General features: G+C 36.4%; 30 protein-coding genes and 2 pseudogenes (1 of these 32 running past the window's edge). 14 read left to right on the forward strand and 18 right to left on the reverse strand.

What is annotated here, in order from left to right; all coding sequences use genetic code 11:
• The 9 genes from AC1DVP_RS16000 to AC1DVP_RS16040 form a co-directional block, all read right to left on the reverse strand.
• On the reverse strand, positions 1 to 1649 hold the 5' portion of the coding sequence (locus AC1DVP_RS16000; protein ID WP_477184490.1) for a glycoside hydrolase family 3 C-terminal domain-containing protein. Its footprint begins 511 nt before the window's first position; 1649 of the gene's 2160 nt are visible here — the first part of the coding sequence; the start codon lies at positions 1647 to 1649; its stop codon lies beyond the left edge, outside the window.
• A gap of 64 nt (positions 1650 to 1713) precedes the next feature.
• Positions 1714 to 3723: a glycoside hydrolase family 97 protein gene (locus AC1DVP_RS16005; RefSeq protein ID WP_477184491.1), complete on the reverse strand. Its 2010-nt coding sequence runs from the start codon at positions 3721 to 3723 to the stop codon at positions 1714 to 1716.
• Between the two features lie 236 nt (positions 3724 to 3959).
• Positions 3960 to 6359 carry a glycoside hydrolase family 31 protein gene (locus AC1DVP_RS16010; RefSeq protein WP_477184492.1) on the reverse strand — a complete coding sequence of 800 codons (2400 nt, stop codon included), beginning with the start codon at positions 6357 to 6359 and terminating at the stop codon, positions 3960 to 3962.
• Between the two features lie 29 nt (positions 6360 to 6388).
• Positions 6389 to 8875 (reverse strand): glycoside hydrolase family 2 TIM barrel-domain containing protein, encoded by a 2487-nt coding sequence (locus AC1DVP_RS16015; protein ID WP_477184493.1) that lies wholly within the window; start codon positions 8873 to 8875, stop codon positions 6389 to 6391.
• A 130-nt stretch (positions 8876 to 9005) separates the two neighbouring features.
• Positions 9006 to 9887, reverse strand: coding sequence for a hypothetical protein (locus AC1DVP_RS16020; RefSeq protein ID WP_477184494.1), 882 nt, complete (start codon positions 9885 to 9887; stop codon positions 9006 to 9008).
• 22 nt (positions 9888 to 9909) lie between these two features.
• Positions 9910 to 11484, reverse strand: coding sequence for a RagB/SusD family nutrient uptake outer membrane protein (locus tag AC1DVP_RS16025; RefSeq protein ID WP_477184495.1), 1575 nt, complete (start codon positions 11482 to 11484; stop codon positions 9910 to 9912).
• Between the two features lie 11 nt (positions 11485 to 11495).
• Entirely contained in the window at positions 11496 to 14627 is a 3132-nt protein-coding gene (locus AC1DVP_RS16030; protein WP_477184496.1) for a SusC/RagA family TonB-linked outer membrane protein, read from the reverse strand.
• A 49-nt stretch (positions 14628 to 14676) separates the two neighbouring features.
• Positions 14677 to 16002, reverse strand: coding sequence for a xylose isomerase (gene xylA / locus AC1DVP_RS16035; protein WP_477184497.1), 1326 nt, complete (start codon positions 16000 to 16002; stop codon positions 14677 to 14679).
• A 2-nt stretch (positions 16003 to 16004) separates the two neighbouring features.
• Entirely contained in the window at positions 16005 to 17498 is a 1494-nt protein-coding gene (locus tag AC1DVP_RS16040) for a xylulokinase (RefSeq protein WP_477184498.1), read from the reverse strand.
• Between the two features lie 392 nt (positions 17499 to 17890).
• Between AC1DVP_RS16040 and AC1DVP_RS16045 the strand changes: the two are divergent.
• From AC1DVP_RS16045 to AC1DVP_RS16075, 7 genes and pseudogenes are all read left to right on the forward strand, one after another.
• Positions 17891 to 18798 (forward strand): annotated as a pseudogene (locus tag AC1DVP_RS16045) (IS982 family transposase).
• A gap of 84 nt (positions 18799 to 18882) precedes the next feature.
• Positions 18883 to 19602 (forward strand): NUDIX hydrolase, encoded by a 720-nt coding sequence (locus AC1DVP_RS16050; protein ID WP_477184499.1) that lies wholly within the window; start codon positions 18883 to 18885, stop codon positions 19600 to 19602.
• A gap of 22 nt (positions 19603 to 19624) precedes the next feature.
• Positions 19625 to 20362, forward strand: coding sequence for an NrtR DNA-binding winged helix domain-containing protein (locus AC1DVP_RS16055; RefSeq protein ID WP_477184500.1), 738 nt, complete (start codon positions 19625 to 19627; stop codon positions 20360 to 20362).
• A 130-nt stretch (positions 20363 to 20492) separates the two neighbouring features.
• Positions 20493 to 21767 (forward strand): Y-family DNA polymerase, encoded by a 1275-nt coding sequence (locus AC1DVP_RS16060; protein ID WP_477184501.1) that lies wholly within the window; start codon positions 20493 to 20495, stop codon positions 21765 to 21767.
• A complete protein-coding gene (locus AC1DVP_RS16065) occupies positions 21758 to 22198 on the forward strand; it encodes a LexA family protein (protein WP_477184502.1) in 441 nt (146 codons plus the stop codon). Before AC1DVP_RS16060 ends, AC1DVP_RS16065 begins: the two co-directional genes overlap by 10 nt.
• Positions 22199 to 22487: 289 nt before the next feature.
• A complete protein-coding gene (locus AC1DVP_RS16070; protein WP_477184503.1) occupies positions 22488 to 23288 on the forward strand; it encodes a polysaccharide deacetylase family protein in 801 nt (266 codons plus the stop codon).
• Positions 23289 to 23419: 131 nt separating this feature from the next.
• On the forward strand, positions 23420 to 23794 hold the full coding sequence (locus AC1DVP_RS16075) for a hypothetical protein (RefSeq protein ID WP_477184504.1): 375 nt from the start codon (positions 23420 to 23422) through the stop codon (positions 23792 to 23794).
• Between the two features lie 197 nt (positions 23795 to 23991).
• Here the strand turns inward: AC1DVP_RS16075 and AC1DVP_RS16080 are convergent, their stop codons facing one another.
• The 9 genes from AC1DVP_RS16080 to AC1DVP_RS16120 form a co-directional block, all read right to left on the reverse strand.
• Complete coding sequence (locus tag AC1DVP_RS16080; RefSeq protein WP_477184505.1) at positions 23992 to 25677, reverse strand: sodium/sugar symporter; 1686 nt, start codon at positions 25675 to 25677, stop codon at positions 23992 to 23994.
• Between the two features lie 289 nt (positions 25678 to 25966).
• The gene (galE, locus tag AC1DVP_RS16085; protein WP_477184506.1) at positions 25967 to 27010 is read right to left on the reverse strand and encodes a UDP-glucose 4-epimerase GalE; all 1044 of its coding nucleotides are present in this window, start codon (positions 27008 to 27010) and stop codon (positions 25967 to 25969) included.
• A 60-nt stretch (positions 27011 to 27070) separates the two neighbouring features.
• Entirely contained in the window at positions 27071 to 30190 is a 3120-nt protein-coding gene (gene lacZ / locus AC1DVP_RS16090; protein WP_477184507.1) for a beta-galactosidase, LacZ type, read from the reverse strand.
• On the reverse strand, positions 30191 to 31240 hold the full coding sequence (locus AC1DVP_RS16095) for a UDP-glucose--hexose-1-phosphate uridylyltransferase (RefSeq protein ID WP_477184508.1): 1050 nt from the start codon (positions 31238 to 31240) through the stop codon (positions 30191 to 30193).
• A 184-nt stretch (positions 31241 to 31424) separates the two neighbouring features.
• On the reverse strand, positions 31425 to 32597 hold the full coding sequence (gene galK, locus AC1DVP_RS16100; RefSeq protein ID WP_477184509.1) for a galactokinase: 1173 nt from the start codon (positions 32595 to 32597) through the stop codon (positions 31425 to 31427).
• 93 nt (positions 32598 to 32690) lie between these two features.
• The gene (locus AC1DVP_RS16105) at positions 32691 to 35117 is read right to left on the reverse strand and encodes a DUF4982 domain-containing protein (protein ID WP_477184510.1); all 2427 of its coding nucleotides are present in this window, start codon (positions 35115 to 35117) and stop codon (positions 32691 to 32693) included.
• Between the two features lie 97 nt (positions 35118 to 35214).
• The gene (locus tag AC1DVP_RS16110) at positions 35215 to 36249 is read right to left on the reverse strand and encodes a glycoside hydrolase family 53 protein (protein ID WP_477184511.1); all 1035 of its coding nucleotides are present in this window, start codon (positions 36247 to 36249) and stop codon (positions 35215 to 35217) included.
• Between the two features lie 13 nt (positions 36250 to 36262).
• Positions 36263 to 37360: a glycoside hydrolase family 53 protein gene (locus AC1DVP_RS16115; protein ID WP_477184512.1), complete on the reverse strand. Its 1098-nt coding sequence runs from the start codon at positions 37358 to 37360 to the stop codon at positions 36263 to 36265.
• A gap of 13 nt (positions 37361 to 37373) precedes the next feature.
• Positions 37374 to 38426 (reverse strand): aldose epimerase family protein, encoded by a 1053-nt coding sequence (locus AC1DVP_RS16120; RefSeq protein WP_477184513.1) that lies wholly within the window; start codon positions 38424 to 38426, stop codon positions 37374 to 37376.
• Positions 38427 to 39036: 610 nt separating this feature from the next.
• Between AC1DVP_RS16120 and AC1DVP_RS16125 the strand changes: the two genes are divergently transcribed.
• The 7 genes and pseudogenes from AC1DVP_RS16125 to AC1DVP_RS16155 form a co-directional block, all read left to right on the forward strand.
• On the forward strand, positions 39037 to 40035 hold the full coding sequence (locus AC1DVP_RS16125) for a GntR family transcriptional regulator (RefSeq protein ID WP_477184514.1): 999 nt from the start codon (positions 39037 to 39039) through the stop codon (positions 40033 to 40035).
• 761 nt (positions 40036 to 40796) lie between these two features.
• Entirely contained in the window at positions 40797 to 43418 is a 2622-nt protein-coding gene (locus AC1DVP_RS16130; RefSeq protein ID WP_477184515.1) for an alpha-L-arabinofuranosidase C-terminal domain-containing protein, read from the forward strand.
• Positions 43419 to 43430: 12 nt separating this feature from the next.
• Positions 43431 to 45803: a beta-L-arabinofuranosidase domain-containing protein gene (locus AC1DVP_RS16135; RefSeq protein ID WP_477184516.1), complete on the forward strand. Its 2373-nt coding sequence runs from the start codon at positions 43431 to 43433 to the stop codon at positions 45801 to 45803.
• Between the two features lie 100 nt (positions 45804 to 45903).
• Entirely contained in the window at positions 45904 to 46953 is a 1050-nt protein-coding gene (locus AC1DVP_RS16140; protein ID WP_477184517.1) for an alpha/beta hydrolase, read from the forward strand.
• A 94-nt stretch (positions 46954 to 47047) separates the two neighbouring features.
• The gene (locus AC1DVP_RS16145; RefSeq protein WP_477184518.1) at positions 47048 to 48772 is read left to right on the forward strand and encodes a GH39 family glycosyl hydrolase; all 1725 of its coding nucleotides are present in this window, start codon (positions 47048 to 47050) and stop codon (positions 48770 to 48772) included.
• Between the two features lie 95 nt (positions 48773 to 48867).
• Positions 48868 to 49821, forward strand: coding sequence for a family 43 glycosylhydrolase (locus tag AC1DVP_RS16150; protein WP_477184519.1), 954 nt, complete (start codon positions 48868 to 48870; stop codon positions 49819 to 49821).
• A 415-nt stretch (positions 49822 to 50236) separates the two neighbouring features.
• A pseudogene (locus AC1DVP_RS16155) lies at positions 50237 to 50440 on the forward strand (transketolase); the annotation flags it as partial.

Genomic DNA, 50440 nt, shown 5'->3' on the forward strand with positions numbered 1-50440 from the left:
CCAAACAAAACATCGGCAAGAGCTGTTCCAAGTTCCTGACTGTTTTGTGCCATGTGTACAATAGCCGGAATGTGTTCTTGTGTCCAATTGATGGCATACGGAAAACTGCTGATTAAGGCAACCACCGTTTTAGGATTCGCCTGACAAGCAATTTTGATTAAATCTTCCTGTTCCAATGTCAAAGACTGGCGGTCAACGGCTTCTTTTCCTTCGCTCGGAACTGGACAATCGTTCCAACCAGCATTGCAGACCGGATGATTTCCAACTATCACAATAACCACATCTGCTTTTTTTGCAATTGTAGCTGCTTTACCATCAGCATTATTTTTTGCATATAAAATCTCGACGTTTGAGCCCAATTTATTTTTAATTCCCTGCAAAGGCGTTATTACATAAGGAGGTGTTCCGCTGTACCAATCCAAAAGCACCTGATCAGCACGAGTTCCAATAATGGCGAGAGTTTTTATTTTTTCTTTTTGCAAAGGCAATAATTTGGAATCATTTTTAAGCAGTACAATTGATTTTTGAGTCGCCTCTAAAGCTATTTTCTTGTGTGCCTCCGTTTTCCAAGGATCTATTGTGTCTTTGCCTTTACCGATTTTTGCATACGGATTTTCATCAGAAGCATCGAGCATTCCTAATTTAATCATCACTCGGAAATTGCCTCGGATTTCTGCATCTATATCTTTCTCTGTTAAATATCCTTTGGCAATTGCTCCATCCACTCCTTCTTTATAATCATCTAAAAACTGATTGATTCCAGCTTTTACAGTGGCGGCAGCACCCAAATATTGATCGGCATAATATTTATGATCCGACAGTAACAGTTTGAAAGCACCGCCATCGGTACAGATAATTCCGTTTTGTCCCCATTCTTTCTGCGTAATCTCTTTCAGCATCGGGTGTACCATTGCAGGAATTCCGTTTACTTTGTTATAAGATGCCATGTAGGCACGTGAACCTCCATCAACAACTCCCATCCTGAAAGGAACCGAATAATATTCTCTCCAAAGACGTTCATCAAAATCAGACGAAGTGTAGGTTCTTCCGTCTTCGTTGCTGTTTGCCAAAAAATGTTTCATTAATGAAGCCGACTGCCAGTATTTTGGGTTATTTCCCTGAAGTCCTTTTACAAAAGCGACTGTCATCGTTCCGTTAAAAAAAGCATCTTCCCCGTAACTTTCTTCGGTGCGTCCCCAGCGCGGGTCTCTGCCGATATCTGCATTTGGAGCCCGGATTACCAAGCCTCCGCGATTATATTTCTGAAAAGCGTAACGTGCTTCATAACCTTCAACCTGAGCTACTTTCTGAATTAAATCAGTATCCCAGGTTTCACCTAAACCATAAGCTTGCGGGAAAGTAGTTGTCGTTATTGGTTCTTTGTTTTTTCCGCCCCATTTTGCCGGTCCGCCAAGTGCTAATCCGTGCAATCCTTCAACATGACCTGTACCGACAACTCCCAATCTGGGAACAGATGGATTGGTGCTTAATACCTCAATTTTTTCTTCCAATGTCATTAATGACAACAGATTGTCAATACGCTTTTCAACATCCAAATTAGGATTCTGAAAAGGATATTGCTGTTTTTTTTGTGCCAAAACTGGTACAATGAACAATAGAAGAATAATATATAGGGTGTTTTTTTTCATTTTTTAAAATGGAAATTGTTGTTATAGAGACGGACTGCAGTCCATCTCTACAACAACATCCAGGTTATAATTTTTTGAATCTAATTGCTGTTCCTCCAGCTCCTCCTAAATGCAGTTTCAATTTATCTGAAGCTTTAACGGTTTTCTTAGAAATTGCTACAGCAGATGGATTATGTGTTTCATCAGTACCTTCGGCATCAGCATAAATCTGAGCTTCGTAACTAGTATTTTTATCTAAGAATGACAATGAAACTTCTACATCACGCGCTTTTTCGTTTGTGATTGTTCCTAAAAACCAATCGGCACTGTTTCTGTCTTTACGAACTGTAGTGATGTATTCTCCAATTTTCCCTTCCAATACTTTTGTGTCTTCCCAATCTGTAGGAACGTCTTTCAAGAATTGCAAAGCTGGTTTCCCTTCGTAGTTTTCTGGAAGGTCGGCCATCATTTGGATTGGAGCATAAATCGTTACGTACAATGCCAATTGCTGAGCCGTTGTACCGTGAACTCTTTTTCCAGGATACCCCTGTTTTACCTCAACATCAAAAATCCCCGGCGTAAAATCCATTGGTCCTGAAAGCAGTCTCGTAAATGGAATAATAGTTAAATGGTTTGGCGGATTTCCTTCGCTCCACGCATTGTACTCCTGTCCGCGAGCCGCTTCTCTTGAAACCATATTTGGAAAAGTACGGCGCTCTCCTGTGTCTTTTATCGACTCATGGTATAAAACTGCCAAATCATATTGTGCCGCTTTTTCTAAAATATATCTGAAATAATTCACTCCAAACTGTCCGAAGTGATTTTCTTTCATGTTTAATTTAGACCCCACATGTCCAATTTTAACCGAATGCATTCCTAATTTTTTGTACAAAGCAAAAGCATCATCTACTTCTTTTAAATAATTAATCAGGTTTGAACCTGTTTCATGATATCCAATTAACGCCACGCCTTTTTTATTTCCGTATTCCACTACTTTTTCTAAGTCAAAATTGTCGGCACTTTTTGTGAAACTGAACATGTGCATTTTATTTTCATACCAAGCTGGTGTCCAGCCTTTGTTCCAGCCTTCGATTAATAAATGATGAAACCCTTCTTTGGCTGTAAAATCCATATATTCTTCGGCATGTTTGGTTGTTGCTCCCTGAATTGGGCTTTCCCAAAATGAATATTTACCAATGTGCATTCCCCACCAGATTCCGAAATATTTGTATGGTTTAAAGTAATTTACATTCCCTAATTTATTTGGATCATTTAGATTTAAAATTAAATAAGAAGTAATCAGATCTCCTGATTTTTCACCAATTTGAAGCGTTCTCCAAGAAGAAGTAAAGCTGTCTTTTGCTCTTACTTTTACACCATCAGCCCAAGGCACCAAATCCGATTTTAACTGTGTTCCTGTATTGTTTACCAAAGTCATACTGGCAAAATCTTTTAGGTTTGCTTCATGAAAACTTAATTTCAATCCGCTTTTGCTTTCAATCGTAAGCGGGGTAAGAACAGTATCAAGAGTGCTAACCGGCGCATCTTTAAAAAGATATTCGTCACGGTTTTCTCTGTTTGCCGGAATCCACCAAGCTTTTCCATCATCTTTCAAGTTGAAAGTAGTTTTTTCGTCCATGATGAAAATACTGTCTTTTGTCTCTTGTTTTGGATACACATATCTAAAAGCGATTCCGTCATCATAAGCACGGAACTGGATTTCAAGTTTGCGTTTGTTACCACTTTTTTGCTGTAATTCTACAGAAAGCTGATTGTAGTGGTTTCTGATTTTTTTCTTTTCTCCCCAAACCTGATCCCAAGTTTCATCGAAAGTCGAATTCTTTGCATTTTTAATTTCAAAATCAGAACTTAAACTTTCATTTCCCTTTAGTAAAAACCCCATGTCAGATGCTGTAATTACTTCGGTCTTTCCATGTAAAACAGAATATTTTGGAGCGTTTTTTACTAATTCGAATTTTATTTTATTTATTCCGCCCGGAGAAGCCAGTTCGTATGATTTACCTTTTTGAGCCTGTGCAGTACCAACAACAGTCAATGCTGTTAAAAATGCTGGAAGTATAATTTTCTTTAACATGGTATTATTTTTTAAATGTATTATTTTTTTAAAATCGGGGGAAGTACTAACCTAACCGACTTTCAATCTAAACAAAACTCAACTTCATTATTTTATCCTTCTTTGAGTTTATTTTTTTGCCACAGATTAAAAGGATTCAAATGATTTCTTTTAATTCATTGTGTTTGTCTTTTCACGTAGATTTGGCAAATTTTATTTTCTAATCTTTTTAATCCTTTTAATCTGTGGCTATTTTTTTATTTTACCCACTCAGTTTTGAAAGTAGTTTTTCCAGTTAATGGATTTGATGCTGTTTCAAAGCTGTTTCCTTTTTTGGAAACTGTAATTGTTTGTACCTCATCGCTTTCTGGTAAGAAAACTTTGGCAGTAGCCGTTGTTGTAGCATCAGATGCATATACCTTTAAGGTTAATTTGCTCCAATCCATATCTTTGGTAGACTGAGCCAATCCAATATGAGGAAGTGCAGTTCCGTCTTTTACTAAAACTACAATTGGCACTTCGCCTGCCTGGATTTTATGCCATCCGCCTTTATACACTTTTTTGGTTTGATAGTCAATCCAAGTTCCTTCCGGAAGATAAACGTCTCTTTCAGTAACTTCTTCAAAAAGCGGTGCCACCAAAATACTTGAACCAAATAAATACTCATTATCAACTAACCATGCGCCTGGATCATTTGGATATTCCAAAAACAAAGCACGCATCATTGGCAGTCCTTTTTGAGAACTTTCTTTAGCCTGAGCATAGATATAAGGCATTAACTCGTAGCGCATATTATCTGCTTTTCTAAATCCTTCCAAGAAGTCTTTGCTGTACAGCCAAGGTTCTCTTGGAGGTTCACCATGGCTTCTTACGTGTGAAGTAAACATTCCAAACGGAGCCCATCTTCTGTATAAATTCTCTGGAGATTTAGTTGCAAATCCTCCCACATCATGACTCCAGAAACTGAAACCGCTTAATCCTAATGAAAGTCCGCCTCTTAATTCGGCTGACATTGCTCCATTGCTTGTTTCGGCATCACCACCCCAGTGCAATGGGTAACGCTGACTTCCAGCCCAAGTGCTTCTTGCCCAGATTAAAGTATAGCCTTTTTCTTTTTGAGTAATTTCGGCAACTGCTTTGTTGTAACGCAATGGGTATAAATTATGTTCGTAGAAACCTGTGCGTCCTGAATGATAAATTCCCTCTGGTGGTGCAGCTTCACCAAAATCTACTTTGAAAACAGAAACTCCCTGATCAAATAATCTTTTCAATTTTGCCTGATACCAAGTAACTGTTTCAGGATTAGAGAAATCCAAAACAGCATCCTCATATGGAAGATTTCCTTTGCGGTCTCTTACTGCCAGATTTTTGTCCATGATTTCATTGAACAATGTGTTCTTTGGAGTGAAATAAGGCAATTGCCATAAACACACATGGTATCCGTCATCTTTCAAATCTGACATCATTTTTTGAGCATCAGGAAAACGGGATTTTGCAAACTCATAGTTATTTCTCCAATCTACATCAAACCAGCCTGTATCAAAGTGAATTACATCCGTTGGAATTTTGTAGGCACGTAAATCTTTGGCTACTTGACGTCCTTCTTTTTCAGAGAAATACGTAATACGGCTCATCCAGAAACCAAATGACCAAAGCGGAGGCATCGCTGCTTTTCCAGTCAAATTAGTGTACTCGTCCAATATTTCTTTTGGTTCTCCAATGAAAAAAAACAAATCGGCTTCGTCATCACCAATATACATTTCATTGGCACTGCCAAAATATTTTCCAAAATCAACAGTAATTGGCGTAGAATGGTGCATGAATACACCATACCCACGGCTGCTCATATAGAACGGAACTGGTTTGTACATGGTTTCGTTTTGAATACCATTGGCATCATCTGTCCATAAAACTACCTTTTGACCTCTTTTGTTAAATTGAGTGAAAGATTCACCACAACCAAAGATTTTTTCATCTGGTTCTAAACTGAAAGCTGCACCCATACTTTTTGAATAATCGCTGTTTCTACGAACAAACGAAAACGGAAGTGATGGTGTATATCCGTTTGCAAAATCAGAATTATGAAGCGTACTCGTTAGCAGTTTTCCTTTTTCGTCATAAATTTTCACGTGCCATGGTTTTGACAAAATCTCAACAGAACCATGTTTGCTTGTGTATTTATAACCGCCTTCGATTTTAGAAGATTTCCATAATTCCGGATGATTTGGAGCAACTCCGTTAATTAACATCAGTGACTCTTTTTCTGGATGAAATTGTGGTCCAGAAGTGGTTTTGATGCGAATGGAACGATCCGATACAAACTGAATCTGGAAAGGCAGTTCAGGAGAAACTTCATATTCAGTAGTTGGAAATTCATTGGCCGGAACTACACCCGGCTTCATCATCATATTGTTGAAAGCCTGACGTGTCTGATAATTATAACGCAAATATTTTATAGTTCCTTTGCCTGTTGCTGGATCAAAACTGGTTAACTCATCAGCAAAATAGAACGTATTCAAATAATTCTGAAAATCCTTGCTAATATCTATTGGAGCATTAAGCACATCTGCATTTTGAATTTGTGCCGAAGCTTTTGGCGAAAGCAACAAACCAAAACCCATGAATAGAGACAAGGAAGCTATCTGTATTTTTTTCATTGTGTGTTTTTTAGTGTTATTTATTTTTTTTATTCTGCTGTAATTACAATTGTTGATTGTTTTAATCCATTCGCTGTAGTGGCTAATTCCAATCTTCCGGCTTTTTTGCCTGACTGAATAACAACTAAACATTTTCCGTTTAAAGCGGTGTGTTTTGATCCTTTGTATGATTCATGACTTACCGGATCCCCACTGCAAACGCCAACAATTTTTCCGTTTCCTTTTAATGAAAAATTAATTTCGTTATTGGCATTTGGAACTAAGACTCCTTTTGCATCCAAAATATCAACTGTTACAAAAGACAAGTCATTTCCATCTGCTTTAATTGTACTTCTGTCTGCTGTAAGTTTCAAATCTGAAGGATTTCCGGCTGTTTTTATTTCAGTTTCTAAAACTGTTTTTCCGTTTTTACGCGAAATGGCTTTTAGTGTTCCAGGCTGAAAAGGAATTCTCCACATTACATGTAAATCTTCTCCTTTTTTGCTTCTAATGCCGACTGATTTTCCATTTAAGAATAATTCCACTTCATCAGCATTATTATAGTACGCCCAAACATCAACATTTTTACCTGCTTTCCAGTTCCAGTGCGGAAAAATATGCAGAACGGTTTTATCTGTCCATTCGCTTTGGTACATATAATAAACGTCTTTTGGAAAACCGGCTAAATCTACAATTCCGAAATATGAACTGATAGATGGCCATTCATAAGGAGTTGGTTCTCCGATATAATCGAAGCCGGTCCAGATGTACATTCCGGAAAGATAATCATGTTTTTTGATAATTTTCCAGGTAGCTTCGTGCGTAGAACCCCAAGGTGCCTGAACCTGATCGTAAGCAGATACTGTATTGCCCGGATTGCCTTCCGTAAATTTCAGATCCCATCTTACCGGCCATTTTTTAATCGAATCCGAAACGGCATCGTAATAACCACGAGTCTCTAAAGCCGAAGTAGTTTCTGTTGCAATGAATGGTACGTTAGGGAAATTCTTTTTATGATATTCATAGGTTTGATGAGCATAGTTATAACCAATAATATCTAAAGCGCCGGAAGCTGCAATTGAATTATATTGAACAGCCGCTTTTTGAAACTGTAATGTTACATTGTCCATATTCATATTAACTGGAGGATTCATTGCTGCGGTAATAGGTCTTGCTTTATCATATTGACGAGTAATGGCTGCCAATTCTTTGGCAATTACTGCACCGCTTTCATCCCATTGCTGTGGAATTTCATTACCTATACTCCACATGAAAATACTTGGGTGATTACGATCACGAAGCAATTGATCGGTTAAATCTTTTTTGTGCCACTTGTCCCAGTCGTTACCATAATCGTATTTGGTTTTGTTTTGTTTCCACATATCAAAAGCTTCATCCATAACAATGAAACCCATTTTATCACAAAGATCTAAAAGTTCCGGAGCGGGAGGATTATGAGAAGTTCTGATCCCGTTTACCCCCATTCCTTTCAGAATTTCTAATTGACGTTCGATAGCGCGCGTGTTGATTGCAGATCCTAATGGGCCTAAATCGTGGTGCATGCAAACTCCTTTTATTTTAACTTGTTTTCCGTTTAAAATAAATCCTTTGTCGACATCAAATTTAAAATCCCTGATTCCAAAATTGGTTTTGTATTGATCAACAATTTTATCTTCTACCGAAATTTCAGTAACGGCTGTGTATAATTCCGGTTTTTCAACAGACCATAAAACCGGTGTTTCAACTTGTGCCTGTTGTTTAATTGTTTGATTGGCATCTGCTCCAATCGTTATATCTTGGGTAACCGATGTTACTTTAGTGTCTTCTTTAAAAATAGTAGTTGTTACTGTTGCTTTTTTTGAAGCCGAATTTTGATTCTGAATCGTAGTTTCGAATTGCACCGATGCTTTTTCAGCAGTAACTTTTGGCGTTGTCACATAAGTTCCCCATTGCCCAACGTGCAATTTATCTGTTGTTTCGATCCAGACATTTCTAAAAATTCCTGAACCTGAATACCAACGTGAATTTGGTTGTTTTGAATTGTCAACCTTTACAATAATTTCATTGTTTTTATCTCCATAATTTAAATATGGCGACATTTCATATTGAAAACTAATATATCCGTTTGGACGTTTTCCTAAATAATGTCCATTTACCCAGACTTCGCTGTTTTTGTAAACACCATCAAAAATAATTGAAGTTACTTTACTACTGTCAGCTGCAGCTGCTTTGAATATTTTTTTGTACCAGCCTAAACCTCCGGTAAGTGCTCCTCCTCCATATCCTGCAGGGCTTTTTTCATCAAATTTCCCTTCAACGCCCCAATCATGAGGTATGTCTAAAATACGCCATTTTGTTGAAGATGAAATCGTATCCTTGTCTTTTATACTATCATTTAAATGGAAACTCCAATCAGAATTAAAAGAAACTTTTCTATTGCTAAAAGCTACTTCTTTTTTGTTGCAAGAACCAAATAATATGATTCCCGCTAACATCAATAACGATAACCCGCAGCTAAAACATTTTCTTTTATTCATCTGTATTATTTTTGCTTGAAAATTAAGTTAGAGATAAAATTACAATTTCTTCCCTACTTAAAACAATTAATAAGTCTCAGTTTAAAAAACAATAAATGTTTTAAAAGCTGAGACTTAATAAATTAAACTATTATTGTTTTACTACTAAATGGTAAATAGATATACCACCACTAGTAACAGCCGTATAGCTCAAAGTTGTGGCTGTAAGTTCTATAAGATGCACACTAGCAAAGTTAAGGCTACTGGATTCGTTCATGTGAAGCATTTCTGCTCCGCCTGTAAATGAAAGCCTATCTCCTGTAAAATGAGGTGTCATAGTATAGTTGAAAGCACCCGATGTGGTAGTTTGTGCTGTACTACCAGTAACAAAGGAAGTTTGTTTTACAATTACATTAAAACCACCATTGAGGTTGAAGGTAATTTCGCCCCAGTCTTTATCTTCATATCCTGACCAGCTTTGCAAACTACCCGGATCCCAATTCCAGTCACCAGGCGAATCAACACCATATGGGTCATTCATTGCTGGACTATGTAAATAATTTGCTCCAGCATATTCTATTGGGTCTGCTCTTCTTAATACCCACGTTTTACCTTTAACTCCGTTAGTTAGTAAATTCCATCTTGGATCACTAAATAAACTAGTGTCATTTTGCGCAACGGTTACTGTTTTTGTCGAAGTTACTGAACCGCCTTGTCCAAAGGCACTAAGGCTAATGTTATAAGTGCCTGAGAATGGCAGTGAAATACTAGTTTCGTTCGAATTACTATGTCCTAGCTCATTGCCTTTGCTATCCGTATAACTCCAATAAGGAATAATGCCCGAAGTTAAGTTTTTTAGTTTTATTACATTTCCACCTGGATTTGCTACAAGATCCGGAGTAACCTCAAAATTTATATCCGATTTATCCATCGTACTATCCAAAGAATAGGATTCGGGCGAACAAGATGGTACTAGTAATAGTACCACTAACATCAAAAATGATGTAATTAATAATAATTTAGTCTTTTTCATTTTTTTTAATTTTTAGTTAAAATTACCAACCTGCATTTTGCTTTAAAACACCACCAGACAATGTGATTTGTGTATTAGGGATTTGCTGCAGTCCTTTAGTTGCCTGAATTTTAGCAACAGTAATTGTTTTTGTTACTGGAACTCCTCCACTTAATAAAGTAGTCGTTTCTGCAATAGTTGAAGAAGCTGTACCAATACCCTGACGTAATAAATCCCAATATCTAATACCTTCAAGAGCAAATTCTAAATTTCTTTCTTTAATGATATTTTCCTTATTTACCGCTAGTGGCACAAAACTAGTTTTATAAGCTCTTTGTCTAACTTGATCAAAATAAGCCTGAGCATTTGCACTTCCTAATTCAGCAGCCATTAATAATACATCTGCGTATCTTATTACAACATAATCTTGAAACTGGCTTATATCCCAGAACGCACTACCCATTTTAATAGGAAGTTCTAGTCCATTTTGATCAATCATTGGAGAATATTTTTTATTATAATATCCAGTATATTCTCTTTGATTGTTCAATTTGTTAAATGGAATATTTTCTTCAGCGATTCCAATTATGCTTGCAACTCGTCTTGTATCATTTGCATCGTATGCATTCCATAGTTTTGGGTTTACTGTAACTCCCCATCCATGAGCATAAGGGTAAGAAGAAAACTCCCTCATTCCGAACATTATCATCCAGCCGTTACCATCAGTATTTCCAGCATAATCACTTGTATATGTATATTTTATTGAATATACGAATTCTTTATTACTTTCACCCGCATATTTATCAACTGATGCTGCCGGCCATAAAGTAGAAAAATCATTAACTAAACCATGACCACTTCCTGCGATAACATCTTCCAAATGTCCTAAAGCCTGAGCTTTTGTTACAACTCCTGCTAAATCAGTTTTTCCATAATATCCTGTGTAATATAAATAAACACGTCCTAATAAAGATTTTGCAGCCCATTTGGTAACACGTCCGTTAGTTGTAGCACTGTACGCTGTTGCTGGCAAATTATTTGAAGCAAATACTAAATCTTCTGCTATAACTTTATAGACATCGTCAGGATTTGCCTGTGGAATGTTTTCAAAAGACGGTGCTGTTAATAATGGGATATTACCCCATAAACGTACCATTTCGAAATAAAGATAAGCTCTGATAAATTTAGTTTCAGATTCATAAGTATTTTTTAGAGTTGTGTCACCTTTCCAGTCAATCTGGTCTATTTTAGACAAGAAAACATTACAACGATAAAGAGCTTTGTAATAAGCAACCCAGTTACTGTTAAGTAAATCTACATCTGCAGGAGAACGGGTAATATCGAACTCGTCTACAGCAGCAAAACCGTAACCATCTGAAGCACCAGTTCCTCCAAAACAGTCATCAGACAACACTTCGCTCAATACTGGAATCCCCATACCGCCAGCACCTGTTGCAACTTGTAATCCATCATAACAACCTACTAATGCTGAATAGGCATCATCCGTAGTTTTATAAAAATTTGTGTCTGTCTGCTGCGTTAAAGGTTCTGTTTCTAAACTGCAAGAACCAAGAGACAATAAACTCAAACAGAAAATATATAAATAGGTATTTTTCATCGTTTTAATTATTAAAGTTTAATATTTAACCCCATCATAAATGTTCTTGGTCTTGGGTAGTATCCTACGTCAACACCAGATGAAAATCTCTGATCATTATTTGAAGAACCAAATCCAATTTCGGGATCCATACCATTGTACTTCGTAAAAGTGTACAGATTTAATACTGAAAAATAAAGTCTTAACTGGCTTACAAAAAATGGTTTAAGCTGTTTCATTTTTGCAAAATCGTATCCTAATGTAACTGTGCTGATTCTTAAGAAATCTCCGTCCTGAAGATATAAATCCGAAAATTGTGTAAAGTTTCTGTTATCTTCTGTTACTTTGGGAGTAGTGTTTGAAGTACCCTCTCCGTGCCAACGATCTAAGATAGAAGAATTATAATTACCATAAGCACCAGATTGATCTCTATAAGATTGTACGATTTGATTTCCTGCTACGCCATTTGCCTGCAATGAAAAATCAAACTCTTTATAATTTGCAGATAAAGAGAATCCGTAAGTAAAGTCAGGATTTGGATTACCGATTTTTGTTTTATCAGCAACATCTATTTTATCATCTCCATTAGTATTTACATAGATAACATCTCCTGGAGTTGCATTAGGTTGTAATACTACACCGCCTGCTGATTTATAATTGTTGATTTGAGCCTGATTTTGAAATACACCACCTGTTTTATAACCCCAGAAATAACCTAATGGCTGTCCGTTTTCTGCTCTATAAAATTCACCCGCATTAGCATAAAGTTCATTGCTTATTCCGTGAATAATTCCATCTGCGGTAGGAATTTGACCCACTGTGTTTTCATTATAAGCCCCGTTTGCACTAACGCTATAATTAAAGTCACCAATTTTATTTTGATACTGTAATGATAACTCTAATCCTTTGTTAACTACATCACCTCCATTAATATATGGTGCATCAGCACCCGCGGTTGCTAATACCGGCGCTAAAATCAACCAGTCTTTGTTTGTTTTTTTGTAAGCGTCAAAAGTAACACTCAGTGCATTGTCTAAAAATCTAGCATCGAAACCAAGGTCAATTTGCTCTGATGTTTCCCATTTCAAGTCTAGGTTTGACAATCTGTCCGGATAAGCTCCAGGTGTAAGCACTCCTTCGGTATTACCAAAAGTATAATTGGTAGTATTTGATTTTATCGTTGCTAAATACTGGAAAGCTCTAGCATTCTGATTTCCAACTTGTCCCCAGCTTCCTCTTAATTTAAGAAAATCTATTGCTTTTGAATCTTTCAAGAATTCTTCATTTGATACAACCCAACCTGCAGATACTGATGGGAAATAACCCCATTGATTCTCTTTAGAAAAAACAGAAGACCCATCCATTCTAAAAGTTGCATTTAACAAATACGTTTCTTTATAATCGTAATTTAATCTTCCATAATAAGACATTCTTTTAGTTTCTTGCTTACTGCCATTTAATGACATTTGAGCACCAACTTTATTAGTGGTATTGTCTAACCAAGCATGCTCTAAATCATTAAAAATTACATCTGCATTGGTCGCACCAATTGAAGTTCCATCATAATTGATAGAAGATGTACCAACCATAGTTTCAAAATGATTATTGCCAGCCACATTAAACTTGTATGTCAATAAGTTATCCCAAGTAAGAGTTTTCCCTTTGTTCATACTCTGGTTAACTTTATCAACATTATTATTTGCGTAAGTTGACAAATGATATATAGGAGAATAAGAATGTCCTTCACCTGCATAATAATCAAGACCTAAAGTCGTTTTGAATGTTAAGTTTTTTATAGGCTCAATTTGTAAATAAACATTCCCTAATAATTTCTGATTATTGCTTTCATTTTGGTTGTTGTAATACATCGAAGCATAAGGATTTGCCTGACCTGCTAACCAAGGTTCTGTATTATTGGTAGTATTATAATAATTACCTTTGTCATCATACATTGGTAAAAATGGCGATACCTGAAATGCACTTCTTAAAGAGTTATTATATTGATTTCCAACTCCAATACCGTTTTTATTGATGTAGGCAAAACTTAAATTTTCACCTAAAGTAACCACATCTTTGTATAATTTATGTTCTGAATTGAATCTAAAATTATAACGTTCGTAGTTTGATAAATCTGGACCGCCTACAACTCCTCCTTGTTGTAAATAAGACAATGAGGTAGAATAAACAGAAGTGTCTGAACCACCAGAAGCACCAAGGGAATAATTTTTAGTTGCCACATTATCAACCAACATTTCATCCATCCAATTTGTTCCTTTACCAAATGTAGAAATTTGCGCATTTGTGAAGTATGGAGCTCTTCCTGAATTTACAGCTGCCTCATTTAAGATAGTAGCATATTCTGTCGCATTTAATAAATCAGCTTTTCTAGCTACTGATTGCACACCGTAGTATTGATCAAAAGTTATTTGTCCCGAAGCTCCTCTTTTACCTTTTTTAGTAGTTACCAAAATAACTCCATTTGAAGCTTGAGAACCATAAATAGCAGCAGAAGCAGCATCTTTTAAAACAGAAATAGATTCAATATCTGAATTGTTTAAATAGGAGATGTCGCCTGTTAAGATTCCATCCACAACATAAAGCGGATTGCTTCCTGCTGTCGAACCTATACCTCTAATTACCACATTAAAACCTTCACCTGGCTGTCCAGATGTAGAAGTAATCTTAAGCCCAGCCGCTTGTCCTTGAAGTGCCTGAAGTGCATTTGTAGTGTTTGTTTTGGCAAGATTTTCACCACTAACCTGAGTAACAGCATTTGTTACCAGTTTTTTCTTCATTGACCCATACCCAATAACTACAACTTCTTTAAGGTCTGCCACATCTGTCTGTAAAGAAACATTAATTGTATTTTGTGTTCCTACAGTTATATGCTGGGTTTTAAACCCCATGAAACTGATTGTCAGTACGTCTCCCGTTTTTGCCTCTACTTTAAAGTTCCCATCAAAATCTGTTGATGTTGCTGTTTTGGTTCTATCGATTGTAATAGTAGCACCAGGAATTGCCATGCCGTCTCCTGCCGATTTTACATTTCCACTTACAGATCTGGATTGCCCTTGTGCAAAACCAGACTGCATCGTAAATACAGCAAGCAACAGCGCCATGCAAAACTGGAGCATTGTTGGTTTAATACAGTAATTGCTTTTCATAATAATTAATAATTTGGTTAATTGTGTTATTAGTGATTTTGTAATCTAATTAAAATGCGTTCGAAATAATTTGTTCAAATAATTCCTGTTTTCCACTTATTGGCTGAGGCTCACCGTTTGCACGTGCAATTGCGCTAAGATCTTCAAGAGTTAATTCTCCTTTTTCATATTTAGCACCATTCTCCTCGTCAAACGAACCGTAACGTTTTTGGCGTAATTCTTTATAGTTTGTGTTTTTCAAAATATGATCTGCACAGATAAGGCCTCTGGCAAAAACATCCATTCCTGCAATATGCGCAATGAATTTATCTTCGATATCGATTGAGTTTCTTCTTACTTTTGCATCAAAGTTTATTCCTCCGCCTTGAATTCCTCCTCCTTCTAAAATAACCAGCATAGATTGTGCGATTTCAAAAACATCAACAGGAAATTGATCGGTATCCCAGCCATTTTGATAATCCCCGCGATTGGCATCAATGCTTCCTAACATTCCAGCATCAACAGCCACTTGCAGCTCATGCTCAAAAGAATGTCCGGCAAGGGTTGCATGATTTACTTCTAAATTCAATTTGAAATCATTCTGAAGTCCGTGTTTGTGAAGAAATCCTAAAGTTGTTGCTGCATCAAAATCATACTGATGTTTCATAGGCTCCATAGGCTTTGGCTCAATAAGGAAAGTTCCTTTAAACCCTTGTTTGCGGGCATAATCTCTACAAATAGTCAAGAATCTCGCCATATGCTCTAATTCTCTTTTCATATCTGTGTTCAAAAGGCTCATATATCCTTCTCTGCCTCCCCAAAATACATAATTTTCACCACCTAAAGCTATTGTTGCGTCAATTGCAATTTTAGCTTGGGCTGCAGCATAAGCGACTACATCAAAATTTGGATTAGTAGAAGCTCCATTCATATATCTAGGGTTGCTAAATAGATTTGAAGTCCCCCATAATAATTTGATTCCGGTTTCTTCCTGCCTGATTTTTGCATAAGCAACCAAAGCTTGTACACGCTTTTCAAATTCTTCCAAAGTTGGGGCATCATCTACCATATCAATATCGTGAAAACAGTAATACGGTATTCCCAGTTTGCTCATAAACTCAAAAGCGGCATCCATTTTATCTTTGGCACGCTGAATAACATCTTCGTTTTTATCCCACTCAAATGTTTCAGTTCCAGCTCCAAAAGGATCTCCGCCCTTATTACATAACGTATGCCAGTAAGCCATAGAAAAACGCAAATGTTCTTTTAAAGTTTTACCAGCTACTACGCGATCTGCATCATACCATTTAAAAGCTAATGGATTAGAACTGTCCTTACCTTCAAATTTTATGGTATCGATGTTTTTAAAATACGATTGTGTTGTTGTAGTCCCCATTATTATAATTCTATTTTAATATTATTTTTCCATTCTTGATATATTTCCTGATATTGAGCAGTCAATGTAGGATTTGGCTCAACTCTTTCTATACATTTTAAGCCTTCAAAAGCCTGTTCTAACGAAGCATAGTAACCAAAACCGTAAGCAGCTCCTCGCGCAGCTCCTTCAGATCCAGTAGTATTGTACAATTCTAATGTCGTTTGTGTAGTATTGGTAAAAATTTCTCTGAAAACCGGACTCAAAAAAAGATTAGCATTTCCTGCTCTAACTATTTCCCCCGATGCTCCAACCGATTTCATAACATCGAAACCATAATTCATGGCAAACACAATTCCTTCACAAGCAGAACGAATAAGATGTCCCGACTGATGAATATTAAAGTTTAGATTTTGAATTCCAGAATTAACATTTTTATTATTAAAAATGCGTTCAACCCCATTCCCAAAAGGATAAAAACGCAAACCGTTACTGCCCGCTGCTACTTTTGCCGCTCCGGCGTTAAGGGAATCGTAAGCAATTAAAGCTGCTCTGTCTACAGACATAATTTTACGGAGCCATTGGTATAAAATTCCAGAGCCATTGATGCACAGCATCACTCCGTTATTTTTTTGGTTTTCAGTATTATTAACATGCAAAAAGGTATTGATGCGGTTTTCTTTGTCATAAACATCTTGATTGCTTACGGCATAAACCACTGCAGATGTACCTGCGGTAGTTGCAATTTCTCCAGGTTTCAGCACATTCAATGACATAGCATTGTTAGGCTGATCACCGCCACGATATGTAATTTTAACATCCGACTTTAATCCTAACTCTGATGCTGTTTCTGGATGAATTGTAGCTTGGTAACCAAAATTGGGTACGATTTCCGGAATCTTATCTGCTGGGAGTCCCATAGCGCTCAACACTTCGGTTGCCAAAGTTCCATTTGAGAAATTCCATAAAGCGGCTTCCGATAAGCCCGAAGTGCTTATCTGTGCTCTTCCTGAAAGTCTTGCAGCGATGAAATCACCAGGAAGCATCATGTAGGCCGCTTTTTGAAAAACCTCTGGCTCATTAGTTTGAACCCATTTTAATTTAGAAGCAGTAAAATTCCCCGGACTTCCAAGAATTTGCTGCTGACAGAGTTCATGTCCCATTCTGTCATAAACTTCATTTCCAATGCTTGCTGCCCTGCTATCACACCAAATGATAGACGGACGGACAGGATTTAAATTTTCATCCGTCAGAACCAAGCCATGCATTTGATAGGCGATTCCAATTCCTGTAATTTTTTTTAAGTCAATATGATGTTTTGCCCCAAGTGACTGGATACCATTTTTTACATATTCCCACCATTTATTTGGATTTTGTTCTGCCCATCCAAATTTAACAGCAGTAATTTCCATTTCAAATTCAGGAGCTGTTACTGAGGCAACAGTAATTCCTTTATCGGCATCAAATACTGATAATTTTACAGACGAACTTCCTAAATCGATTCCTAAAAAAAACATAATCTTGCTATTATTTGAGTAACTTAATATTGCTTTTCGTACTTTTGGTCAAATAAACCATAACGTTATGGTTAATTTGACTACAAGTGTACGACGTATTTTTGATATTAACAAAAAATTGCGATTAAATATTTGTTATTAATAAAAAAACAATTATTTTTTATTGATTTAATACACTTGAAAAACTTTTTTTTACATCATTTACATTAACTTTGATCCCATATTAATGTTGATTATTAACTATTTGATAATAATTAGCCTAAAAAACATTTTAATATCCAATAATAATTATTTCATAATATTTAACCCGTTGGATGTAATTATTTGTAGTAAAATAAACTGATTAAATACTTGCCAATATACTGAAATACAGCATATTGACATGGATCTATATCAAATATAGTGAAAATTATTTTAGAGTTTTAGAAGTTATAAGTTCTTTGAATTGTAAATCAGAATATATAAATCGGATGTTGGCAGAAAACAAAACATACTTGATTTATAAGCAGTTGCACTGATCCTAACGGCTGAATGTCTATTGACAGTGAAAATTCTTTATTTGAAGAGATTAATAAGCAACAAATACCTAACTTAATTGAGCGAAGTCAGTTCAATAAACGAAAACGGAAATTATTTTTATTTTTAGAAGAAGTAAGAACAAAATTAGCCTCTCGGTTTTTAGAATTTGAAGATTATTTCATTGTGGATAGTATGCTGTAGGAGATTTGCAAATTTGCATGTCATAGGAGAATTAAAATTTGTAAAAATGATTTTGAAACTGCTCCTTCAAAAGGGTTTTCTGCTTCTCAAAACAATTGGTTTTACAGATATAAACTGCATGGAATTTGCTCTATAAATAGAATATTTATTCATTTAGATATTACAAAAGCAGAAGTTCAGGATGTTCATTTTTTGAAAAACATAAAACAACAAATATCTGATTGTGTGTTGCTTGCCGATAGAGGCTACTTATCTCAAAGCATTCAATTAGATTTATTTCAAACAGTAAATATCAAATTAGACCCGAGCCTGAAAGGCAAACAGGCGAAGCAAACGCCAAAAAGAGCAAATCAAAAAAATTATAAGCCACAATAATATCTTTAGGAAATCAAAAAAAAGAATTAAAACATTATTTTCACAACCATGCGGCCAGTTCAGAATTAGAAATAATTATGCTAAAATTTTTGAAGGTTTTAAAACAAGAATTTCAGGAAAAACAACAGCATTAGCATTGGTTCAATATATCAATAAATTCATCTTTAATAGACCAATAAGCAATATTAAAAATCAAACAATTTAATTACACCCAACGGATTAATATTTATTAGATGCGATCAACGTAACTTTCAAAAAAAAATTAATTTAGCACCAAATTCATAACGCAATGGAAGAGAAAAATAGAGATCAGGATTTAATACAAATAACAGAGCATTCTTCGATGAATGCCATTTCTATTGACTGTGTTATATTTGGTTTTGACAATGGAATTTTAGAAGTTCTCGTAGTACAGCACGGAGAGGGTATCAGTAAAGGAAAATGGGGATTGCCTGGTGGCTGGATAAATAAAAAGGAGAGCACCGATGCAGCTGCTCATAGATTATTGGCAGATTTAACCGGAATGGATAATATTTATCTTGAGCAGTTAAAAGCTTTTGGCGAGCCCGAACGTTTCCCTGTGAGAAGAGTTATTACAATAGGATATTATGCTTTAGTAAAAAGAGAAGATTACAATATTAAGGCTGGTTTTACGGCTTCGGACGCTAAATGGTATAAGATTAATGATATCCCCAAACTAATATATGACCATAATGAAATTCTGGACTACAGCATAAAAAACCTGCGTAACAGAGTTCGCCAAACACCAATAGGTTTTAATCTGCTTCCTGAAAAATTTACACTACTGCAGCTCATGCATCTGTATGAAGAAATACTGGGAATAGAGATGGATAAATCTAATTTTCGCAGAAAGATTCTGCATATGAAATTACTGGTCGCTTTGGACGAAAAACAAAAAGATGTATCACATCGGGCGGCGCAGCTCTATAAATTCGACTCAGAAATTTACGAGAAACTGACTCAGAAAGGATTTAATTTTGAATTTTAAACCTTGCTTTTAAAAGCAAAAAATGACATTTTTACATTCTAAAAAAAAAGCAAAATTGACAACTGAAGCACAAACAGAAATTAAGAATACAGCGATTGACGGCATCACAATCGATTGTGTAATATTTAGCTTTAATAAAGAAAGTCTTGAGGTTCTTTTGGTACAGCATGCCGAAGGAGAAAGCATAGGAAAATGGGGGCTTCTCGGCGGATGGATGAAAAAAGAAGAAAGTGCCGATGATGCTGCGCAAAGAATATTGCACGAGCTTACCAGCATGGACAATATCTATTTAGAACAATTAAAAGCTTTTACCAACCCAAAACGTGTAATCGAACGCCGAGTGGTTACTATTGGCTACTACACTCTGATAAATCGTGAAGATTATAATATAAAAGCAAGTTTAACTGTAAGAGAAGCCAAATGGCATAAAATAAATAACATTCCTCATTTAATTTTCGACCACAATGAAATTTTAGATTTCAGCCTGATGCACTTGCAAAATAGAGTTCGACAAGCTCCTATTGGCTTTAACCTCCTGCCCGAAAAATTTACTTTATTGCAGTTAATGCATCTTTATGAAGAAATATTAGGCATTGAATTGGACAAATCTAATTTCCGAAGAAAGATTCTGCACATGAAATTGTTAGTCGCCTTGGACGAAAAACAAAAAGACGTTTCACACAGAGCCGCAAAACTATACAAATTTGATTCGGAAATTTATGAGAAGCTCACTCAAAAAGGCTTTAACTTTGAGTTTTGATTATTCATTAATTAAGACGAATTTCAAAACAAAGAATGCTGTACAATCCAAATCATACGACTTATCAACAGTACCGGAAATTAACTTTCAATAGCTGAAACCATACGCAAGTATTCTGTAATTTTGTGACATGTATGCTTTAGTCGACTGCAATAATTTTTATGCTTCCTGCGAACGTGTTTTTCAGCCGAAATTCAACGGAAAACCTGTTGCGGTATTATCCAATAATGACGGCTGCGTGATTTCGAGAAGCAACGAAGCCAAAGCGGCAGGAGTACCAATGGGAGCGCCAGCATTTAAAATTAAAGAGTTGGTTAAAGAGAAAAATGTTCAGATTTTTTCTTCCAATTATCCGCTGTATGGAGATTTGAGCAATCGGGTGATGTCAATTTTGGGGCAGTTCACTCCAAATGTCGAAATTTACAGCATTGATGAAGCTTTTCTGAATTTTGATGGTTTAGACATTTTGGACTATCACGATTATGGCCTTCAAATAAAAAACCGGATTCATAAATGGGTAGGCCTTCCGGTATGCATTGGCTTTGCCGAAACCAAAGCATTGTCTAAAATAGCCAATAAAATAGCTAAAGAATTCCAGAGCAGAACCCAAGGAATTTATGTAATTGACAGTGAAGAAAAACGTCTTAAAGCCTTAAAGTGGACTAAAATTGAAGATGTTTGGGGCATTGGCTACCGCACAAACAAAAAAGCTAAACTCCGAAAAATACAAACCGCTCTGGATTTTATCCAGCCACAGCACGAAGCTTGGATTAGGAAAGAAATGGGTGTTATAGGTTTACGCCTAAAATGTGAACTAGAAGGAAAATCGGTTTTAGACTTAGAACCTATTGTCGAACAAAAGAAAAGCATTGCCACCACAAGAAGCTTTCCTAAACAAATAGCCGATTTTGATTTGCTTCGGGAACGGGTAACTACTTTTGCTGCCGTCTGTGCTGAAAAATTACGCAAACAGCATACCTGCTGTCACACCATTATTGTAATGCTGGTCGTCGATAAACATACTGTCCAGACATCAAAATATTATTTCAATATGGCAGTAACACTGCCTTACGCAACCCATTCGACCTTAACTATTACAAATGCCGCAGTAGCAATTCTGAAAAAATTACACGAACGCAATGAAGGCATCAAATTCAAAAAAGCAGGTGTTATTGTAACCGAACTCATAGACGAAAACAAAAAACAATTGCAATTATTTGAGGAGGAAAATCCCAAACATTTGGCTTTAATGAAAGCGATGGACAAACTGAATCATAAAATTGGCGACACCAAAGTAAAACTGGCCAGTCAAAATTTAAGCCTGACTTGGAATATGAATCAGAATCATCTTTCTCCAAAATACACTACCAAGTTTAAAGATATATTGGAAATACAATGTCTATAAAAAAAGAACAAAAACTAACTTTATTTCGTCCTGATTTTGAAAGCGACAGATTTATTCCGTACATAAATGAAGGCGTTTCGGCAGGCTTTCCCTCGCCTGCTGAAGATTTTATGGAAACCAATATTGATTTGAATAAAGAGTTAAGCGAAAATCCTTTGGCAACATTTTACATCAAAGTCAAAGGCAATTCCATGATTGATGCAGGAATCAATGACAAAGATGTTTTGGTCGTCGACAGAAGCCTAGAACCTCGAAACAATAAAATTGCTATTTGCTGTATTGATGGTGAATTTACCGTAAAACGCATTCAGGTCGAAAAAGACTGCTTATACCTCATGCCCGAAAATTCCAGTTACGAACCCATAAAAGTTACCGAAGAAAACCAGCTTATCATTTGGGGAATGGTGACTTATGTTATAAAAAAAGTGTAAATAATTTAACCGCAAGGCACGCAAAGCTTTGCGCTTAAATCAGCCACAGATTTTTACGGATAAACGGATCTCCACCGACATAAATTTACAGCAACGTTCACAATAAAACGTAAGACACGCAAAGCTTTGCGAACTTAGCGTAATTCTTTGTGCCCTTTGCGATTTAATAATCATGAACCCATTCAAAACCTCAAACAACTTACTGTCAACACAAAAGCTTATTCTTCTCTTTGATTTATAAAAAATAGTGGGTATGTTTACAAAGGACAACTTTAATCCCTTATTCCCCATGAAATTTAAAAATCTCCTTATTCTGCCTTTATTGCTATTGGCTAATAATTTGTGTTATGCACAAAAAGAATCCAAAAACTGGAATGGTAAAAAATGTGCCGTTGTGCTAACCTATGATGATGCCTTAAATATTCATCTGGACAAAGTAATCCCGGCACTTAATTCTTTCGGCTTCCAAGGGACTTTTTATCTTATTGCTTCATCCTCTGTAGTTACAGACCGAAAAGAAGAATGGCGAACGGCTTCCGAAAAGGGTCATGAATTAGGAAACCACACCTTAAATCATCCGTGCGACGGCAGTTTACCGGGGCGTGGTTTTGTAAACAAAGACAATGATCTTTCCACCTATACAGTAGCCAGAGCAGTAAAGGAAATAAGAACGGCAAACCAAATCCTAAAAGACATTGATGGCAAATCCGACCGTACTTTTGCTTATCCTTGCGGCGATCTAAAAATTGGTGATACACTTTATTATGATTATCTGAAAAAAGATTTTGTAGCCGCAAGAGGTGTTCAGCCCGGATTCCTTCCGGCAAAAACTGTAGATTTGTCCAATGTGAATTCATTTGTGGAAAATGGAACTACCGCAGCACAAATGATTGCCCAAATTGAACAAGCCGAAAAGGCTGGATCGTTTATCGTCTTCCTTTTCCATGGAGTTGGCGGTGAACATGCGCTAAATATCGATTGGGAAGAACATCAAAAATTACTTCTCTACTTAAAAAACAGAGAAAAAGACATTTGGGTTACAACAATGGTGGATTTGGGTAAGTATATTCAAAAACAGCAGTCTTATTAGGTAGTTGGCAGATACAGCCCTGAAAAAACATATATAAATTGTTGAAAAATAAATAGTTATGTAAATAACTATTCAAAAGTTGTATCACCTCTCTATTTATCTTTGTAGAATAATTTTAAAACTTTAAAAAAATGGAAAAGCAAATAAAATTTGAAAATGGAAATTTAAAAATAGGTTACTGTGACAACTCGCAAGATATTTCTATTTATGAAAGTGGAGAATATACGGAACCAATAAGAATCACATTTATTCCAAGTATTGAAATGACAGAAGCTGACTGTTTGAAATATACAAACGAAAATATGTCCAGAATAATTGAAGAAACTAAAATAGTGATTGCTGAAAATAATGATTTCTATAAAAACTTTAAAATTGACTTTAATTCTGAATTCACTGGTTATAATTTAGACCGAAATCACTTAAATAGAGATTTATTAATTGTTTGTAAAAGTTGGATGTACTTGAAATGTGAATTGAGTGAAACAGAAGCTGTATTGGAAAACTAAATAAAAGTGCATCTGCTAAGAGCTATTACAATGGATTTGGGCAATAAGACTCAATAAGAAGTTATTTTTACATTTGGCAGATTTAAGCAAATACAATCACAAATAACAGTCCAACAAAACCATTTTTCTTCAAAAAAAAAGTGTGAAGCTAAACGAATTTAGCTTCACACTTTTTATATAACTAACTTATTATTATTTTACCAAAACTTAGCGTACAGAGCAAAAATAACCAATAAAGTGATTACGATCATAACTGTAGTCTGTGGTTTCAATTTGAACATTTCTGTATCCAATTCGAATGCTTTTGGATTCACTTTTGGTCCAGCCATACTGATACCAATCATTAAAAGCATTGTAAAGGCAAATGATAATCCCATACAAATGTGGAATGGAATTTCGAAAGCTCCTTTTCCGTTATTGTAAGCAGTATATAATAATGTTTCATTTCCGAATAAAGCAGGTGCAAATTCATTGAATAAAACAGATAATAAGAAACCTGCAATTACACCAACAATAGCTGCTGTACCAGTTGTTCTTTTCCAGAACATACCAAGGAAGAACATAGCGAAAACCCCTGGGCTAATAAATCCTGTATATTTTTGGATATAAGTAAATCCACCTACACCACCAATTCCTAACAAGTCATTCCAAGTAAATAAAACAGCCAAAAGCATTGCAGCAAAAACGGCATATCTTCCAATGTTTACTTGATGATTATCTGAAGCATCTTTTTGAATGTATTTTTTATGTACGTCTAATGTATAGATAGTAGAAATACTGTTTACTTTACCCGCCAAAGAAGCAACAATCGCCGCAGTCAAAGCCGCAACAGATAATCCTTTTAAACCCGTAGGAAGGAAAGTCAACATTGCTGAGTAAGCTCCGTCTTTTCCGCCAACTAATTGTGGTAAATGTCCGTTTTGATATAATACATAAGCTGCAATACCAGGTAACATTACGATAAGAGGCATTAATAATTTCAAGAATCCAGCAAATAAAATACCTGTACGCGCAGTTTGTAAATCAGCTCCTAAAGCTCTTTGAGTGATGTACTGATTACAACCCCAATAGTTAAGGTTGATAATCCAAATACCAGCCAAATAAGACATTAATCCAGGGAAAGTAAGGTATTTGTCAATCTCTAATTGAGAAGAAGCGGCAGTAGGTCTTGGGATAATCATTTTGAAATGCTCAGGCGCTTTTTCCATTAAAACTTGGAAACCAGCAATAGCATCGTGACCAAAACCAAAATATTGTCCAACTGTTGTCAAAGCAATATAAGAAGTAACCAAACCTCCAATAATTAAAACGGCAACCTGAATTACATCGGTATAAGCAACAACCTTCATACCTCCCAAAGAGATGATTAAAGCAAAAACAGCTAATCCTATCATAATAGCATGAAGATATTCACCTCCAGCTAATCCGTTAATAGCAACAGCTCCTAAATACAGGATAGAAGTTAAGTTCACAAAAACATATAAAAACAACCAAAAAACAGCCATAATCAAAGCCGTTGATTCGTTATATCTTGTTTTCAAAAATTGAGGCATGGTATAAATCTTGTTTTTCAAATAAACAGGAATGAACCAAACTGCCACAATAATCAAAGCAATAGCGGCAAGCCACTCATAAGCAGCAACTGCTATTCCTAAAAAGAATCCTTCCCCGCTCATTCCGATAAATTGCTCAGCGGAAATGTTTGAAGCGATTAATGAAGCTCCAATTGCCCACCATGTCAAAGTTCCTTCTGCAAGGAAATAAGCTTTGGCATCGTGTTCATTTCTTTCACGCTTGCGATAAATAGTGTATCCGTAGACGGATACCGCTATAAAATAAATAATAAATACTGCGTAATCTGCAAAAGCTAAGTTATTGCTCATTAGTAAATAATTTTTTAAAAGTTAATATAAGGTTATTTGTTTTTCTTTTAATAATTTGTAATCTTACTTCTATTTTGGGGTGCCAAGATAATACATCTTTTCAATAAAATAGAGGAATTTCTCACTCAAATTAAACATAAAATAAAAAATATGTTTTAATTCTATTGTTTTATTATGAATTATTGAAGCCAAATGTAAAATAAAAAAATTTATTAGCAATGCCTATAAATGTGTTTTTTACATTTATTTTGTTTTTTTAATAGTAACCAGCATATGATTAGCTCTTTAGCTACAAATTTTCAGGCTTAAATTCAGGGCTCGTTCTAATCTTTTGTTCCCATTTCCAAGCACTTGCCATAGCTTCTTCCAGAGTCGAGACGGTTTTCCATCCCAAAACGGTATTTGCCTTATCAGTATCGGCATAAGCCGAAGTTACGTCACCTTCTCTTCTTTCTACTATTTTATAAGGCAATTTTGTTCCGCTTACTTTCTCAAAAGCCGCAATTACTTCCAAAACTGAGCTTCCTGTCCCTGTCCCAAGATTAAAAATCTCTAATGGTTCTGCATTTTTTTTGTTCAATAACCGCTGCAGTGCAATTACGTGTGCTTTGGCCAGATCGACTACATGAATATAATCACGTACACAAGTTCCGTCCACAGTTGGGTAATCATTCCCATAAACAGATAGTTCAGCACGCAATCCCATTCCGGCTTGTGTAATAAATGGAACTAAATTTTGCGGTACTCCAATAGGCAATTCTCCGATTTCTGCAGAAGGATGTGCTCCAATAGGATTAAAATAACGAAGCAGAATAGCATTGATGTTACTCACCTTCACCACATCTTGAATAATCTCTTCCCCTATTTGCTTGGTATTTCCGTAAGGAGACAAAGCAGGCTGAATGGGAGTTGTCTCTGCAATAGGCATCACTTCGGCTTGACCGTAAACTGTACAAGACGAACTGAAGATAAAGTGAGCTTCTTTCTTTTTCTCTAATTCCTGCAAAATATAAACCAAAGCACCTAGGTTATTTTCATAATACAGTAAAGGATTTTTTACGCTTTCGCCAACTGCTTTCGAAGCTGCAAAATGAATTACCCCAGCCACATCATCATGCTCTGCAAAGAAACGCTGCACCTCTTTTTTTTCTCTTAAATCAATTCCGGAAAAAATTGGTTTTTTCCCTGTAATTCGTTCAATACCATCCAAAACTTCGATAGAAGAATTAGAGAGATTATCGATCACTACCACTTCAAAACCTTGGTTTTGCAATTCAACAACGGTATGAGATCCAATAAAACCCAAACCGCCTGTAACGACTATCTTACTCATTTTATTTGTTTTTTACTTTTTTAAATTCTTTTGTAAATTCCAATCAGCTCAAAGATTCATTCATTTTGGTTTTATAACAAACCCATAACTATATTCCTTATCTTTCAGTTGATACTGCGCATGTGGGAGTGCACCCCAGCTGTTATCCCCACCTACTCCTCTTTGGGCTAAATCTATACATACCACCACCTCATTCCGGGGAGTTATATCATTGATGTGACGGTATTTTTTGGTTAATCCCGGATCAAAATCTTCAGGATAGTTGTGCAGCGCACTCACACCTAAAGGCTGTAAACCATCAATTTGGATTCCGTTTCCTGATGTATTGGTAAGCGTTAACCAGCGGACATCTGTTTTATATCCATTTTCCTGTGGACGGGTATAAGGAACATACTGATCTGCAGCTTTACTGCTGTAAATTCCTTTAAACGAGGCGGTATTTCTATCCTGATAATTTTCCCAAGGACCTCTTCCATAATAAGTAAAATTATCCAGCTCCTTTTTAAGAGAAAATATCATTCCAAAACGGGGCATTTCGGACAATGGATTGCTACCGGCCTTAAATGAATTTGACACCTCTAAACTTCCGTCTGTGTTCATAGTATAAACAATCGTATATACAGATGCAACATCTCTTAAAAAAAGAGTAGCCACAACACTTGTTTTTCCAGAGACTTCTTTAATTTCAAAGGTTTTCACATTACTGAATTTCGCTGCGGTTCTCCATACATTGCTTTCTGCCTGCATATTATTTCCAAAATCATTGTCTGTGGGTGCGCGCCAAAAATTAGGAACTGGCAGCTGATTAAAAAATCTTTCCCCCTTAGATTTATAATCTTGAATCAAACCTGTATTCTTGTTTATTGCAACCTCAACGCCAGACGAACTAAGTGTAACAGCATCTTTAGTTTCTTTCACAATAGGATTTGCCACTTTCTCCGCAGCTTTAACAAAATAATTATTAGGACCAATTGAAAACTGCTCTCTGGCTGCTTCAAAATTTTGAGGTAAAACTTCGCTGCCATTACGTGTGTAAGCATAAATATTCAAAAGATATTCTGTAGCATCCTTTGCAGTTAATTTAGGCAATTCCAGTTGTATTTCCTTTTTGGATTGAGGAGCAAGACTAACATCTATTGTTGAAGTCTTTATAACCAAACCGTTTTCTAAAACTTCGTATTTGAAAATATAATTATCAAGGTTAGTATAACCAAAACCGTTTTCTACCTCTATTATTCCTTTATTCAAATCAACACCTTTGAATAAAATATCCTGATATACTTTCTTTACTTCAAAAGCACCGGGATGTGGCTTTCGGTCTGGCCAAACCAATCCGTTATGGCAAAAATTTTCATCATTCGTGTAGTTTTGGCTTCCCATGTCTCCGCCATAAGTCCAATATTTGCGCCCCACTTCATCAGTCATTTCAAAACCCTGGTCTACCCAATCCCAGATAAATCCACCCTGCATGTTTGTACTGCCGTGAATAATATCCCAATATTCCTGAAAATTACCGCTGCTGTTTCCCATTGCATGTGCATACTCACACATAATAAACGGGCGTTTTACATCCTTGCGTTTAGCATACTCTTTCATGTACTCTATGCTTGGATACATCGGGCATACGACATCTGTATTGTCTTCTTCCATGGCTTGTTCAAACTGAACCAATCGGGTTTTGTCCCTGCTTTTAATCCATTTGTAAGCATCTTGAAAAACTTTACCGTTTCCGCATTCATTCCCCAAGGACCAAAGAATAACTGAAGGCTGGTTTTTGTCCCGTTCTACCAAACTGTAAATACGATCCATGTGTGCGGCGTGCCATTCGGGTCTGTATGCGGGATGGCTTGCAAAATCAGAAATCCAAGGCAGAGAACCCATACCATGGCTCTCAATATTAGCTTCATCTACCAAAAACAAACCGTATTTATTACACAGTTTTACCCATAATAAATTATTGGGATAATGACTGCAGCGCACGGCATTAATGTTTAATTCTTTCATCAGCTTAATATCCTTCATCATCGTTTCCTTATCCTGATAATGACCCGTTTTAGGATTATGCTCATGAATATTTACACCATGAACCATAATTCGGATACCATTGACTAATAATTGTCCGTTTTTCAGCTCCACCTTTCGAAAACCAACTGATGTTCCTACTGTTTCAATAAGATTTCCGTTTTCATCTTTAAGCGAGAGCAATAAAGTATACAAATTAGGTGTTTCGTTGCTCCACAAACTGGGTTTCGCAACATTCTGGCTAAATGTAACTGATTCTGCTGCATTGGCTTTTACATTTATCTTAACAGATTTTGTAAAGAGTACTGTTCCGTTTTTATCTACCAATTTGGTCTCAACTATCTGATTGTTTTTTGGAACTGAATTCTTGTTCTGAAGTTTTACATCAACAGATAAACTTCCGTTTTTATACGAAGCATCTAAATCCGGACGCACAAAGAAATCGGCAATTCGTATATTAGCAGTACTGTACAGATACACATCGCGGTCGATTCCTGATAAACGCCAAAAATCCTGATCTTCTAAATAGGAACCATCGCTCCAGCGGTACACTTCTACAGCCACCTGATTCTTACCCGCTTTTACATATTTAGTGATATCAAATTCCGAGGGGCTTTTTGTGTTTTCACTGTAACCTGCTTTCTCACCATTTACCCAAATATACATTGCCGAAGTACCTCCTTCAAAGTGAAGATAAACCCTGCGGTTCTTCCAGTTTTCCGGCAGTTCAAATGTACGTTTGTATGAACCCACCGGATTATCATTATGGTTTATAAATGGCGGATTTTTGACAAACGGATAAGTAATATTCGTATAGATAGGAATTCCATAACCCTGCAGCTCCCAATTAGAAGGCACCGAAATTTCTTTCCAATTTGTTGTATTAAAATTAGTTTTGAAAAAATCATCCGGTCTTTCATCTGGCGTTGGAGACCAATTGAATTTCCACATACCATTTAAGCTTAGAAACCACGGAGAACGGGTATAATCATCTGCAATAGCAGACAGCTCATCAGCATACGGCAAAAATGCCGCTCGGGCTGGCTCTCTATTAATCTGGAATATTTCTGGATTTTCCCAGTCGTTAGCTGTCGATTTTTCTTGTGCAGCTAACGCTAAAGAAAGAAAAACAAAGCTCAAAAGGATTGATTTTTTCATCTATTTATTTTTATAATGTACATCAGAAAGCGCTTTTAATACTGCTGCACTTTTCTCAGGAGTAATATCTCTTTGTGCTTCACCCATCATTTCGTATCCAACCATAAATTTCTTTACAGAAGCTGAACGCAGCAACGGCGGATAAAAATGCATGTGAAATTGCCATTCCGGATGTGGTTCTCCATCTGTAGGCGCTTGATGAATTCCAGAAGAATACGGAAAAGAAGTCTCAAAAAGATTATCGTATTTTATCGTTAATAGCTTTAAAACTGAAGCATAAGCCGAAACTTCTTCTGAAGTGAACTCCGTAATTTTTGTAATATGCCTTTTACTGATAATCATTGTCTCGAATGGCCAAATAGCCCAAAAAGGAACCAATGCCACGAAATGTTCATTCTCAACTACGATACGTTCTTTCAGTTGTAATTCTTCTTTCAGATAATCCAGTAAAAGGTTGCTGTTATTTTTTTCAAAATAAGCTTTCAGACTGTTTTGTGTTTTCTCAACTTGAGTAGGCAAAGAAGACTGTGCCCATATTTGTCCGTGAGGGTGCGGATTGCTGCAGCCCATTACGCTTCCTTTATTTTCAAAAATCTGAACATGATTAATGTAATCTACATTTCCTAATTCAGTGTATTCTTTTTGCCAAGTTCTGATAATAGTCTCTATTCCCTGTAGCTCCATTTCAGGTAAAGTCAAATCGTGTCTTGGCGAAAAACAAACTACTCTGGCAATGCCGCGTTCTGGCTGTGCTTTAAAGAAAGTAGGCTTAGAATCTTCTTCAAACAAGATAGGCTCTTGTTTTACAGCTGCAAAGTCATTCTCGAAAACAAAACTCGATTCATATTTTGGATTTGTTTCCCCATTGGCACGAACATTCCCTGCGCATAAATAACAAGCAGGATCATACTCTGGAAGTGCATCCGTGTGGATTTTTTCGTTTTGTCCCTGCCAAGGTCTTGTTGCTCTGTGTGGTGACACCAATACCCATTCATTAATTAACGGATTGAAACGTCTGTGCGGATCTTCGTTTATATCAAAATTTTTCATTTTATTCATTTTATGGTTTACCACAAATTAGGTGGAAAATATTTTTCTTGCCACAGATTAAAAGATTAGCACGGATTTTCTTCATCATGTTAAAAAAAATCAGTGTAAATCTTTTTAATCAGTGGCTATTTTATCAGTTTCGCGATTACAGCCACATTGTTTTTTTCAAAACCGGGCTTTATAACTAAAGCACTGGCTCATATAATGATGTACCGTTGCCGATTTTTACATCATAAATTCTCAATTCTATATCAAAAGCTTCTTTGTATAACTGAGTCAGTTTTGCTTTGATAGCTTCTTCTTCTCCCTTTTTAATCAAATTGATCGTACAGCCTCCAAAACCGCCTCCCATTAATCGGGAACCAATTACTGCTTTCTCTTTTTTCAAAGTGTCTACAATAAAATCCAGCTCATCACAGCTCACTAAATATTCTTTAGACAAACCTTCGTGGGTTTCGAAAAGCAATTTACCCAATTCTTCAATGTTTCCATTATCCAAAGCTTCGCAGGCAAGTGCTACACGGCGAATTTCTTTAACAACAAAATGAGATCTGACAAACACATTAGGCGACATTTTATCTTTCAGACGAAGCACATGGCTCTCGTCACAATCTCTAAAACTGCTAATCTCCGGAAAATTACTCTTGATAATAGAAAGTCCTTCTTCACATTCTTCTCTTCTTGTATTGTAAGCAGACGTAAACAAAGAATGCTTCACATTGCTGTCGAACAAAATTAGCGAATAGTCATTAAAATTGGCATTATGATACTCGTATTCTAATGTTTTGCAGTCAATTTTAATCACTTTATTCTCTAAGCCCATTACGCTCGAAAATTGATCCATAATACCGCAGTTGATCCCAACCCAGTGTTCTGCTTTTTGACCCATTAATGCAATATCTACTTTTGGAATCGATAAATCAAAAAGTTCTTTGATCCCAAAAATTGTCCCGCATTCTAAAGCCGCCGAAGAAGATAATCCCGATCCAACAGGAATATTGCTGCTAAATACACAATTAAAACCGTCGAATGAAAATCCTTTATCCTGCAATTGCTTGATAACTCCCAAAATATAATTGGTCCAGACGACTTTGCTTAATACAATCTCTTGTGTTAAATCAACTTCAAATTCTTCATTTAAATCGATGGCAACAATTTTAGATTGCTTCGAATTGTTTTTTGCAAAAGCGAAACAAATAATCTTGTCGATGGCAGCAGGCAGCACATAACCGTCGTTATAATCGATATGTTCCCCAATAATGTTAATTCTCCCAGGAGAAAGTACTATTTTTTCCGGAGCATTACCAAATGTCTCTTGAAAAAAATCGGTTGTTTTTTTAATTAATAAATCATTCATTATTTTTAAATTACTGTTATTTTGAAATTGTTACTATATTCGATTTTAAAGCGGTGCCCGTACTTGGCGCTATTTTCTTTTTAAGATTTTTATTTATTTCGTAGATGCCAAGGTCAATTTACCACTCTTAAGCCCGGCACCATTTACTTCAAGTTGCACATCACCAGCAGTTGTTGTCGATTTTACAAGCACTACCAATTTTCCGCTAAAAAGTTTCATGGTATCTTTATGAAACATTTCGAGTGAAGTGGCATCGCCATTGCAGGCAGCCCTATATGTACCCGCTCCTGCAACCTTAAATTTTAACTGGTTAGCCGCTGTAGGACAAGGAATTCCATTTTTATCAACTAAAGATACGGTTACGAAAGAGATATCTTCGCCATCGGCAGTGATTGTTTTCCTGTCTGCGTCTAAAACAATTTGATAAGGCTTGCCGGCAGTACGAACTTGTTCTTCAGCAACAGCTTTACCGTTGTCGTCAAAAGCCACAACTTTTAGCGTTCCTGGCTCATATTTCACATCCATCCACATCAGACGATAGCGGTTCTGAGGTGTGCTTTTGTTTTTTTTCTGCACTCCCATACTTTTGCCGTTAACAAAAAGCTCTGCGCTGTTGTAACTCGTATATACAAAAACGGGAGTTGTCTCTCCTTCACGGCCTTCCCAGTTCCAGTGTGGCAGAATATGAAGTGTTGATTCTTTTGTATTCCAACGGCTTCGGTATAAATAATAACGGTCTTTAGGCAAACCAGCTAAATCGTTAATTCCAAAATAAGAACTTCGAGACGGCCAGCTTTCATCATAAGGCGTCGGTTCTCCTAAATAATCAAAACCAGTCCAAACAAACTCTCCAATTACCCAAGGTTTATCATCTTGAAGCACAAAATCCTCGTCAGGTATATTCGACCAGCTGCAGGCTTCCAAATCATAAGAGGAAGACTGAAAATCAGGATACTGCTTCATTTTTTCCTGAACCACAGGGAATTTATAAATCCCTCTTGAACTAACAGTTGAAGCTGTTTCTGAACCTAAAATAAACCCTTGCGGAAATTTTTTAAATGCTTCATCATATAAATTCAAACGATAATTCAGCCCTGGAACATCCAGCAAAGCTCCAAAACCAGATTCCATAGTCGCTTTTACCTGATCCATACCAACAGTTACCGGACGTGTCGGGTCTTCTCTATGAAATATTTCCTGTAGCCATTTGGCACGTTTTACGCCAGCTTCTCCCCGTTGATCAGGCACTTCATTTCCAGAGCTCCACATCACGATAGAAGGATGGTTTCTTGCTGCCTGCACTAAACTCACGATATCTTTTTCGGCATAATCCTCAAAAAAACGATGATAGCCATTTTCTACTTTTGGCTTTGCCCATTCATCAAAACTCTCCGCTAGAAACATAAAACCCATTTCATCCGCCAGCTCAAGCTGTTCGAAAGAGGGCATATTGTGCGAACTGCGAATCGCATTACAACCTAGATCTTTTAATATCACCATTTGCCTGCGTAACGCAGCTTTATTTACTGCAGTTCCGAGGGGACCAAGATCATGGTGAAGACAAACTCCTTTAAATTTGGTTATCTTTCCATTAAGACTAAAGCCTTTGTTGGGCTCGTATTTTATTTCCCGAATTCCAAAACGTGTTGAAATCTCATCTTTCAGTTCTTTTCCAACATACAATTGGGAAACCGCTTTATAGAGATAAGGAGTTTCGGGACTCCACAATTTTGGCTTTTCTACTTTTATATTTTGATCGAACTCCTTTCCAAATTGTACAGTCGACTCTTCCGAACTTAATTTATGTCCTTCGGCATCAAAAATAGTGGTGATTAAACGGCTATTTTCCCCAGAAGTTTTTGTCTTAATATTAACTTTAGCAATTGCTGAACTTATAAAAGGCGTAGTTACAAACTGCCCCCATTGGTCAATGCTTTCGTTATTTTTTATAATAACACTTACTTTTCGATATAAACCAGCACCAGGATACCAGCGTGAAGCAAATTCTTTATTTGTAAGCTTTACTGACAATGTGTTCTCTCCTTCTTGTATAAATTGGGAAACATCAAAATAAAAATAACTATAGCCATACGCCCATTCTCCAACTTTTTTTCCGTTCAGATACACTTGAGGTTCACTCATTGCACCTTCAAAAAGCAAAATTATTTTTTTACCTTTTAAATCTTTAGGCAATGTAAATTTATTGCGGTACCATGCTGTTCCAATATGCGGTAAAGCTCCAGTTCGCCCTGTTTTTTCGGTAGCTGTTTTTTCTCCGTTTTGAACAATGGCAACATTCTGTATATCTACATTTTTATCAAAAGGCCCGTAAATTGCCCAATCATGCGGAACCGTTACGGATTCCCATTTCGAATCATTAAAATTTACTTTATATGCCTCTTCAAAATCGCCTTTTTGAAATTTCCAATTGGTATCTAAGACTTTAATCTCTCGTGTTTGAGACAAAGCCATTTGGGTAAATGCCAAGAATACAACAAGAATACTTATCAGTTTCTTCATTTTTAAACCTATATAATTATTTAATATCATAGAATTAAAATTTGTTCATCTCTATTCTCTTGCTTCCGCAAAAAGCAAAATGCTTATCTAATCAAACCTATTCTTTAAACGCATCCAGCGCCATAGACGGTTTCCCATCCGATTTCCAAGCACTTAATTCGTAGTGGCTCCAAGATTTTGCTCCTTCCGGTTCCCAGTAAATTACGCCTAGCCCTTTGTTATTTGGCACTGCTTTTACCGCTTTTATAACAGCGACTAACATATCGTGCGTATTTTGTTCCAAAGTATCAACGCCGCCAACCTCAACAATCATAACTTCCTTCTCATATCTGGCCGACATGTCATTTAGATTATTAGCTAAATCAGCAATGTTTTCTTTATAATCCGTTTTAATCCAAAAAGGATAATATGACAATCCAATCACATCATACTTTACATTATTAGCTTTGGCATTATCAAAAAACCATCTGAATTTTTTACTGTTATTTCCTTCGTCTAAGTGAACAATAACTTTTATATTTTTATCTGCCGCTTTGGTTGCATCATATCCTTTATTGAGCAATTGTGCCAACTGATTAAAGTTGTCTGTGCTTCCTTCCGGCCATAACATTCCTCCTGGAATTTCATTTCCTACCTGCACCCATTCTGGAGTTACGCCTGCTTTCTTTAAAGCTTTCAAAACATCTTCAGTATGAAAATAAACATCATTTAGCAGCTCTGAAAAAGTATGATTTCTCCATTCCAGCGGTTTGTTTTGTTTCCCTGGATCAGCCCATGAATCGCTATAATGAAAATCAATCATAATACGCATTCCCATCTTTTGAGCGCGAACTGCCATTGCTACTGTTTCTTCTTTGCTGCAGTGTCCGCTTGCTTTGTCATTCGAAGGGTTAACCCAAACACGCAATCTAATTGTGTTGACACCTCTGTCTTTCAGCAATTGCAGACAGTCTTTTTTGGTCCCGTCAGCATCATAAAACTGATAACCGGAAGCTTCCATTTGCGGCAGCCAGCCTACATCGGCTCCTTTTGCAAAAACATTCTCTTTAGTCTTTTCTACTAGTGTATTGGTTGTACCGCAAGAAAAAGCAAACGTTATAAGAATCCCTATTGAAAACAATATCTTTTTCATGTTATACTGTTTTTTAATTCAAATTAAAAACCTGAAAAACCGGTAATGATTTATTACTAAAATCATATAGTGCTTGATTTTCAAACGTAGAACCATTGCTGGCTGCACTTCCTTTGAAAGCAATCCATTCTCCTCCCCAGTAAGCAAATCCAATACCGGATTTAGAAGTTTTTACAAGATCCTTGATTGCCAGCATATAATTCTTTTGCCCTTCGGGAGTTGCAGCATAACCCGAAACCAGCTGATCGTTTTGACCTACTATATTATTTGTAGCATCATTCCAACTTAAAGTAAACGGATAAGCAGTTTCGGCAATGAGGATTTTTTTGCCAAATTTAGTTCCCAAAGCATCGATAGTACTTTTGACAGCTGCCAAATCTTTACCGTGCCAAATAGGATAGTAAGAAAGTCCAATATAATCGTAATCTACAGAGTTTACTTTTCCAAAAAACCAATCCGTATCCGATGCTTTAACACCAGCATAATGAATCATGATTTTTGTTTTTGGGGCTTTACTTCGAATTGCAGCACTCGCTGTTTTTAATAAATCAATACACTGCGCTTCTTGATTAATCAAATGTCCTTGAGGCCAAAGTAAACCGCTGTTTATTTCATTTCCTATTTGAATAATATCAGGATTAATCTCGGTTATAATTGTAGAAGTATAAGCAGCAACAGCCGTTTTCAAGTCTGCAAAAGATAAATTTTTCCACTCATCCGGAGTAGTCTGAGTCCCTGGATCGGCCCAAGTATCAGAGTAATGAACAGTAAGCCAAACTTTCAAACCAGCTTGTTTTACACGAGTTGCAAGAGTTTTAACTTCTGTCAATCCCGAATGTCCATTAGCTGGATTTTTCCATAAACGGATTCTGATAGTATTACATCCTGAATTTTTTAAAGTGGTAAGCATATCTTCGGCTTTGCCATTATTTGTAAAAACAACTCCAGCACTTTCAATTTCAGGAAGAAATGAAATATCGGCAGCTCTAATGAAATCATCAGACACAACAGGCGGATCTACAACAGGTGTATCCCGAGAATCACTGCCAGAACAAGCAAACTGAATAACTATTAAGGCTAAAAGTGACAATATGGTTAAGATTCTTTTCATACCTGTATATATTTTAAAATGCTTGAAATTTATAAATCGTATTATGAACATATTCCTCTCCTTTTTTAAGGACCGCACTAGGAAAATGTTCGTGATTTGGTGCATCGGGAAAATTTTGTGTTTCAAAACAAATACCGCTTAACGGATGATAATCGGCATTTTCTTTCCCTTTTATTACATTTTGACAATTACCGCCAACATAGATATGAACTCCTGGCTGATCTGTAAATACTGTCATTTTTAAATTATTCTTTTTACTCAATAATGAAGCAGCAAACTCATTTTTTTGAGTTATCACAAAAGTGTTATCAATTTTGGCAGGGCATTTTTTTGGTGTTAAAAAATCAAAAGGAGTATTTTCAACTTCCAAATACCTACCAGTTGGTATATTTTCAGCTGTGGTTTCCAGCATTTGATTTGTATTTACAACTAATTCCTGATCTTTAACATCGAATAAATGACCATCCAGATTAAAATAACTATGATGTGTTAAATTCACTACGGTATCCTCGGACGTCTTGGCACTATACTGAAGAATCAGCTCATTTGTTTCGGTAAGCGAATAAGTAAGCTCGACAGTTAAAGTCCCTGGGTAATTTTCCTCATTTGACGGACTGGAATAACTCAAAGTGATTGCCGGATTATCTCCTTCTATTACTTTTTCGACAGTCCAAACCTTTTCGCTAAACCCCGTAATACCGCCATGTAAGGAATTATTATTGTTGTTTTTATTCAAATGTATTTTCTGTCCGTTCAATTCAAAAACACTGTTATTGATTCTTCCTGCATAGCGCCCTACAGTAGCGCCCATATATGGAGCGCCTTCCAGCTTAAACGACTGCAGATAATTCTCTAAAGTATCAAATCCCAAAACAACATCAGTAATCTCACCGTTTTTCAATGGCACTTTCAATTCTGTAAGTGCAGCCCCGTAAGTGATTACCTTTAAAGTCATTCCATTTTTATTAGCTAATTCATAAGAGTATATCTCATCTCCATTTGGAATGAAGCCAAAGAAATTCTTTACAAAAGGAGCCGTAATTTGTGAATTGTGTTTTATTTGCATTGTTTTATTATGAAATTGCAAAATCAAAAGTATGATAAAATTCAAATTAAACATACCAGTACCTACCAGTTTTTGAATCTTAAAAAAAGGAGCTGCCTGTACTGGGACAGCACCTTTTTGTCTTAGCTTGTTTATTTAAGAACAATTTTGCATATTTAGGCATAATAACCAGCAACAAACGATACTTTTACCTTATTCGTTTGATGATTTAGTTCCGCAGAAACATCCTGTTCGAATAGCTGACCAAGTTGTTGAGTTAATTAATATCCAGCCTCTTTTATTTAAAAACATACAGCAAAGAAGGCAATCCAAGCTATCATCCAAAGATGCTGCTCAAAGTGGTGTTATATTTTTTTTGTATAAAGAACCAATCCTAATAATTTCAATATCAATCTAATACATCTCATTTTCATTAAAATTTAAAAAAAATCCCTTATCATAATATTGATTTTATTGTAAAATCAATATGCAATTTGACCAAAAACAGTGTTAATTGTTTTTTTGATTATTTTTTTATGAATTATGAAATTTCAAAATCATGTACTGAATTAAAATTTCAATACCAGTACCTACCAGTTTTTAGTATATTTGTAAAAAACCAATTTCTCCTATGAAAATTATTTCAATCCAAAACAATCTCGGTATCCCAAAATACAAGCAAATTATCAATTCCATTGAAAAGGCAATTGAGGAGGGAAAACTTACAAAAGGAGATAGGCTCCCATCTGTAAATAAAGTGTGCTTAGAATTTTCATTATCCCGGGATACGGTCTTGTTAGGGTATGACGATTTAAAAAAAAGAGGTATAATTTATGCCATTCCGGGAAAAGGCTACTATGTCAAAAGTATTGAAATCACTATAAAACAAAAAATATTTCTGCTTTTTGACGAGCTTAATATTTTCAAAGAAGACATCTACAATTCGTTTTTAAAAAACATTGGAAAGAATGTTCAGGTGGACATTTTCTTTCATCATTTTAATGTTCAGGTTTTTCAAAAATTGATTAATGACTGTAACGGAAATTATACTAAATACATCATCATGCCTACTAACTTAATCGATGTAGCCCCTTTTATAAAAACCCTGCCAGTAAATGATGTAATCATCTTAGATCAGACAAATGAAGAATTAAAATCTTATCCAGCAATATATCAAAATCACAAAAAAGACATCTTCGAGGGACTCCATAAAGGCAAAACAAGACTCAGTAAATATAAAAAATTCATTATGATTTTCCCAGGTTTCAGAGAACCGCCAGCAATGAAAATCGGGTTTGAAAACTATTGCACTGAACATGCCATTAACTATGAAATCATACAGGAATTTACGGACAATGACATCACAATTGGAAGCGTTTACATCATTCCAAATGACAGAGATCTCGTTCGGGTAATTGAGAAAGCCCGAGAACAAAATCTAAAATTAGGAACTGACTTTGGTATCATTTCCTATAATGAAACTCCATTAAAAAAAGTAGTCTCTAATGGAATTACAACTATCTCAACCGATTTCAGCACTATGGGAAAACTGTTAGCACAAATGGTTCTTCATGGAAAAAAAGAACAAATTGAAAACAAGTGCGCATTAATTATTAGAAATTCGCTGTAAAACAAAATAAGAAGATTACTGCTAATCTTCTTATTTCAAACTTAACTAAAACTAAACCAAATTTATTATTACTTGTTTTTATATCTTAAAAAACTTCATAATCAGATTTTTACAATATCCATACCCAGAGCAAAAGCTCCAGGTATAAATAAATTACCAAAATTTTTTTGCTTTTCGTTTAATGATTTTTTACAACTCAATAAACAACACCAAATGCAATTTTATTAAACCAATAACAACAAACCACTGTATTATTGAATCTACAAGTACAAAGTAACGACTATCCTAAACACTTTTAGGGGGGCAAATTAGCAAAAAATATAGGTCAAAATCGTAATTTTCTATAACAACAAAGAATACATCATACCTTTTAATTGAATTAAAAAACTAGAGAGGCAAGAATAAAAACAGATTTTAATTCCAAAAATCAAAACCATCTGGTAATCCAGTTAGCCCCATTGTTACTCTTTAGCATCCGGTTCTTAAAATAAAACGGAATTCAGAACTCATAAAAGCTTTCTTTAAAACAAAAATTACCAGACTCCTAATTTTTTGGCATTTTTTTTATCAAGTTGATTTGTTTGTTTGCTTTTTTAAATTACTTTTACAAATGTAAAAAACACACTTATATTAAATATACTTCAAGAAGTGTCCAAAATTACATTGCAATTCCGATAAGTATTTAAATACTAATCGAAAAAGAAGTGCAAAAACTGGCTAAACACTGGAATTAAAAACAAATTTTAAGATTTAATAGTAACATGATAAACATTTTCAGCTTTCAAAAACAAAAAAAAAAATTCCTGGGACTACTGCTTGTCTGCTTTTCAGCATTCCCGGCATTCGCCAATAACCCGAAGGAAGCCTATATATTTTCCTACTCATCAGGAAAAAGCTTCGACGGACTCCATTTTGCCTGGAGTATTGACCAAATCAACTGGCATCCCATAGGATCAGAATACAGTTATATACATTCCGATTATGGGACATGGGGATCCGAAAAAAGGATGGTTTCGCCAATACTGTTTTCTGGCGCTGACGGACAGTGGCATTGTCTTTGGAGCCTTAATGAAAAGGACGGAACTTTTGCACATGCAGCATCCAATGACCTTCTTTATTGGGGTCGTCAATCATATCCTCCAGTTATGGCTAATAAAAACTGCCTATTACCAGAGGTGGCTTACAATAAGGAAAAAGAAGAATATATCATCACATGGTTAAGCAAAGACCAGACAGAAACAAAAGCTTGGTGCACGACAACCAAAGATTTTAAAAAATATTCGGATACCAAAAACATTCCTGTATCCGAACATAAAAACTCACGAAGCACCTTCTTTATTTCCGGAAAATCAGAAACTGGGTCTGTCAATAAAGTAGCTTGGAGCATTGTAGAAGGACTTATCAAAACCCAACAATTGTCAGTCTATAAAAATCAGCTTTGGTCAGAAACTACCAAAACTGATGCTGAACGTTTTGCCGGATTGAAACCTATAGAAGCCAAGTTTACTGTGGATGCATCAAAAAACAAAAAGATTAGCAACACCTTGTTGGGAATCTTTTTTGAAGACATCAATTATGCAGCAGATGGCGGTCTTTATGCCGAACTGGTTCAAAACAGGGATTTCGAATACAACATTGCCGACACCAAAGGCAGAGACAAAACCTGGAACAGTACCAAAGCCTGGAGCCTGAAAGGAGAAACATCAAAATATCTTATCGATTCTATAAACCCAATCCATCCTAACAACAAACATTATGCAAAACTTTCGATTAAACAGCTTGGAACGGCATTAATCAATGAAGGTTTTGACGGCATTGCGGTTAAAGCCGGCGAAAAATATGATTTTTCAGTATTTGCACGTATAGCTGATGGCAAAGCAGGCAAGCTTCTTGTGCGCTTAATTGGTACGAATGGAGAAGTTTATGGAGAAACAGCAACCCAAACAATTACTTCCGATTGGAAAAAATACAACTCTACCATTACTGCCAAAACAACAGCAGCAAATGCCAGTCTGGAAATCGTTCCGCAAATGACGGGAACATTGGATTTAGACTTGATTTCGCTTTTCCCCCAGAAGACTTTCAAAGGACATAAAAATGGATTGCGTGCCGATTTAGCTCAAACATTGGCTGACTTAAAACCTAAATTCATGCGCTTTCCGGGAGGCTGTGTTTCCCACGGAGACGGAATAGGAAACATTTATAACTGGAAAAACACCATTGGGCCGCTTGAATCACGCAAACCCATACGCAACCTTTGGGGATATCATCAAACTGTTGGTTTAGGGTATTTCGAATATTTTCAATTCTGCGAAGATGCTGGCGCTGCACCATTACCCGTAATTGCCGCTGGAGTGCCCTGCCAAAATTCCTCAACCGGTGGAGCCGGACAGCAATGCGGTATCCCAATGGCCGAAATGGAAAATTATGTACAGGACATTCTTGATTTGGTCGAATATGCCAATGGCGATGTAAGTACCAAATGGGGTAAAAAACGTGCCGAAGCCGGACATCCTAAACCTTTTAACCTGAAATACATAGGCATAGGAAATGAAGACCTTATTACCGATATTTTTGAAGAACGTTTCACTATGATCTTCAAAGCAATGAAAGAAAAACATCCTGAAATAACCGTAATCGGAACTGTAGGACCAAATTTTGAAGGCACTGATTACCAAGAAGGCTGGGATATTGCTTCAAAACTGGGCGTACCCATGGTAGATGAACATTACTATCAGCCTCCAGGCTGGTTCATCTATAATCAGGATTATTATGATAATTATGACCGCACGAAACCCAAAGTATATCTGGGAGAATATGCCTCTCACCTGCCAGGAAGACCCAATAATATAGAAACAGCCTTATCCGAAGCCTTATACATGACCTCCTTAGAACGTAACGGTGATGTGGTAAGCATGTCTTCTTATGCGCCACTATTAGCGAAAGACAAACATACGCAATGGAATCCCAACCTGATTTATTTCAACAATACCGAAGTAAGACCAACAGTAGGTTATGAAGTACAAAAACTTTATGGACAAAATGCTGGTGACCAATATATTCCATGCGAAATAAACCTTTCAAACAATCAGGAAAATGTAAAAAACCGTATTGCCATATCAGTTGTTCGTGACTCCAAAAGCAATGACCTGATAGTAAAACTGGTTAACCTTCTGCCGATTACTGTCAGCACATCAATTGATTTGAAAAACAGCAGTCTGGAAAATACACAGACGGAAAAAACAGTATTAAAAGGTGAACCAAGCGACAGAAATGCAAGACCGGTTGTCACTGCCTGTTCTGTTTCAGAATTAATGAATACACAATTACCTGCATACTCATTTACTGTATACCGCATTAAAACGGTTGGCACAAATAAATAAAATTCAAAAAACATGATACAAAATAGTATTAAAAAATCGATTTGGCTAGGACTGATATTGGTTTCAGCAACTGCCGTTTACGGGCAGTCAGCCAAACTTGAAAGTTTTCCATTGTCATCGGTGCGTTTGCTTGACAGCCCTTTTAAAGCAGCCCAGCAAACTGATTTAAAGTATATTTTATCCCTTGATGCCGACCGCCTTCTGGCTCCTTATTTCAAAGAAGCTGGTTTAGAAACCAAGGCGAAAAATTATCCCAATTGGGAGAATACTGGTCTTGATGGCCATATTGGCGGACATTATCTTTCGGCTCTGTCTGAGATGTATGCGGCAACAGGCAATCAGCAAATAAAGGAAAGATTGGATTATATGATTAACAGTCTGGAAAAATGCCAGCAAAAAAACGGCAACGGATACATTGGCGGCGTTCCGGGAAGCAAAGCATTATGGGAAGAAATTGCCAAAGGAAAAATTGAAGCCGGAAGCTTTTCACTGAATAATAAATGGGTGCCATGGTACAACATCCATAAGGTATATGCAGGACTGGATGATGCTTATACTTTGACTGGAAATGAAAAAGCCAAAAAGATGCTGATAGAGCTTTCGGACTGGTGCCTGAATCTTACTGCAAATCTTACTGATGACCAAATCCAGCAGATGCTGCGCAGTGAACACGGTGGCATGAACGAAGTTTTTGCCGATGTAGCAACAATCACTGGTGATAAAAAATACTTGGTTTTGGCACAAAAATTCTCCCACAAAGCCATTCTTGATCCGCTTTTAAAAAACACTGATGCTCTTAACGGAATTCATGCCAATACGCAAATTCCTAAAGTAATAGGTTTTATTCGCGTTTCCGAGGTTTCAGGCGATAAAGAATGGGCAGATGCAGCCAACTTTTTTTGGAATACGGTGGTAAATAACCGAACGATTTCTATCGGAGGAAACAGCGTCAGAGAGCACTTTAATCCAACAACCGATTTTTCCTCTATGCTGGAATCGAGAGAAGGCCCAGAAACCTGCAATAGTTATAATATGCTCAAACTGAGTAAGCATTTGTTCCTTGCTAATCCTTCTTCAAAATATATGGATTATTATGAGCGCACAACATACAACCATATTCTGTCATCCCAGCATCCTGATGGAGGATTCGTATATTTCACTCCTATCCGCCCGCGTCATTACAGAGTGTATTCAGAACCGCAGCAGTCTTTCTGGTGCTGTGTGGGTTCTGGTTTAGAAAATCACGGAAAATATGGAGAACTTATTTATGCCCACGACAAACAAAATCTTTACGTTAATCTGTTTATTCCTTCAACCCTGAATTGGAAAGAAAAAGGAATTACCATAACTCAAAACACTAAGTTCCCGTTTGAAGAACAATCTTCTATTACGCTAACATTAAAAAAAGCACAGCAATTTGCCATTAAGTTCCGTTATCCTTCATGGGTCGAAGACGGAAAAATGAAAATTACGGTCAACAACAAAGAAGTTAGCATTTCAAAAGACCAGAATTCTTATGTTTCCATTGAACAAAAATGGAAAACAGGAGACGTAATTTCGATTATTTTACCAATGCAAAACAAAACAGAACAGCTTCCGGACAAATCGGCTTGGGTTTCTTTTCTGCACGGTCCTATCGTACTGGCGGCAATTACAGACACTACAGACCTTAAAGGTTTAATAGCTGATGACAGCCGTATGGGACATATTGCCAGCGGACCAATTTACCCAATAGAAGATGCACCTCTGCTGGTTTCCAATAATGCCGATTTAGCCGCTTCCTTGAAAACTGTAGCTGACAAATCCTTTACTTTTTCTGCATCAGATATTATTTATCAAGACAAATACAAAAACCTGCAGCTCGTTCCGTTCTTCCAAATTCACAATGCGCGATACATGCTGTATTGGCCATACACTACTCAGGAAAAATTACCCGAAATACAAAAAGCGATGAAAGAACGGGAAGAAGCTCAAATGAAATTGGAAGCACTTACTGTTGATGTAGTTACTGCAGGGGAACAGCAGCCAGAATCAGACCATAATTTCAAAGGGGAAAAGACGGATACTGGAATGTTTAAAGAACGTCATTACCGTAACGGACAGGGTTTCTTTAGTTATGATTTGAAAAATTCACTTCTGGAAGCCCAAAAAGTACGCATTACATATTTTGGTGCAGACAAAGACAGAAATTTTGATGTTTTGATTAATGATGTTTTGGTTACATCAATAAATATGGATGGATCCGAAGGAAATCAGTTTATAGACAAGATAATTGAACTTCCAGCAGCAATTATTGAAGGAAAGCAAAAAATGCTGCAGATACAATTTAGGGCAAAGCCAAATTCATCTATTACTGGTATTTATGAAGTACGCTTATTAAAGTAGAACAATTATTTAATTCAGTAAGAAAAGATTGATTAGACTTTAGACTATGGTAACTTTATATACTGCAAAAAAGAAATAATAAAATTCAAATAAGATAAAAATGAATAAGTTTTCACCGCTATTTTTTTTATTAGCATTTATCTGTTTAGTGCCCCGTATTTCAAAAGCTCAAGACAGTAAAATAGTAAAAAAAGGCACTGTTGTCCATACGCAGCTTTATGGACACTCGCTGGAAAGTAATTTGAGTAATGATGCAGCTGAGAGATCAATTTGCGTTTATCTGCCGCCCAGTTATAAGCAGTCATCAAAAAAACGCTATCCCGTTGTCTATTTTTTACATGGTTTTACGGATAATGATACCAAATGGTATGGACTCGAAAAGCACTGGATAAATCTTCCTGCAATTTTAGATTCTTTAAATTCGAATGGGCATCAAGAGATGATATTTGTTACGGCAGATGCTAAGACACGTTTTGGTGGCAGTATGTATTCAAATTCAGTCACTATTGGTAACTGGGAAGATTACATCTCCACTGAATTGGTGAATTATGTTGATTCACATTACCGCACTATAGCTAAAACATCTGCAAGGGGAATAGCAGGTCATTCTATGGGAGGATATGGCGCGTTACGCATCACGCTAAAACACCCGGAAATTTTCTCAGCGGTATATTTGTTAAGCCCAGCAAGTCTGGCACCATTTAAAACAGTAGCTGGACCAAATGATCTCGCTAAAATGGAAACCGTGAAAACAGTTTCTGATTTCGAGAAAGCTGATTTTGCGCTTAAATACGCTTTTGCATCAGCTGCCGCTTGGTCACCAAATCCCAATAACCCGCCATTTTTTATCGATCTGCCTGTACAATCAGGCAAGCCTATTGCAGAAATCATGGCTAAATGGAGCGCTAATGCACCTTTAGTTTACATTGACCAATACATCTCTTCACTTGCCAAAATGCAGGCAATAGGTTTTGATGCAGGTGATAAAGATGCGGCAATAGCGCTAACAGTAAAAAGTTTAGATTCAACATTAAATGCCTATAAAATTCAGCATAGTTCAGCAATTTATGAAGGGACACACATAGATCATATTGGGCAAAGAATTAAAGATGTTATGGTTCCTTTTTTTGAAAAAAATCTAAAATATTAGATTATATAATTAGAAATATAGACCGCCGTTGGGTAAAAGCAAATTATTTGTATTTGATCTCTGTTTTATTAATGTAATTTAAATTGATTACCATATGATTAACAAAGAAAACCAAATGACCATAAAAAGTAAAGTGGCTGTTCTTGCCTTTGTAGGCACTTTTCTATTTGTCAGTTTAGGCCAAGCTTTTTCACAAACTTCTGAAAAACCAGTCGAAGTAAAAATAATGCTGGACAAACCAGTTGGTGATATGTATCCAATGTGGGCATGGTTTGGCTACGATGAACCGAATTATACGTACATGAAAGACGGCAAGAAGCTGTTGTCCGAATTGGCAGCGCTTTCTCCTGCTCCAGTATATGTTCGAGCACACAGTTTGCTGGTAAGCGGAGATGGAGTTGCAGCACTTAAATGGGGCAGTACAAATGCGTATACGGAGGATGCCGAAGGTAACGCTATATATAACTGGAAAATTGTCGACAGTATTTTTGACACCTATATCAAGCGCGGTATGAAACCGCTTGCTCAGATTGGATTTATGCCACAGGCATTGAGTACACATCCAGAACCGTATAAACATTCTTGGAAACCGGGTGATCCTTACAGTGACATTCTTACGGGCTGGGCTTATCCGCCAAAAGATTACAACAAATGGGCTGAACTGGTTTACCAATGGGTGAAACATAGTGTGGAACGTTATGGCAAAAAAGAAGTAGAAAGCTGGTATTGGGAAGTGTGGAACGAGCCTAACGGTTACTGGAAAGGCACTATGGAGGAATTCTTTAAACTATACGATTATTCAGCAGATGCCGTGAAAAGAGCACTTCCAACAGCAAAAATCGGCGGTCTTAATATAGCTGGAACAAGAAGCGAAAATGCCCAAAAGTGGACAAACGCTTTTATACAGCATTGTATCAACGGCACTAATTATGCAACAGGTAAAAAAGGAGCACCTCTGGATGCTTTTCTTTTCCACGCAAAAGGAAATCCAAAATTAATTGACGGCGTAGTGCGAATGGATATGTCTCCGCAATTAAAAGATATTTCCACCGGATTCAGAATTGCATCATCTTATCCAGAAACCAAGAATCTGCCCATAATCATTGGTGAAAGCGACCCCGAAGGATGTGCCGCGTGTGGTATGGCTACCAACCCTCAAAATGCCTACCGAAACGGTACAATGTATAGCAGTTATACCGCCGCATCGTTTGCTAGAAAATATCTGCTGGCCGATAAATATAATGTCAATTTCCTAGGTGCTGTTTCCTGGTCGTTCGAATTCGAAAACCAGCCTTGGTTCTATGGTTTCCGTGATTTAGCTACAAACGGCGTAGACAAGCCGGTACTGAATGTTTTCCGTATGTTTGGCAAAATGAGCGGTAAGCGTGTAGCTGTAGAAAGCAGCCGAATGACGCCATTGGATGCCATTGTAGAGAGCAGCGTACGTGGTAATCAGTCCGAAATTGGCGCGCTTGCCAGCATTGACAAAAAAACAGCCGGTATAATGTTGTGGAATTATCATGACCTTGACCAGCAGGGAACTCCAGAACCAGTTAAGGTAAGTATCAGTGGTGTTAAAGCTAAGAAAGTAACACTCACCCATTACACCATAGACAGCCAGCGCAGCAATTCATACGAGGTTTGGAAAAAAATGGGCTCACCGCAAAATCCTACAGCCGAGCAATTAGCTACACTCGAAAAAGCGGGGCAATTGGAAACCGTTGGGAATCCACAAAAGCTAGACGTAAAAGCAGGTAATTTATGGATTGACATCGTTCTGCCAAGACAAGCTGTATCATTGTTGAAACTAGACTGGTAAGCTATTTAGTATCATACACTGATGCAATACAACCAGAAATTATAAAACAAAGACTCAAAAATTAAACATTTCACAAAATTTCTATCCCAATCAAAATGAAAACCACCCTCCTGATTCTAATAAATGTATTGTTTGCCGTGAATTCATTTTCTCAAAATGATACCTTGAACGCCCCTAAGGCAGTATTGCCAGACGTTTATGCTGATCCTCATATTACTTCTTTCGGCAAGAAATTCTATATTTATCCAACGACCGATGGTTCGGAAGGATGGAAATCCACCAGCTTTACTTGTTGGTCCTCCAAAGATTTGGTAAAATGGAAATTCGAAAACGTAATTCTTGATTTGCCTAAAGACATCAGCTGGGCCAAAGAACGGGCTTGGGCTCCAGCGATAGCTTTTAAAAACGGAAAATATTATTATTACTTTTCGGCAGACACAAATATTGGTGTGGCGGTTTCAGATAAACCGACAGGTCCTTTCAAAGATGCACTGGGAACACCTTTAGTAAAAAAAGGCATGCTCAAAGGACAAATGATAGATCCAATGGTTTTTACTGATGACGACGGCTCGGCCTATTTATACTTTGGTCAAGGGAATTGCAATATGGTAAAGCTAAACGATGATATGATTTCGTATGATGCCACAAAAATTATAACCATAAAGCCAAAAGGATATAATGAAGGTTCATTTGTATTTAAAAGAAAGGGGAAATATTATTTGATGTGGTCCGAGTTTGATACCCGTGATCCAAGATATTCTGTTGCTTATGCCACTTCCGATTCACCTTTAGGCCCTTTTACAAAAGCTGAAGGTTATCCTGTTTTAAAGGGCAAAGGTGTTGTTAAGGGAGCTGGGCATCATTCGGTTGTAAAAGTTCCAGGCAAAGACGAATGGTACATTGCCTACCACCGTTTTAAAATTCCAGATGGCAACGGCTATAATCGGGAAACTTGTATTTCCCCGATGCGATTTGACAATGAAGGCAACATATTACCTATTGAGGTTTTCGAAAAAATTAAACCGGTAAAAATTCAAGATAAAGATTGAATTTAATTTATTGATTCCATGTAATTTGTGACTGTTTTTCTTTAAATACTAACATAATTTAGTAAAGAAAAACAGTCACATTTCCTTTTTTATTAGCCTTAAGCCCAAAAGTTAAAAAATGATATTTTCTTTTTTGCTATTGTAAAACAAATTTACCTATATTTGCAAATGTATTTTTTACACTTATTATTTTATTCTTCCTTACACTCTCAAAAATAGCCTGTTATTCGAGAGTCAAATCAATATCAGAACAAAATAATAAACTCTTATTATTTAATTAAAGCGGTTAAAACAAAACTGTTTTATATTGTAAAATAGTTTATAAAAGATTTTGGAAAAAGATAAAACGTCTTATCAAAAATCTTAACTCCAAAAAAACACCAATACTGTTATTAAAAAATTAACACCATAAATTATGAATAAAAAAATTGACAATTTAGCCTCAGACAACATAAGAGCTCTGGCTATATCCATGGTAGAAAAAGCAAATTCAGGGCATCCGGGAGGTGCTATGGGAGGCGCTGATTTTATGCATATTTTATACACTGAATACTTAGATTTTGACCCATCCCAGATGGATTGGCCTTTCAGAGACCGTTTCTTTATGGATGCGGGACAC

The organism is Flavobacterium sp. P3_A6 (genome assembly GCF_056403035.1).

Coding starts and splice junctions, on each gene's coding strand:
- AC1DVP_RS16055 (WP_477184500.1), top strand. CDS start 19,625: ATGACATTTTTACATTCTAAAAAAAAAGCAAAATTGACAACTGAAGCA.
- AC1DVP_RS16060 (WP_477184501.1), top strand. CDS start 20,493: ATGTATGCTTTAGTCGACTGCAATAATTTTTATGCTTCCTGCGAACGT.
- AC1DVP_RS16010 (WP_477184492.1), bottom strand. CDS start 6,359: ATGAAAAAAATACAGATAGCTTCCTTGTCTCTATTCATGGGTTTTGGT.
- AC1DVP_RS16070 (WP_477184503.1), top strand. CDS start 22,488: ATGAAATTTAAAAATCTCCTTATTCTGCCTTTATTGCTATTGGCTAAT.
- AC1DVP_RS16020 (WP_477184494.1), bottom strand. CDS start 9,887: ATGAAAAAGACTAAATTATTATTAATTACATCATTTTTGATGTTAGTG.
- xylA (WP_477184497.1), bottom strand. CDS start 16,002: ATGGGGACTACAACAACACAATCGTATTTTAAAAACATCGATACCATA.
- AC1DVP_RS16135 (WP_477184516.1), top strand. CDS start 43,431: ATGATACAAAATAGTATTAAAAAATCGATTTGGCTAGGACTGATATTG.
- AC1DVP_RS16080 (WP_477184505.1), bottom strand. CDS start 25,677: ATGAGCAATAACTTAGCTTTTGCAGATTACGCAGTATTTATTATTTAT.
- AC1DVP_RS16150 (WP_477184519.1), top strand. CDS start 48,868: ATGAAAACCACCCTCCTGATTCTAATAAATGTATTGTTTGCCGTGAAT.
- AC1DVP_RS16025 (WP_477184495.1), bottom strand. CDS start 11,484: ATGAAAAATACCTATTTATATATTTTCTGTTTGAGTTTATTGTCTCTT.
- AC1DVP_RS16065 (WP_477184502.1), top strand. CDS start 21,758: ATGTCTATAAAAAAAGAACAAAAACTAACTTTATTTCGTCCTGATTTT.
- AC1DVP_RS16125 (WP_477184514.1), top strand. CDS start 39,037: ATGAAAATTATTTCAATCCAAAACAATCTCGGTATCCCAAAATACAAG.
- AC1DVP_RS16095 (WP_477184508.1), bottom strand. CDS start 31,240: ATGAAAAATTTTGATATAAACGAAGATCCGCACAGACGTTTCAATCCG.
- AC1DVP_RS16120 (WP_477184513.1), bottom strand. CDS start 38,426: ATGCAAATAAAACACAATTCACAAATTACGGCTCCTTTTGTAAAGAAT.
- AC1DVP_RS16040 (WP_477184498.1), bottom strand. CDS start 17,498: ATGTTTTTTTTAGGAATCGATTTAGGAAGTTCGTCTGTAAAATTATCA.
- AC1DVP_RS16030 (WP_477184496.1), bottom strand. CDS start 14,627: ATGAAAAGCAATTACTGTATTAAACCAACAATGCTCCAGTTTTGCATG.
- AC1DVP_RS16005 (WP_477184491.1), bottom strand. CDS start 3,723: ATGTTAAAGAAAATTATACTTCCAGCATTTTTAACAGCATTGACTGTT.
- AC1DVP_RS16140 (WP_477184517.1), top strand. CDS start 45,904: ATGAATAAGTTTTCACCGCTATTTTTTTTATTAGCATTTATCTGTTTA.
- AC1DVP_RS16145 (WP_477184518.1), top strand. CDS start 47,048: ATGATTAACAAAGAAAACCAAATGACCATAAAAAGTAAAGTGGCTGTT.
- AC1DVP_RS16130 (WP_477184515.1), top strand. CDS start 40,797: ATGATAAACATTTTCAGCTTTCAAAAACAAAAAAAAAAATTCCTGGGA.
- AC1DVP_RS16115 (WP_477184512.1), bottom strand. CDS start 37,360: ATGAAAAGAATCTTAACCATATTGTCACTTTTAGCCTTAATAGTTATT.
- AC1DVP_RS16105 (WP_477184510.1), bottom strand. CDS start 35,117: ATGAAGAAACTGATAAGTATTCTTGTTGTATTCTTGGCATTTACCCAA.
- AC1DVP_RS16075 (WP_477184504.1), top strand. CDS start 23,420: ATGGAAAAGCAAATAAAATTTGAAAATGGAAATTTAAAAATAGGTTAC.
- AC1DVP_RS16110 (WP_477184511.1), bottom strand. CDS start 36,249: ATGAAAAAGATATTGTTTTCAATAGGGATTCTTATAACGTTTGCTTTT.
- galK (WP_477184509.1), bottom strand. CDS start 32,597: ATGAATGATTTATTAATTAAAAAAACAACCGATTTTTTTCAAGAGACA.
- AC1DVP_RS16050 (WP_477184499.1), top strand. CDS start 18,883: ATGGAAGAGAAAAATAGAGATCAGGATTTAATACAAATAACAGAGCAT.
- galE (WP_477184506.1), bottom strand. CDS start 27,010: ATGAGTAAGATAGTCGTTACAGGCGGTTTGGGTTTTATTGGATCTCAT.
- AC1DVP_RS16015 (WP_477184493.1), bottom strand. CDS start 8,875: ATGAATAAAAGAAAATGTTTTAGCTGCGGGTTATCGTTATTGATGTTA.
- lacZ (WP_477184507.1), bottom strand. CDS start 30,190: ATGAAAAAATCAATCCTTTTGAGCTTTGTTTTTCTTTCTTTAGCGTTA.